53 protein-coding genes, 2 pseudogenes and 1 riboswitch (1 of these 56 only partly in view) are annotated in these 57,671 nt (G+C 56.7%); of the genes and pseudogenes, 3 read left to right on the top strand and 52 right to left on the bottom strand.

Going from position 1 to position 57,671, the window contains the following annotated elements; genetic code table 11:
* The 41 genes from BLQ24_RS00840 to BLQ24_RS00640 form a co-directional block, all read right to left on the bottom strand.
* Positions 1-1,370 carry the 5' portion of a sirohydrochlorin cobaltochelatase gene (locus BLQ24_RS00840; protein WP_090161654.1) on the bottom strand. It extends 331 nt beyond the left edge of the window, so only the first 1,370 of its 1,701 coding nucleotides appear in the window; the start codon lies at positions 1,368-1,370; its stop codon lies off the left edge, out of view.
* Positions 1,371-1,581: 211 nt separating this feature from the next.
* Positions 1,582-1,740, bottom strand: a riboswitch (cobalamin riboswitch).
* A gap of 112 nt (positions 1,741-1,852) precedes the next feature.
* Entirely contained in the window at positions 1,853-2,536 is a 684-nt protein-coding gene (locus tag BLQ24_RS00835; RefSeq protein ID WP_090161721.1) for a precorrin-8X methylmutase, read from the bottom strand.
* Between the two features lie 22 nt (positions 2,537-2,558).
* Positions 2,559-4,064, bottom strand: a complete 1,506-nt coding sequence (locus BLQ24_RS00830; protein ID WP_090161651.1) for a cobyric acid synthase — start codon at positions 4,062-4,064, stop codon at positions 2,559-2,561.
* On the bottom strand, positions 4,045-5,139 hold the full coding sequence (locus BLQ24_RS00825; protein ID WP_242869537.1) for a pyridoxal phosphate-dependent aminotransferase: 1,095 nt from the start codon (positions 5,137-5,139) through the stop codon (positions 4,045-4,047). The genes BLQ24_RS00830 and BLQ24_RS00825 overlap by 20 nt, the downstream gene beginning before the upstream one ends.
* 25 nt (positions 5,140-5,164) lie before the next feature.
* On the bottom strand, positions 5,165-6,157 hold the full coding sequence (gene cbiB / locus BLQ24_RS00820) for an adenosylcobinamide-phosphate synthase CbiB (protein ID WP_090161648.1): 993 nt from the start codon (positions 6,155-6,157) through the stop codon (positions 5,165-5,167).
* Positions 6,158-6,186: 29 nt separating this feature from the next.
* Positions 6,187-7,539: a cobyrinic acid a,c-diamide synthase CobB gene (locus BLQ24_RS00815; RefSeq protein WP_090161645.1), complete on the bottom strand. Its 1,353-nt coding sequence runs from the start codon at positions 7,537-7,539 to the stop codon at positions 6,187-6,189.
* Positions 7,532-8,746, bottom strand: coding sequence for a precorrin-6y C5,15-methyltransferase (decarboxylating) subunit CbiE (cbiE, locus tag BLQ24_RS00810; protein ID WP_090161642.1), 1,215 nt, complete (start codon positions 8,744-8,746; stop codon positions 7,532-7,534). The genes BLQ24_RS00815 and cbiE overlap by 8 nt, the downstream gene beginning before the upstream one ends.
* The gene (gene cobK, locus BLQ24_RS00805; protein WP_090161639.1) at positions 8,743-9,513 is read right to left on the bottom strand and encodes a precorrin-6A reductase; all 771 of its coding nucleotides are present in this window, start codon (positions 9,511-9,513) and stop codon (positions 8,743-8,745) included. Before cobK ends, cbiE begins: the two co-directional genes overlap by 4 nt.
* Positions 9,510-10,247, bottom strand: a complete 738-nt coding sequence (gene cobJ / locus BLQ24_RS00800; protein WP_090161636.1) for a precorrin-3B C(17)-methyltransferase — start codon at positions 10,245-10,247, stop codon at positions 9,510-9,512. Before cobJ ends, cobK begins: the two co-directional genes overlap by 4 nt.
* On the bottom strand, positions 10,240-11,307 hold the full coding sequence (locus tag BLQ24_RS00795) for a cobalt-precorrin 5A hydrolase (RefSeq protein ID WP_090161634.1): 1,068 nt from the start codon (positions 11,305-11,307) through the stop codon (positions 10,240-10,242). The genes cobJ and BLQ24_RS00795 overlap by 8 nt, the downstream gene beginning before the upstream one ends.
* Complete coding sequence (gene cobM, locus BLQ24_RS00790) at positions 11,304-12,062, bottom strand: precorrin-4 C(11)-methyltransferase (RefSeq protein ID WP_090161631.1); 759 nt, start codon at positions 12,060-12,062, stop codon at positions 11,304-11,306. Before cobM ends, BLQ24_RS00795 begins: the two co-directional genes overlap by 4 nt.
* Before the next feature lie 62 nt (positions 12,063-12,124).
* A complete protein-coding gene (gene cobI / locus BLQ24_RS00785) occupies positions 12,125-12,853 on the bottom strand; it encodes a precorrin-2 C(20)-methyltransferase (protein ID WP_090161628.1) in 729 nt (242 codons plus the stop codon).
* On the bottom strand, positions 12,790-13,980 hold the full coding sequence (cbiD, locus tag BLQ24_RS00780; RefSeq protein ID WP_090161626.1) for a cobalt-precorrin-5B (C(1))-methyltransferase CbiD: 1,191 nt from the start codon (positions 13,978-13,980) through the stop codon (positions 12,790-12,792). The genes cobI and cbiD overlap by 64 nt, the downstream gene beginning before the upstream one ends.
* Before the next feature lies 1 nt (position 13,981).
* A complete protein-coding gene (locus BLQ24_RS00775; protein ID WP_090161623.1) occupies positions 13,982-15,100 on the bottom strand; it encodes an ABC transporter ATP-binding protein in 1,119 nt (372 codons plus the stop codon).
* The gene (locus BLQ24_RS00770) at positions 15,097-16,077 is read right to left on the bottom strand and encodes a FecCD family ABC transporter permease (RefSeq protein WP_242869540.1); all 981 of its coding nucleotides are present in this window, start codon (positions 16,075-16,077) and stop codon (positions 15,097-15,099) included. Before BLQ24_RS00770 ends, BLQ24_RS00775 begins: the two co-directional genes overlap by 4 nt.
* Positions 16,078-16,196: 119 nt before the next feature.
* Positions 16,197-16,493, bottom strand: coding sequence for a hypothetical protein (locus BLQ24_RS00765; protein WP_090161616.1), 297 nt, complete (start codon positions 16,491-16,493; stop codon positions 16,197-16,199).
* A 51-nt stretch (positions 16,494-16,544) separates the two neighbouring features.
* The gene (locus BLQ24_RS00760; protein ID WP_090161613.1) at positions 16,545-17,423 is read right to left on the bottom strand and encodes an NADAR family protein; all 879 of its coding nucleotides are present in this window, start codon (positions 17,421-17,423) and stop codon (positions 16,545-16,547) included.
* A 29-nt stretch (positions 17,424-17,452) separates the two neighbouring features.
* A complete protein-coding gene (locus tag BLQ24_RS00755; RefSeq protein ID WP_143004214.1) occupies positions 17,453-17,911 on the bottom strand; it encodes a hypothetical protein in 459 nt (152 codons plus the stop codon).
* Positions 17,912-18,029: 118 nt separating this feature from the next.
* Positions 18,030-19,316, bottom strand: a complete 1,287-nt coding sequence (locus BLQ24_RS00750; protein WP_090161606.1) for an acetyl-CoA hydrolase/transferase family protein — start codon at positions 19,314-19,316, stop codon at positions 18,030-18,032.
* 8 nt (positions 19,317-19,324) lie between these two features.
* Complete coding sequence (locus tag BLQ24_RS00745) at positions 19,325-20,050, bottom strand: phosphatidylserine decarboxylase (RefSeq protein ID WP_242869536.1); 726 nt, start codon at positions 20,048-20,050, stop codon at positions 19,325-19,327.
* Positions 20,051-20,183: 133 nt separating this feature from the next.
* Positions 20,184-20,888 (bottom strand): CDP-alcohol phosphatidyltransferase family protein, encoded by a 705-nt coding sequence (locus tag BLQ24_RS00740; protein WP_090161601.1) that lies wholly within the window; start codon positions 20,886-20,888, stop codon positions 20,184-20,186.
* A complete protein-coding gene (locus tag BLQ24_RS00735) occupies positions 20,885-21,934 on the bottom strand; it encodes a lysylphosphatidylglycerol synthase transmembrane domain-containing protein (protein WP_090161598.1) in 1,050 nt (349 codons plus the stop codon). The genes BLQ24_RS00740 and BLQ24_RS00735 overlap by 4 nt, the downstream gene beginning before the upstream one ends.
* Complete coding sequence (locus tag BLQ24_RS00730; RefSeq protein WP_090161595.1) at positions 21,931-22,629, bottom strand: phosphatase PAP2 family protein; 699 nt, start codon at positions 22,627-22,629, stop codon at positions 21,931-21,933. Before BLQ24_RS00730 ends, BLQ24_RS00735 begins: the two co-directional genes overlap by 4 nt.
* A gap of 142 nt (positions 22,630-22,771) precedes the next feature.
* Complete coding sequence (locus BLQ24_RS00725; RefSeq protein WP_176755838.1) at positions 22,772-23,470, bottom strand: pentapeptide repeat-containing protein; 699 nt, start codon at positions 23,468-23,470, stop codon at positions 22,772-22,774.
* A 1-nt stretch (position 23,471) separates the two neighbouring features.
* A complete protein-coding gene (locus BLQ24_RS00720) occupies positions 23,472-24,350 on the bottom strand; it encodes a GNAT family N-acetyltransferase (protein ID WP_090161588.1) in 879 nt (292 codons plus the stop codon).
* A gap of 116 nt (positions 24,351-24,466) precedes the next feature.
* Positions 24,467-25,795 carry an MATE family efflux transporter gene (locus BLQ24_RS00715; RefSeq protein WP_090161586.1) on the bottom strand — a complete coding sequence of 443 codons (1,329 nt, stop codon included), beginning with the start codon at positions 25,793-25,795 and terminating at the stop codon, positions 24,467-24,469.
* 191 nt (positions 25,796-25,986) lie between these two features.
* Positions 25,987-26,415, bottom strand: a complete 429-nt coding sequence (locus BLQ24_RS00710) for a hypothetical protein (protein WP_090161583.1) — start codon at positions 26,413-26,415, stop codon at positions 25,987-25,989.
* Positions 26,416-26,549: 134 nt separating this feature from the next.
* The gene (locus BLQ24_RS00705) at positions 26,550-27,152 is read right to left on the bottom strand and encodes a GDSL-type esterase/lipase family protein (RefSeq protein ID WP_090161580.1); all 603 of its coding nucleotides are present in this window, start codon (positions 27,150-27,152) and stop codon (positions 26,550-26,552) included.
* Positions 27,153-27,228: 76 nt separating this feature from the next.
* Positions 27,229-30,927, bottom strand: a complete 3,699-nt coding sequence (locus BLQ24_RS00700; RefSeq protein ID WP_090161577.1) for a phosphoribosylformylglycinamidine synthase — start codon at positions 30,925-30,927, stop codon at positions 27,229-27,231.
* Between the two features lie 3 nt (positions 30,928-30,930).
* A complete protein-coding gene (purD, locus tag BLQ24_RS00695) occupies positions 30,931-32,208 on the bottom strand; it encodes a phosphoribosylamine--glycine ligase (RefSeq protein ID WP_090161573.1) in 1,278 nt (425 codons plus the stop codon).
* 50 nt (positions 32,209-32,258) lie between these two features.
* A complete protein-coding gene (locus BLQ24_RS00690) occupies positions 32,259-33,443 on the bottom strand; it encodes a phosphoribosylaminoimidazolecarboxamide formyltransferase (protein WP_090161570.1) in 1,185 nt (394 codons plus the stop codon).
* Between the two features lie 38 nt (positions 33,444-33,481).
* Positions 33,482-34,237, bottom strand: coding sequence for an IMP cyclohydrolase (locus BLQ24_RS00685; protein WP_090161567.1), 756 nt, complete (start codon positions 34,235-34,237; stop codon positions 33,482-33,484).
* A gap of 42 nt (positions 34,238-34,279) precedes the next feature.
* Entirely contained in the window at positions 34,280-34,870 is a 591-nt protein-coding gene (gene purN, locus BLQ24_RS00680; RefSeq protein ID WP_090161565.1) for a phosphoribosylglycinamide formyltransferase, read from the bottom strand.
* Positions 34,864-35,907, bottom strand: coding sequence for a phosphoribosylformylglycinamidine cyclo-ligase (gene purM, locus BLQ24_RS00675; RefSeq protein WP_090161562.1), 1,044 nt, complete (start codon positions 35,905-35,907; stop codon positions 34,864-34,866). The genes purN and purM overlap by 7 nt, the downstream gene beginning before the upstream one ends.
* A gap of 11 nt (positions 35,908-35,918) precedes the next feature.
* A complete protein-coding gene (gene purF / locus BLQ24_RS00670) occupies positions 35,919-37,394 on the bottom strand; it encodes an amidophosphoribosyltransferase (protein WP_090161559.1) in 1,476 nt (491 codons plus the stop codon).
* Between the two features lie 5 nt (positions 37,395-37,399).
* On the bottom strand, positions 37,400-37,909 hold the full coding sequence (purE, locus tag BLQ24_RS00665) for a 5-(carboxyamino)imidazole ribonucleotide mutase (RefSeq protein WP_090161556.1): 510 nt from the start codon (positions 37,907-37,909) through the stop codon (positions 37,400-37,402).
* 103 nt (positions 37,910-38,012) lie between these two features.
* Complete coding sequence (ruvX, locus tag BLQ24_RS00660) at positions 38,013-38,441, bottom strand: Holliday junction resolvase RuvX (protein WP_090161554.1); 429 nt, start codon at positions 38,439-38,441, stop codon at positions 38,013-38,015.
* A gap of 115 nt (positions 38,442-38,556) precedes the next feature.
* Positions 38,557-38,802 carry an IreB family regulatory phosphoprotein gene (locus BLQ24_RS00655; RefSeq protein ID WP_090161550.1) on the bottom strand — a complete coding sequence of 82 codons (246 nt, stop codon included), beginning with the start codon at positions 38,800-38,802 and terminating at the stop codon, positions 38,557-38,559.
* A 77-nt stretch (positions 38,803-38,879) separates the two neighbouring features.
* The gene (gene alaS, locus BLQ24_RS00650; protein ID WP_090161547.1) at positions 38,880-41,492 is read right to left on the bottom strand and encodes an alanine--tRNA ligase; all 2,613 of its coding nucleotides are present in this window, start codon (positions 41,490-41,492) and stop codon (positions 38,880-38,882) included.
* A 99-nt stretch (positions 41,493-41,591) separates the two neighbouring features.
* Positions 41,592-43,265, bottom strand: a complete 1,674-nt coding sequence (locus BLQ24_RS00645; RefSeq protein WP_090161544.1) for a phospho-sugar mutase — start codon at positions 43,263-43,265, stop codon at positions 41,592-41,594.
* A 229-nt stretch (positions 43,266-43,494) separates the two neighbouring features.
* Positions 43,495-44,853 (bottom strand): peptide MFS transporter, encoded by a 1,359-nt coding sequence (locus BLQ24_RS00640; protein WP_090161542.1) that lies wholly within the window; start codon positions 44,851-44,853, stop codon positions 43,495-43,497.
* Positions 44,854-45,275: 422 nt separating this feature from the next.
* Between BLQ24_RS00640 and BLQ24_RS00635 the strand changes: the two genes are divergently transcribed.
* From BLQ24_RS00635 to nifU, 3 genes are all read left to right on the top strand, one after another.
* Positions 45,276-45,476, top strand: a complete 201-nt coding sequence (locus BLQ24_RS00635) for a DUF896 domain-containing protein (protein WP_320800155.1) — start codon at positions 45,276-45,278, stop codon at positions 45,474-45,476.
* 97 nt (positions 45,477-45,573) lie between these two features.
* Positions 45,574-46,740, top strand: coding sequence for a cysteine desulfurase NifS (nifS, locus tag BLQ24_RS00630; protein ID WP_090161539.1), 1,167 nt, complete (start codon positions 45,574-45,576; stop codon positions 46,738-46,740).
* A gap of 125 nt (positions 46,741-46,865) precedes the next feature.
* A complete protein-coding gene (gene nifU / locus BLQ24_RS00625) occupies positions 46,866-47,318 on the top strand; it encodes a Fe-S cluster assembly scaffold protein NifU (RefSeq protein ID WP_090161715.1) in 453 nt (150 codons plus the stop codon).
* Positions 47,319-47,456: 138 nt separating this feature from the next.
* On the opposite strand, the gene pepI is transcribed toward nifU, so the two are convergent.
* From pepI to recA, 11 genes and pseudogenes are all read right to left on the bottom strand, one after another.
* Positions 47,457-48,350: a proline iminopeptidase gene (pepI, locus tag BLQ24_RS00620; protein WP_090161536.1), complete on the bottom strand. Its 894-nt coding sequence runs from the start codon at positions 48,348-48,350 to the stop codon at positions 47,457-47,459.
* Between the two features lie 85 nt (positions 48,351-48,435).
* Complete coding sequence (locus BLQ24_RS00615; RefSeq protein WP_090161533.1) at positions 48,436-49,524, bottom strand: M24 family metallopeptidase; 1,089 nt, start codon at positions 49,522-49,524, stop codon at positions 48,436-48,438.
* A gap of 130 nt (positions 49,525-49,654) precedes the next feature.
* Complete coding sequence (locus BLQ24_RS00610; RefSeq protein ID WP_090161530.1) at positions 49,655-50,125, bottom strand: sporulation initiation factor Spo0A C-terminal domain-containing protein; 471 nt, start codon at positions 50,123-50,125, stop codon at positions 49,655-49,657.
* A 187-nt stretch (positions 50,126-50,312) separates the two neighbouring features.
* Positions 50,313-50,999 (bottom strand): helix-hairpin-helix domain-containing protein, encoded by a 687-nt coding sequence (locus tag BLQ24_RS00605; protein WP_090161527.1) that lies wholly within the window; start codon positions 50,997-50,999, stop codon positions 50,313-50,315.
* 79 nt (positions 51,000-51,078) lie between these two features.
* On the bottom strand, positions 51,079-51,765 hold the full coding sequence (locus BLQ24_RS00600; protein ID WP_090161525.1) for a TIGR03936 family radical SAM-associated protein: 687 nt from the start codon (positions 51,763-51,765) through the stop codon (positions 51,079-51,081).
* Positions 51,758-53,641 (bottom strand): TIGR03960 family B12-binding radical SAM protein, encoded by a 1,884-nt coding sequence (locus BLQ24_RS00595; protein WP_242869539.1) that lies wholly within the window; start codon positions 53,639-53,641, stop codon positions 51,758-51,760. The genes BLQ24_RS00600 and BLQ24_RS00595 overlap by 8 nt, the downstream gene beginning before the upstream one ends.
* A 132-nt stretch (positions 53,642-53,773) precedes the next feature.
* Positions 53,774-54,103 (bottom strand): annotated as a pseudogene (locus BLQ24_RS10260) (HD domain-containing protein); the annotation flags it as partial.
* Positions 54,104-54,129: 26 nt separating this feature from the next.
* Positions 54,130-55,434, bottom strand: coding sequence for a GTPase ObgE (gene obgE / locus BLQ24_RS00590; RefSeq protein ID WP_090161520.1), 1,305 nt, complete (start codon positions 55,432-55,434; stop codon positions 54,130-54,132).
* A 63-nt stretch (positions 55,435-55,497) separates the two neighbouring features.
* Positions 55,498-55,758, bottom strand: a complete 261-nt coding sequence (gene rpmA / locus BLQ24_RS00585) for a 50S ribosomal protein L27 (protein ID WP_090161517.1) — start codon at positions 55,756-55,758, stop codon at positions 55,498-55,500.
* A 194-nt stretch (positions 55,759-55,952) separates the two neighbouring features.
* A pseudogene (rplU, locus tag BLQ24_RS00580) lies at positions 55,953-56,255 on the bottom strand (50S ribosomal protein L21); the annotation flags it as partial.
* A 156-nt stretch (positions 56,256-56,411) separates the two neighbouring features.
* Entirely contained in the window at positions 56,412-57,548 is a 1,137-nt protein-coding gene (gene recA, locus BLQ24_RS00575) for a recombinase RecA (RefSeq protein WP_090161712.1), read from the bottom strand.
* Between the last annotated feature and the right edge of the window lie 123 nt (positions 57,549-57,671).

Genomic DNA, 57,671 nt, shown 5'->3' with positions numbered 1-57,671 from the left:
TTCGTATGGCTGACATAGAGCTGCTGCACGGCCGGAATTTCTCCCAGCCCTGCGATCTGGTTCGTAACGGTCAGACCGGCGGATTGGAACCGGCTGCTCCAGGAGTCCTCTTCGGTTCCTGCCATATCGTTATTCGCATGGTCCCCGGCCACCACCATCAGCGGGCGCAGAACCACATTCCGGTAACCGGCCTTCTTCACTTTTTTCACCACGGCATTGACTTCTGTCTCCTCCGGCTCCCCCTCTACGGTGCCGATGAATACATTGGAATAACCCAGTTCCTTCACGGTGTACTGCATCTGGTTGTATGCGGAAGCCGCCCGATGGGAAGTGCCGTGCCCCAGCAGGACCACCGCAGTGTCCTTCGGAACCGACTGAATGTCCGATGCGCCCAGGTCTTTCGCTGCAGCACCAGCGACCGCTTTCGCCACGGATTTTTTGTCAGCATTCGTCACTTCATCCGAATCAGCCGCAGAACCCAGGAGCGGCTCGGCGAAGCTGACCCGCATCTTACCCTGATTCGCCTTCACGTTCTGCACCATGAGATCATATTCGGTGCCGTGCATCAGGGTGGTCGGCTGAACGATCAGATCGGTAACACCGGCGGCCCGGGCTTTTTCCAGCGCCTCTCTGACCGTGAGAATCTCCTCCTCATCCCGGGCCAGAATGTGATTGATGATGACCTGGGATGTGAAGGCACGGCGCACATCATAGTCAGGATACGCCGCCTGCAGCGCTCTTTCGATGCCGCCGATGGCGGCTGTGCGGCTGTCGGTGTAGCTGGTGCCGAAACTGACCACCAGAATTTCCTTCTTCTTCGTCGGTGCAGTGTTCAGCGGATTGTCCCGGGACGGATCGCCGGTGCTGACGAAATAATCCGCACCGCCCGCTCCCGGATACTCATAGCCCAGACCTTCCGGAATCGGCGGAATGGCTTCCCGCTCCGACGGCGTCAGTTTCTGGTATGCATAGCGGGCAATTTCCCCTACCCGCCGGGTCATGGCTGTCTGCGCCTTCTGCTCCTTCGGGGTGGATTTCGGATGGATGTAGATCTCGCCGATCAGTCCGCTGACCAGCAGCGGAGAATTATTCACATCCACATAAGCCTTCCCCTGGGCAACGGAGTAATTCCGTATTTTCTCGGTCACCTGCTTCAGATTTTTCAGTGTGATTTCCTCCTTCCGGACCGTTTCCGCTTTCCCGGTGTTCACTGCCTTCGTCCGGACCGTCTCCGTCCGGAGCAGTGTCCCCCGGGATTTCTCCCCGGCCCGGACGATTCCGGTCCCGGCCACACCGGGAACTGCTGCTGCGCCCAGGCCCACAGAAGCAGCCAGCACCACAGACCATGCTTTCTGCGCATTTCTCTTCATAGAATCTCACCCTCCTGTTTCTCCGTTGTCCCCGTTTTCGGGAACAGGCATTTTCACGAAAAAACCTCCCGACATTCTATCAGGAGGGTATCATCCGCCGGCCGCCGAGCCCGCTTCACTGCACCGCCCCGGGAAGCCGGGAAAGCAACTTCTCCCGGAAATCTTCCTGTATCGGGCGATGTTCTTCATCGGGCTGCCTTGTTCCAGCCCGGACGAATGCTACACTCCGGTTCGTCTCCTGACTTAGCTTCATCCTCTGCGGACCCTTCCCGGCTTCCGCCGGTGGATCTGTCCGCTTCGTCCGCATCACAGTAGTAACTGCTGCGGGGCTTCTCACCCCATTCCGTTAACCTGAGATTTTTCGATTCGATTTTACAATAAACGTTTTACGTAAATTCACTTTACGTTCTGCCCTGATTATATCAGATTCTCCCCCGCTATGCACTGGAAAAGCACTTCTTTCCGGTGCGTATCCGCATTCTCTACCGCCATCCCCGGGCTGTCGGGTCCAGCGTTCCCGCCGCCGAATACAGCAGCGCATTCATGATGGCGCAGGCCACGGTACTTCCCCCTTTTCGTCCCATTGCGCAGATCACCGGCACATCGTACTTCAGACAGGTGTGGAAGAGCTGTTCCTTGCTTTCCACCACATTCACGAAGCCCACCGGCACGGCCGCCACCAGAGAGGGACGGAAACCGGCCTCGATCTGTTCACAGAGACGGATCAGCGCTGTGGGAGCATTCCCCACCGCAAACACCGCTCCGGGATAGTGTTCTGCGGCAAACATCATGGAAGCGGACGCCCGGGTCATGCTTTTATTCTTTGCCATCTGTGCCACCTTCGGGTCCGCCATGAAGCAGCGGGCCTCCACACCCAGTTTCTCCAGCGTCGGCCGGCTGATCCCCGCCAGCGCCATATTCGTATCGGTGATGATGACTCTGCCCCGGGTCATGGCCCGGATGCCCCGCATCACCGCATGATCGGAGAACCGGAGATTCTCCGCATAGTCGAAATCGGCGGTCGTATGGATCACCCGCCGCACCACCGCCAGGTTCTCTTCAGGGACGGTGATCCCCCGTTCCGCCAGCTCCCGTGTGATGATCTCCATGCTGGTCCGTTCAATATCCGCCGGCAGTGTGTGCCGGAATGTCTTTTCTTCCCTCATGCTCTCCATTTTACTTTCCTGTTTACTTTCCTGCTTCCCGGGCGTACGCTTCGATCAGCCCGTAGATCCGTTTCATGTCCACTGCCTGCCGCACTGTATCTGCCAGAATGTCGTACTGCTTTTCGGCATACGCCCGGCGGGACACAGGCTCCCGGCGATCCACCGGAATGCCTTTTTTTTCTGCCAGAAGTTCTGCGATCCGCTCCGTCATCTCGCCGCTGTCGAACAGCCCGTGGAGATAAGTGCCGTACACATGGCCTTCTGCACATCCCTCCGGCCGATTCCGGTCCAGGAAACAGAACGGTGCGCCGTCCACCCTGGTTTCCCCCATATGGATCTCATATCCATCGATGACGGCGCCGGCAAACGGCGCAGCAGCCCCCGCTCCCCGCACCCGGGTTCTCGTTTTCAACGGACGGAACACCGTTTCTGCCGGAAGGAGACCCATTCCCCGGATCTCCGGCACATTGCCTTCCACCCGGTCCGGATCCAGAAGGCGACGTCCCAGCATCTGGTAGCCGCCGCAGATCCCCAGCACCGGGGTGCCCCCGGCATGGCATTTCTGCACTGCCGCCTCCAGACCGGAAGAACGGAGCCAGAGCAGATCGGCCACCGTGCTCTTGGTCCCCGGCAGCATAATCATGTCCGGACTGCCCAGTTCCCGGGGCCGGGTCACGTAGCGGACCCCCAGCGCCGGATGTTCTTCCAGCGGTGCGAAATCCGTGAAGTTGGAGATGCGGGGCAGCCGGATCACAGCGATATCGATGGGTTTCTCCACCTGCTTCCGGTTCAGGGATTCCGCCAGACTGTCTTCTTCGTCCATATCCACCCGGACGTAGGGAATCACCCCCAGTACCGGAATGCCGGTGCGCTCTTCCAGCATGGAAAGGCCGGGTCGGAGGATCTCCGGATCTCCCCGGAACTTGTTGATCAGAAGGCCGCCGATTCTTCCTTTCTCCTCCGGCGTCACCAGTTCCGTTGTCCCGAACAGCTGTGCAAACACGCCGCCCCGGTCGATATCCCCCGCCAGAAGCACCGGCGCATTCACCATCTCCGCCATGCCCATATTCACGATATCATCCTGCTTCAGGTTGATCTCCGCAGGGCTTCCTGCCCCTTCCAGCACGACGATGTCATACTCCCGGGCCAGACTGTCATACGCCTTCCGGATCTCCGGAATCAACTCCTTCTTGTACTGAAAATACCGGACCGCATCCATCTGTCCCCGTACCCGGCCGTTGACGATCACCTGGCTTCCTGTGTCACTGGAGGGTTTCAGCAGAATCGGATTCATCCGCACGTCCGGTTCGATGCCGGCCGCCTCAGCCTGCATGACCTGGGCCCGTCCCATTTCCAGACCGTCCCGGGTGATGTAACTGTTCAGGGCCATGTTCTGACTCTTGAAGGGCGCCGCCTTGTACCCGTCCTGACGGAAAATGCGGCAGAAGGCCGCCGCCAGAAGGCTCTTTCCCGCCCCGGACATGGTCCCCTGGATCATGAGATTCCGATTATTCACACCTGTTCCCATCCAATACCTCCTTCACAGCCCGGATCTCCCGGATCAGCTTTCGGTTTTCTTCCCGGGTGCGGACCGCCGTCCGAAACCATCCCGGCTCCAGTCCCCGGTAATTACTGCAGTCCCGGATGAGAATGCCCCGCCGGGCAAGCAGGTCTCCCAGTTCCCGGGGCCCCTGAAACAAAATATAATTGGCGGCGCCCGGTATCACATGAAACCCGGCATTCTTCAGTTCATTTTCCAGAAACGGCCGCTCTGTGCAGATCAGCTTCCGGACCCGCTCCACATATGCCCGGTCTTCCAGCGCCGCCAGCCCAGCTTCCTGGGCGATTCCGGAGACGGCCCAGGGCTGCCCTGCATTTCGGACCGCATTCAGCCGGCTGGGATCGCTGCAGAAGCAGCATCCCAGCCGAATCCCCGCCATACCGTAGATTTTCGTGAAGGCCTTCAGCACAATCAGATTCGGAAACTCTTCCAGCCGGCACAGGGCGGAGGAACCGGCCGGATCCGTCAGGAACGGAAAGAAAGATTCATCCATCACCACCAGCGTGTGCCGGTCCGCTGCGGTTTCCAGCACGTTCCGGCACATCTCCTCCCCCGGCATTCTTCCGGTGGGATTGTCCGGGCGGCAGAGAAACAGGATACCACCTTCCGGAATCTGCTCCGGGTAATCTGGCGGAAGATCGAAATTGCGCTCCGGCCGGAGCATTGCATAATGAACCGCCGCCTTCCGAAACCGCAGGGCCGCTTCATATTCTGCGAAAGCAGGCGCCGTCAGCAGGGCGGGCACGCCCTGTTCCATGGTCATGACAATCCGCCAGATCAGATCTGCGGCGCCGTTTCCGCAAAGCACCCATTCCCCGGGAACCCCTTCCCGCTCCCCGATCTTCCGGCGCAGCCGGCGGCACAGCGGATCCGGATACCGGTCCTGCCGGTCCAGGGAGAAGGCGACCCGCTTCCGGACCGTTTCCGGCACCCCCAGGGGGCTCACGTTTGCGGAGAAATCCAGCGGTTCCCGGCCGAACTTCTCCAGGAAAGACTGCCGGTCCCCGCCGTGTATCAGAGTATCTTTTTTATCTGTCATCATTCCATTCCCATCCCGTAATAAACCGTCAGAAAACAAGCAGCAGTACCAGCCCCCGGAGTTCCAGCAGAAGGAGCCCGCCCAAAACTGCGGACAGGTAGAGAAGCCTGTTCGCCCGGACGATGTCTGCGGGGTGCGCCGGACGCACCGGATCCCCGATCGTCGGCTTGTCATAATATTCGCCGAAATAGTACGCCGGCCCCGCCAGCTGGATGTTCAGGGCGCCGGCACAGGCGGACTCCGTCTGGGCCGAATTCGGACTGGCGTGTTTTCTTCCGTCCCTGCGCCAGATCTTCCAGGCGTTCCTCCCGTCATTGCCGTTCAGAAACGCCCCCAGAATCCACAGAAGAGCGGAAATCCTGGAAGGAATATAGTTCGCCCCGTCGTCCAGTTTCGCCGCCCCCCGGCCGAAATGAAGATACTTATCATTCCTATATCCCACCATGCTGTCCATGGTATTGACTGCCTTGTATGCCAGGGCCAGCGGCGCACCGCCCAGGAGCATATAGAACAGCGGAGCGATCACCCCGTCACTGAAGTTCTCCGCCACGGTTTCCACCGCCGCCCGGATGACGTGTTCCTCATCCAGAGATGCCGTATCCCGTCCCACAATGCGGGACAGCGCACTTCTGGCCCCCGGGAGATCCTTTCTCCGGAGGCAGGCATATACCTTCATACTCTCAGTTCTCAGTCCCCGGACCGCCAGGCACTGCCAGCACCAGAAGGAATCCAGCGCCAGGAAAAACAGAGGGTGGATCTGCCAGGCGAGAAAACAAGCCGCTCCGGAGATGACCAGCGTGACCAGAGGCAGAACTGCCGCCAGAACCAGGCCGGCCCGGCGCTGTCCCTCCGGCGTTTCCGGAAAGCGGCGGCGCAGAACGCCTTCCAGCCGGCTGATCCCCTTTCCCATCAGCACCACCGGATGGGGAATTCGGACCGGATCCCCCATCAGAAAATCCAGAACCAGGCCGATCAGTGCGCCCAGCGAAATATTGAATTGCAGAATCAGTGCAGAATACATATTGTGACGTTCCTACTCCTTTCCGCAGGTTACTCTCCCTTCGCCTGCTTCCCGGCCGCCGCAACGAACCGGGCCGCCGCTTCCGGCTTCCCGGCCAGATACAGATGTGGGAATCCCGCATACAGCGTTTCTGTGGTGAATGCCGCCTCCCAGCTGTGTCCGGAAACCGGCTTGGTGACGGACAGGCAGTCCCCGTTCGCCGTGGAATCCCAGTAGTGGAATTCGTGGACCGGAACGATTTCCCCGGCCCGAAGCAGCATGCTGTCCGCCTTCGCCCGGGCCATGCCGTACCCGAACCGGACCAGATGATCCCGGCGGATGCCGTTTCCCGGAAGCGCACCGGCCATTTCGAAGACCCGGCCCTCTTCATTCTCCAGGGTTCCCCCCAGATACAGAAAACCGCCGCATTCCGCCACCGCAGGCATGCCGCCCTTCACCGCCTCCCGCACAGCCCGGCGCATGGACCGGTTGCCGGACAGTTCCCGGGCGAATAATTCCGGATAGCCCCCGGGCAGGTACAGCCCGTGAACATCCGCCGGAAGTCCGCTGTCCTCTATCGGACTGAAAGGAACCAGCTCCGCCCCCAGGTCCCGGAGCCGGTCCAGGGTCTCCTCATAGAGAAAACAGAACGCCCGGTCCTGGGCGAAGGCGATCCGGACCGTTTCGCATGGCCGGGGCTCCGGAGCAGATGCTTCCTCCTGCCGCACACAGGCAAGCTCCATCAGTCTGTCCAGATCCACCGTCTTCCGCATCACACTGGCGATCCTTCGGATCCGCTCCCGGAGGTCTTCGATCTCTCCCGCCGTGATGAGTCCCAGATGGCGGGACGGGAAGGCCGCCTCCGCCATATGGGGAAGATATCCCAGCACCGGCACGCCGGTTTCCCGCTCCAGCATCTCCCGGAGACTGTGAAAATACATGGAAGAACAGTCGTTCAGCAAAATACCTGCGATATGACTGTTCTCCCGGAATGACAAAAGACCACGGATCTGCGCCGCCAGCGTCAGGCTCATGCCCTTCGGACGAACCACCAGTATCACCGGAAGATCCAGCGTATCCGCCAGATGCCAGGAACCGGCTTCCGTCGTCGTGCCCCCCGCACCATCATAGAGTCCCATGACCCCTTCCACCAGCGCTGCGCCGTGCCCGGCGGAATACCGCCGGAAGTTCTCCCGGACGATCTCCCGGGGCGCCAGAAAGAGATCCAGATTACAGGACGGGATGCCCAGCACCGACCGGTGAAACATGGGATCGATGTAGTCCGGCCCGCACTTGAAGGAACAGGGGTCGTATCCCTCCTCCGCCAGCAGTTCCAGAAGACCGCAGGTCACCGCCGTTTTCCCGCTGCCCGAGGAGGGGGCTGCAATCATGAAACTACGCATCACAGCCTCCTGTAATGAGCCACACCGGATTGCCGCCCAGCATCATATGCTTTCCCCCCGCATTCCGGGAGGAGGCCGTCATGATCTGACTCACTTCCGTCTTCCATCCCAGAGCTTCCATCTGTTCCCCAGCCCGGGCGGCGTTCTCCAGCACAATGGCGGAGACACAGATCCGGGCTTCCGGATTCACCCGGCGGGTACATTCCAGAATTTCCGTCAGGGATCCGCCCGACCCGCCGATGAACACCGCATCCGGCTTCGGAAGATTCTCCAGAGTTTCCGGCGCTCTTCCTTCTGTGATCTCCAGGTTCCGGACCCCGAACTTCTCCCGGTTTTCCCGGATCAGTGCACAGGCCTCCTGTTTTTCTTCCACCGCAAACACCCGGCCCGGGCGGGCCGCTATCGCCAGTTCCACCGACACACTTCCGGTGCCGGCGCCGATATCCCAGACTGTTTCCCCCGGACGGATCTGCAGACGGGCGAGAATCGACGCCCGGATATCCCGCTTGGTCATGGGCACATTTCCTCGGATGAACCGGCTGTCCGGGATCCCCGGAAGCCAGTGACGGACAGGCTGCGTCTCCCCCGGATCCACCAGCAGCACCGACAGGGAGTCGGTCTCTGCTTCCTGCATCTCCCTGACCGTCCCCGAATAGAGCATCTCCTCCGGCATGCCCAGCCGTTCGCCGATCACGGCAGTCAGGTCTCCCATGCCCGCCCCGGTGAGCTGCCGGCAGATCTCCGCCGGTCCCAGCTTTCCGCCGGTCAGGAAAAACACAGGCTTTCCCTCCTCCATTTCCGCCGCCGGATCCAGAATCCGGCCGTGGGCGGAGCAGAGCTTCCAGTTCTGCCACGGACGGCCCAGCCGGGCGGCAAACAGCTGGACGCTGGATACCCCCGGCACCAGTTCATAGGTCATGCCGGCTTTCTCCAGCGACTTTGTCAGATGCCGGGCGCCGGAATAGAACCCGGTATCTCCGCTGTACATGACAACGGCAACCTCTCCCTGAAACTGGACCAGCTCCTCCATGATCTCCCGGGGGCTCGTCATGGCTTTCCGCACTGCCCCCTCCTTCATACGGCTGTTGATCTGATCCACCAGCCTGGGGGAACCCAGGAGCAGGTCCGCCTTCCGGATAATAATTGCCGCCCGGACACTCAGATATTCGCCGATGCCTGCGCCTGCGCCAATCAAAAATATTCTCATTCTATTCCTTTCCTGACTTCCTTCAGAATGCTCTCCATGGACAGCCCCCGGTCCTCCGGCCGGCGGATCACGATAATGCCGCAGCCCGAAGAACGGGCGGCCCGGATTTTTTCTTCGAATCCGCCGGCGCTTCCCCCGTCCTTCGTCACCAGCCACCGGATCTGAAACTGGTGAATCAGCGCCCGGTTCAGTTCCTCCCGAAAGGGTCCCTGCATGGCGATGATGTTCCGGTGGGGAATATTCTCCCGCTCGCAGCTCTCCAGCGCCTTTCCGGAGGGAAGAACCCGCACCATCAGACGCTCCCGGGGAATCCCCCTGTATGCGTGAAGTTCCTTGGATCCGGTGGTCAGCAGGATGTTCCCTTCGGTGCCATTTAGCAGAGCCGCCGCTTCCGCCGCACTGCCTGCGAAACGGATTTCTCCGGCCTCTTCCCCCGTCCCTTCCGAAAGGCCTTCAGGAAGTTTCCCTGCCGGCCGGAGGAGCCGGCGGTACGGGATGCCCAGTTCCTTCGTCACCTGCCGGAGGGTTTCGGTGATGTGCGCCGCATAGGGGTGTGTGGCATCGATCAGAAGATCCTGCCCCGCAAGAAGCCGGCGGACTTCCCCGGGCAGCTTCGGACCGGTCAGAACCCGGATCCCCGGCATCGTTCCCTGCGTTTCCCTGCCGTACCCGCTGACCACAGAAACTGTCACTTCATGCCCCTCTTCCGCCAGAATGCGGGACACAATTCTCCCTTCTGTTGTTCCGCTGAACACTGTGATCTTCATTGCTTCTTCTCATACCCTCTCGGCGTCACCATACGGCTGCCGTAACGCTTCGTGCTGCCGGATCCGACGAACACGGTGGTGAACATATCCACCGGCTCGTCCTTCAGCTGAGCCAGTGTCATCACTTTCTGTTCCTGCCCCGTCCGGCCGATCTGACGGACCCAGCCGCAGACCGTATCCGGGGATTTCCCCTCTTCCAGCAGAATTCCCACCGCCCGGGCCAGGTGGTCCCTCCGCTTCTTAGACCGGGGATTATAGAGACAAAGGGCGAAATCTCCCCGGGCGGCTGCCCGAAGCCGCTTCTCAATCACCTCCCAGGGCGTCAGAAGATCCGACAGGGAAATGACACAAAAATCATGACCCAGAGGGGCCCCCAGCACGGCCGCCCCGGAAATCCCGGCGGTAACCCCTGCCACCACTTCCACTTCCGCCCCCGGATAGGAGGATTCCAGCTGAATCAGAAGTCCCGCCATGCCGTACACACCGGCGTCGCCGCTGCAGACCATGGCGGTGGTTCTCCCGGCGGAAGCTGCCTCCAGTGCCATCCGGCACCGGTCGATTTCCTGTTTCATAGGTGTGGTGATGTATTCCTTCTCCGGAAATATCCCCCGCACCTGATCCGCATACACCGTGTAGCCGATGATCAGCTCCGAACGGTTCAGTGCTTCCAGCGCTTCTTCGGTCATAAATTCTTTCCGGCCGGGACCGATACCGACGGCATACAGTTTACTCATGATCTCTCCAATCCGGGGCATAATGCATTGCGGCGGCAGCCAGGGTCACCCCGTTCCCCGGGAATTTCTCTGCGATCAGTTCTCCCGGACCTGCACCGGAAGATGCCGCCAGAACCGCCGCCCGTTCACAGACATTATCCACCCCGGTCACTTCTTTCACGAAATCCGACGAAGACCTGACGCCGGTGACTTGCCGGAGCCGGTCCGGGGAATAGAAACAGGCCTTCAGATGATGACGCTGACAGAAAGCCAGAAGCCCCCGCTCTCCCTGCTTCAGGTCGATGCTGGCAGCCAGCCGGAAGGCTTCCTCCCGGAAGCCGGTGTGCTCCAGAAACTTCCGGTACTGCTCCTCAATCTGCTCCGCCGATACCCCCCGCCGGCATCCGATGCCCAATGTCAGAACCCGGGGAACCAGAAGAAGGGGCTCCGCCCCCCGGACATTACCTCCCGCCGGCGGGAAGCCGGGCAGGAAGCCATAGTCCAGCACAGCGTCCGGCACAGAATCCGGATCTTCGTTTCCGTCTTCTGAATCCATGCCTGTGAGCCGGATCCCCGCCGGCGCCGTTCCCTGAAACGGGAAGCGGCTGGCCAGCACAGCGGATGCACCGGACAGCAGTTTCCGGGAAAACGGCAGAATCCGCCGGGGATTCAGAACGGACGCATTGTGAATCCGGGCCCAGCTGTCCACGGCGAAGGTGCCGGTTACATCCGTTGCCGTGGTGAGCACCGCCGTCCCGCCGGTCAGGCCGGCGATCCGCCGGGCCAGATCATTGGCGCCCCCCAGATGACCGGAGAGAACCGGGATCACGAAGCGGCCCCTTTCATCTATGACAACCACCGCCGGGTCCTCCGCCTTGGAGCGGAGCAGCGGGGCGGTCATGCGCACCGCAATGCCGCAGGAGCCCACGAATATCAGCGCTTCCGAACGGGAAAAGTATTTTTTTGTCCATTCTGCGCCCCGGAGAGGGTCGCCGCTCCGGAATGCGCTGCCCCCCAGAGCTCCCGCAATCCGCCGGGCCAACTCCATTCCCCGGTCAGAAAACGCCAGGCAGCGGATCATCGCTCCTGTCCTTTCCGGAAACCGGTGGTGAAGGCCGGATCGTACAGCAGACTCCGGTCGTAGACATCTCCCAGAAAATCCCCCACCAGCACCAGGGCCGTCTTGGAGATGCCCGCGGCGGCACCCCGTTCTGCCAGGGTGCCCAGGGTGCAGCGGATGACTTTCTCTTCGGGCCAGGTGGCCTTGTATACCAGTGCCGCCGGGGTGTCCTCAGTATATGCCCCCCGGAGCAGTTCCTCCTGCAGGGCCGGCAGCATGCCGGAGGACAGGAACAGAACCATGGATGCTCCGTGCCGGGCCAGCAGGGAAATCTGTTCCCCGCCCGGCACCGGGGTCCGTCCCGCCATACGGCTGATGATCACGGTCTGGCTCACCCCGGGCAGGGTGTATTCCGCCCGGAGGGCCGCAGCAGCACCGCAGAAGCTGGAGACCCCCGGGGTATCATCGTAGGAAATGCCCAGAGCATCCAGCCGGTCCATCTGCTCCCGGACCGCACCGTAGAGGCTCATGTCTCCGGTATGGAGCCGGACCGTGGTTTTCCCCTGTTTTTCCATGGACTCCATCACCTCCAGCACCTCTTCCAGGGTCATCTCGGCGCTGTTTCGGATCAGTGCTCCTTCTTTCGTATGCTCCAGCAGCGCCGGGTTCACCAGGCTCCCCGCATAGATGACGCAGTCCGCCTCTTCCAGAAGTTTCTGCCCCCGGACCGTGATGAGATCCGGCGCCCCGGGACCTGCTCCTACGAAATGTACCATTTTCCCTGCTCCTCCTTCTGTCTGTGCTATGAAAAAGACGGCGGCTTCGGCCTGTCTGGCCGCTATGTCCTCTGCGGCCTGTCTGGCCGCCGGGACCGCACAATAATCGTTGCGAAATAGCCGATTTCCTCTGACGGATCCAGCCGGGACAGGTCGGAAATCACCTGTTCCTCCGGCATCCCGCAGTTAACCACCATGGAAGACCGGCTCAGCAGATCCCGGTGCTTCAGTTCTTCCAGTACCTTCCGGATCTGCCTGCCGGATTTCATCAGAACGATGGTGCCTTCCTGTTCCAGCAGACCGCCGACGGGATAGGACCCCGGAATGATATGAACCGGCAGATTCCGTTCCGTCATGCTGATTCCCAGACGGGAGGCAACGGCACAGAAACTGGGAACCCCGGCGTGCATCCGGCAGGTGTATCCCCATTTCCGGAGCACCTCCATGATATAGAAGGCGGTGGAATAGACAGCCACGTCTCCCAGGTTCACCATCGCCACATTCAGTCCTCGGTCCAGATAAGCGGCGGTCTCCGCCGCAATCCGTTCGTGCTGCGCCCGCACCACTTCAGGGTCCCGGCTCATGACAAAATCCATGGGAAGAACGATCTTCTCTTCCAGCGGGCAGACCCCCCGGACAATCTCCAGCGCCAGCATCTGTCCCGATGCTGTGCGGGGAGCCGCCACCACGTCTGCCTTTTCCAGGATCTTCACACTGCCCAGGGTCATCAGTTCCGGATCCCCGGGTCCTGCGCTGACTGCGCTGAAAATACCTTTTTCTCGTTCTTCCATTCGCTTATAATCTCCTTCGCTGTCTCTGTCGTCCCCAGAACGCCGTATTCCCGGGAAAAGAAAAGGGCCCCGGCCCGGTATTTCCCTGCCGACCGGCGGTCCAGCACCTTCTGGATCTGCCGGGTCACATCCGACAGCACCTGCCGGTCCAGCCCGTTCTCCCTGAGAATCCGGATACATTCCTCCGTGGTCATGGCCTCCATCAACTGGCGGCAGACCGCCCTGCCGGCCCCTTCCGCAGCTGCCCAGGCCGTCAGAATCTCCTTCCGGCAGTCCCCGTACCGGGAGTGGGTGTTCATGAGGCCGCCGGCCACTTTTACGATTTTTCCGATATGTCCCACCAGCAGAATCCGTGATACGCCGAACACGGACGCCATATCCAGCGCCTCCCCCAGAAAGTTGGAATATTTCACAACCGGCACCTCCGTGTCCGCCATGCCCCGGTCCTCCAGAAAGGCCATGCCGTAATTCCCCGGCGTCAGAATCAGATCCTTACAATCCCGGGTCTTCTGCCGCATCTCCGTTTCGATCGTGTCCACCAGCGCCCGCTCACTCATCGGTTCCACGATGCCGCTGGTACCCAGAATGGATAATCCCCCTTCCACCCCCAGCATGGGGTTGAAGGTTTTCCGGGCGGCTTCCTCCCCGCCGGGAATGGAAACAGTGATATCCAGTCCGGTGCGGCAGTCCGCCTCTTCCAGCAATTCCACACATACCTGACGGATCATCTCCCGGGGCACCCGGTTGATGGCGGGTTCTCCCACGGGCTGATCCAGCCCCGGTTTCGTCACTGTGCCAACCCCGGGCCCCCCGTGAAAAAGGATTTCCCGATCCTGGTGCCGGAAGGAAACCTCCGTGATCACCAGCATGCCGTCCGTGGCATCTGCATCGTCACCGCCGTCCTTCCGGATTCCGCAGCGGGCGGCCCCGGCTCCTGCGTACTCACACAGAACCGGCTCCGTCTCCACCGGCCAGCCCTTCGGGGTCATCACCCGGAGAATGCCGGGAGCCTTTCCGCTGAGCAGCAGGGTCAGCGCTCCCCGGGCTCCCAGCGCCGCACAGGTGCCGGTGGTATAGCCGCATCGGAGCAGCTCACTGCCGCTTCTGAGGTAATGATCGAATGTCACCTTATTCCTCCTTCCTCAGTTTCCCGTTTCGGGCCGCATCCTCCCGGAGTTCAGTCATACACCGGCTGAACGGCTCTTCCGGAAACCCGCAGTCAATGACCGCTTCGGCCATCTCCGCCAGTTCCCCCATCCGCCGGACCGCTTCCTCCGGGGCGGGTGAAAACGCCGGCACGCTGACGACCTCCGCCGCCAGCTGCCGGGCCACCCGGAAGTCCACGTCATTTTCCCACAGAATACCGGCAGCAAACGGCACACCCTCCCGCTGGAGCCGGTGGTACACGGGAATACCGGTACCGCCGCAGGAGAGAACCAGCACCCGGGGAAGGCCCGCCGGCCGAGGCAGCTCCATGCTTCCGGTCAGCGCATCGTAGGTTCCTTCCGCCATATGGTACAGGGCGGCGATCCGGTCTCCCCGGAACACCTCTTCCGGCGTTCCGCAGAAGAGTTCTCCCTCCGTTCCCACACAGAGCACAAGGTCCGACACTTTCTGAGCCAGATCGATCTCATGAAGAGACTGAATCACCGTGACGCCGGTTTCCCGGGACAGCTTCCGGAGGATCTCCAGCAGTGAGGCCTTGTGATGGATATCCAGATAGGAAGTCGGTTCATCCAGCAGCAGAATATCCGGGTCCTGGCAGATCGCCCGGGCCAGCAGAATTCTCTGCTTCTGCCCGTCGCTGATACTGTCCCAGTCCCGGTCTGAAATGGCCTCTGCTCCCACCAGGTGAATGGCGTCGTCGGCCGCCTTCCGGTCTTTTTTTGTCAATACCCCCAGCCGGCCTGTATAGGGATAGCGTCCCGTCCGGACCAGTTCCCGGCAGGTCATGCGCTCCGGCCGGGGCCGCTCCGTCAGCATGACAGAAAGCTTCCGGGCCCTTTCTCCGTCCGTCAGCCGGGAAGCGTCCCGTCCGTCATAGAAGATGGTTCCCCCCAGGGGCCGGAGGCGCCCCGCCAGGGTCTTCAGCAGGGTGGACTTCCCGGCGCCGTTGGGTCCGATCAGGGTCAGGATCTCCCCTCTTCCCAGCTGAATAGAAAGATCCCGGAGCAAGGGCGCATCATACCCTGCAGTCAGATGTCGAAGTTCCACCCGGAAGGTTGTCTCTGAGGATGTCACGGTCATCGGGAACGATCTCTCCTTTCGCGGATCATCATGAAAATCACCACCGGGGCGCCGAATACAGAAGTTACCGTACTGATATTCAGCTCCACCGGGGAGAACGCCGTCCGGGCAATGAGGTCAGACAGCATGCAGAACACGGCGCCGCCCAGAAAAGTGCCCGGAATCACTGCCAGGGGCTTGGCGGAATCCAGGGCAGCCTTCACCAGAAACGGCACCGCAATTCCCACGAAGGAGATCGGTCCCGCAAATGCGGTGACGCAGCCGGAAAGGATACTGGAAAGTCCGATCAGCAGAATGCGGAACCGCTTCATGTTCACCCCCAGGCTGACAGCATAATCCTCCCCCAGCTGACAGGCGCTGATCGGCTTGGACAGCAGCAGGGTCAGCAGGAAAACCGGAAGAACCACCAGGAAACAGACCCGGACCGAGGACCAGTTCATGCCGGAGAAGCTGCCCAGGGACCAGCCCCGGAGGTTCACAATATCCGAATCCTCTGCGAAGGTAATGACGAAATCCGTCACCGCCGAGCAGATATATCCGATCATGATGCCGGCCACCAGCAGCGCCGCCATATTCTGCACTTTCCGGGCCACCAGCAGGATGAACCCCGTCGCTGCAAGAGAGCCGCAGAAGGCGGCGGCGATCAGGGTCCAGGAGGACGCCGTTCCGAAGGAATGCAGGAAAAAAATCAAGGTCAGCGCCACCGTCAGTTTCGCACCGGAGGAAATGCCCAGCACGAAAGGCCCTGCGATGGGATTGCCGAAAAACGTCTGCAGCAGAAAACCCGACAGAGACAGGGCGCCCCCCAGCAGTGCGGCGGTCAGAATCCGGGGCAGGCGGATCGTCCAGAGGATATCCCCCTCCCTCGTGCCGTCCGGCCCGGTGAAGAGGATCTCCAGAATGCGTCCCGCCGGAATCCCCACATTGCCGATCCGGATACTCAGCACACAGGCGCCCACAGCCGCTGCACCCAGCATCAGAAAAACCAGAGTGAACCGGGCTCTCTGCCTGCGGTCGTAACCGGTTTCCCTGGCGGGTTCCGCTGCATGATCGAGTGTTTTTCTGTCTGGTGTTCTTTCCATACCGAACCGTCCCGCTACAGCTTGAACCCGATGGTGCGGATTCTGGACAATATGGTCAGTGCTTCCTTCGGATGACGCCGGCTCACCGGAATAACCCGGTCTCCGCCCACAGAAACGAGGACCCGAATTCCTCCGTCTTCCGTCAGTTCCGCATCCTTCACGTCCTCATACCGGATCAGCGCATAATCCTCCGGATAGTTCGTGAGCCGGGTCGTGATTTTTACCATCATCCGGCGGTTTACATCGTCGAACTTCACGTAATTTCCCACTTCGTCCGTGGGCCGGAAATTATAGAAAGTATCCTTCTCCATGATCGTCCTCCTTTGGTTCTTTTTGACAAAAAAATCATCCCCGCCCGGTCGTCAGAGCTTGATAACACCGAAACGGCACTGGTCGTACAGATCCTGTATCATTTCACTGAATCCCGCCTCCGGCAGGTTCGTGTTCTCCCCCCGGCGGATCATCCGGTCCATTTTCCGGATGGACAGCCCGCCCCGCTTCCGGGTTTCCTCCAGAAATTCTTCCGGATTCCCGCAGGAGCCGGTACGCCGTTTCTCTGCGATCCTGGCATAGGGCATCAGGATCTCCCCCACCCGGGGAACCTCAGCCGCTTCTGCAAACGGCATGTCCAGAAGATCTGCAAAAGGCGGGAAATACGCTTCCTCCTCGTACTCCAGAATGGCGTTTCCGTCGATATACTGAATCCGCTCCGGTTCCCGGACCGAAAGCCAGTCAAACAGATCCCGGCGCACCTGTTTCAGAATGTTTCCCAGCAGATTCTCTCCTTCCCAGTTCGCCGGATCCAGTCTGCGGGGATCCTCCGCATCCAGCCCGATACCCCACAAACGATCCGTAGAACTCACTTCTGCGATCTCCGATCCGCCGGTATCCAGCAAAAAGCGGAGAATCTGAGGATTCTGCTGGAATTTCGCCCGGATGCCCCGGCGGACCGTCTGGAACCGAATCGCCGACCAGAGGGCCTCGTCGTAATTTAGGATGCTCCTCCCCAGCTTCTTCTCCGTCTCCGGGTCCAGATTCGCCATGATCTGCTCCGCCACTTCGTCAGACCCCAGCACAGAAGCCTTCTGCTGCATCAGGAACTGCTCCGCCGAAGCATATACCCCCTTCGTCTTTCCGAAGGAGCCGTAACGGAACGGGGCAGGAAAGAAATTGTGCAGCCAGCCGTTTTCACCGTACCAGGTCTGAAAGAAATAGATTCTGCCGATTTCTTCGTTTTTCATCTTCGTTCCCTTCTCTCTTCCCTGCGGTTCTACTGTTCGCTGCCCATCTCCACGTCAATTTCCATGGTGCCCCCGCAGCTTCGGCAGCGAAGTTTCTCCTCTCCCGGCCGGGCGGAAGGTTCCATTCTCCCGCCGCAGGCGCAGCGGTGTTCATACGGAAGAACGGGCCGGTATCCGTCCGCTTCCCCGGTATCCTCCTCGAAAAGCACGAAGGGCTCCGGTTCGGTTCTGCCGTCCCCAGGCAGGTAGGCAGACAGATCCGGCTCTACCCGCCATGCGCCGCAGCTTGGACAGAGATACAGCCGGTTCTCCGGATTCAGCGCCGCTTCCGGGTGATCGTGCAGAAAAGCCGCCAGTTTCTCTCCGAAAGCGCCTTCCTCCGCTTTCTGCCGGGTCGCCCGGTACGTCCTTCGGTAGCTGAAGTCCATGCCGGTCATAAACCCTTCTATCTTTCCACAGTCTCCGCATATGAAACGGAATCCACTCATAGGATACTCCTTTCTGTCTTCCACACTCTCTCCGGGACCCATTCACGGTGATCCCTCCTTCTGCGCCGGCCGGGCACCTGCCTCTTCAGGTGTTTGCCCGCCGGCCTGCGTTCTCCCGCTAACCCAGGTACCCTGCCCGCTCTGCATCTTCCCGGAGCTGGCCCCGGAAGGTAGGATACGCAATGCCGATCAGAGCCTCCGCCCGCTCCGGAATGGTTCTGCCCCGAAGGCGGGCGGTACCGTATTCTGTGATCACATAATCCGTGTATCCCCGCTGGATGGATACTGCCGATCCCGGAGCCAGCACGGCGGTTATCCGGGAGATCCGGCCGTTTCCGGTGGTGGAGGGCATGGCGATAATGCCCCGTCCTCCCCTCGACCGGAAGGCCCCCATGGCGAAGTCCATGGCCCCGCCGGTTCCGGAATACTGCAGGGTGCCGATGGATTCGGAGCAGATCTGCCCGGTCAGATCCACAGACAACGCAGAATTCACGGACACCAGATTGTCATTCTTCCCGATGATGCAGGCGTCGTTGACGAAACGGCTGGGTTCGATGCGGATGTCCTGCCGGCTGTCTATGAAATCATAGAATTCCCGGCTTCCCCATACGAATCCCACCACCGATTCTCCCGGCAGAAAATTCTTCCGCGCATTAGTGACCACACCAGCCTGGATGAGACGGCCCAGACTGTTCCCTAGCATTTCCGTATGAATGCCCAGGTCCCGTTTCTCCATCAGTGCATCACTGATGGCCTCCGGCAGCCTTCCGATTCCGAACTGGATCGTATCGCCGTCGTGAATGAGGGCCGCCACCCGCCGGGCGATCGCCCGGTCCGTCTCCCCCGGCAGCGGCATCGGGTTATCGAAAACCGCCGCATCCGAGAGAATATATCCGTCCAGATCCTCCATGTGGATTTTCGATGCACCGAAAACCCGGGGAACATGGGGATTCAGTTCCAGAATTCGGATCTTCGCCGCCCGAAAGTTCTCCAGTTCTGTCTGCAGGCTGGGGGCCAGCCACAGGGTGCCGTCTTTCTCCGGCAGGGTGGCTGCGCCGAAATAGATATCCGGCGCCCGCCGGGCCACCTGTTCTTCTCCCAGATAACACAGGTTGTTCGGCAGGAATGCCCCGGCCCCTTCCTTCATGCACCGGCGCATCTGGGGACCGTTGAAGATGCTGTAAAACCGGAACGTGTCCCAGTATTCCGGATTCGTAACAAAGGGATAATCTTCCCCCAGGAGACAGGTCCACAGGGACACATTCCTGACCCGGCCGCATATTTCATGGAGACGGCGGAATATCTGCTTCGGTTCCGCCGTGTACATTCCTGCAGCAATGAGATCCCCGGACTGGATATGGTCCAGTGCCTCATCAACGGTGATTTGACCTCTGTTTCTGCGCATTATCTGTTTCACCTGCTTCCTTTCCCGGTTCCGATCCGCTCACCCAGCCGCACCGGCGTCTCTTCCCCTGCCGCCGACGCCCGCAGGATCGCCGGGTCCAGTTCTGCGCTTCCCGCAGGCAGCAGGACGATAATGGTGGATCCGCCGTAGAGGAACATTCCCTTCTCTTCTCCCCGGGTCATGGGGCCGGCGCCGTGATGATTCCGGATTTTCCCCACCAGCATGGCACCGACTTCAATCTGAACGGCGCTGCCGAAATGATCCGTCTCCATCCGGGTCACTTCCCGGCAGTTCTCCGTGAAAACAGGAACCGACCGGAGTGCAATGGGCTGAACGGTATGAAGCCGGCCCGGCAGAAAGATGTTTTCTCCCTTTCTGCCGCTGTCGAAATAGCAGTACCGGTGGTAGTGATGGACACACAGACGGAACACCAGACACTGGCCGCCCTGAAACGGTGCCGGATCTGCTCCGGGTCCCAGGAGATCCGCCACAGAATACCGGCTTTCTTTCACCGGGAGAACCAGGCCCTCCTGCACCGGCCACACACGGAGCAGGCCGTCGCAGGGAGAAATCAGATGATTCCCTTCCCGGTCCACCGGCCGCACTTCCGGTTTCAGTTTTCGCGTGAAGCAGTCATTAAAACAACGGAAATCCGCAGTCTCACATTCCGACAGATCAATCCCGTTCTTCTTCACGAAGGGCCGGATCAGCGGAATGGAAAATGCGGAATCCATGAATGCTCCGGCCGCCCTGGAAACCGGCCTTGCGGTCAGCCCTTTCAGCAATATGCGGCCGGGAACAGTGCCATATAGAAAATTCAGGATCTTATCCATGTATCACTCCTGTATCCCCCCAGGGCCATTCTCTCTATCGATGAGCGATGGTGAACAGGCCCACCAGCAGCAGCACAGCCTCTGCTGCACCGAAGAGAACCATGATCAGAATGCCCCGGAAGCCCGGTTTCACAACCTGTATCCGGGAAATGAACAGCGCACCCGTGATCAGCATGCCGATATAATAGACCAGGGTGATATCCATCGGCAGCACATACTGCAGCAGCATGATGGTAGGAAAAATCAGTGCAGCGGATGTGACCGGAAGGCCCTCGTAGGTTTTCCGGCTGCCGCCTTCTATATTCTGCCGCTCTTCCTCCGCCACATTGAAATACGCCAGCCGGATCAATGCCGCCAGCACATAAAACAGCATGACGGCGATAACCAGGGCACGCACGAACATCCGCATCTGTGGGCTGCTGAAATCCAGCCGCCGAACCCCCGCCACATAAGGGCCCAGAGTGGAAAGGGCCTCCCCGATACAGGCCGGCAGCACGCCGAATGCGACGAGATCCGCCAGGGAGTCAATCTGAATGCCGTACTTCTTCTCCATCTGGGAACGGTTCTTCTTCCTGCGGGCCACCCGGCCGTCGAAGGCATCGCAGAGACCGCTGAGCAGCAGGAAGAAGACGCCCCAGTATGGATGCCCTGCGCCGTGCAGCGAAACACCGATTCCCAAACAGGCGGAAAGAAGCGAGGCGTAGGTAAGCCAAACGGTGTAATTATAATATCCGATCATGAATTCTTTTCCTCTCTGTGCTGAATATGATATAACCCGAGTCCCGCAGCGGATGTGATCCCGCTGATCAGAACACAGACGTAGAAAGAAAGTCCTCTGCTCAGCAGTTCCAGACGAACCGCATCCCCGTTGGAAAGCAGAGAGCGGAATCCGTCCAGCATCAGATAATCGGTGACCCCCATACCGCCCGGGATCGGCACAGTATTCGATCCGATGGTCACCATACTCTGAATGACCCAGACCGGGAATGCCTCTGTGATTTTCCCTCCCATGGCAAGGAACATAAATACTGTAACACAAATCTGGGATATCCGCTGTGCCAAATTCCAGAAATATGCCTGGATCAGCGCATCCTTGTGGTCCCGCATCCCGGCCACACATTCGCCGTATTCATCCATTTTCTTCCGCAGTTTTTCGATCTTTTTCTCCGGGTGACGGATCAGACGGATTTTCTTCATGATCCGGAGAAGCAGAACCCCCAGCCGCTCTAGAATATTCTTCCGCAAAAGCAGCAGCATGAAGAGGACAGACAGCAGAAGCAGTGCCAGATACCCCAGAACAATCAGGATCCTGGCCGGTAGATGGAAACGGAAATACAGTCCCGGAGCGGTGACCATACAGATGATGCCCACCGTGATAATCCCCAGCGTATACATCACCAGATTCATCAGCAATGTAGCTGTAACCACCGCACCCGGGATACCGTTTCGCATCATGAACAGCGCACTGGCTGGCTGCCCGCCGCTGGCAGAGGGCGTAATGGCGGAGAAATACACGTCTCCCGCCGCATACAGAAATCCCTGCCGGTGCTTTCTGTGATATCCGACGCCCCGGAGAATGCTGAGAATTCCTTCCCCTTCGAAAACGATATATCCCATCATGGACAGCACTGCCGCCGCCAGCCAGCGCCGGTCTCCGTGCCGGAGCGCCATGCGCAGATCATGAAAGGACAGATTCCCCGCCTGAGACAGGACGGCCCATATGCTGAGCACCGCCAGAAGAACGGCGCCGACGGACCAGAAGATTTTCTTCTTTCCTTTCGTCATGTTCTGCTCCTTCCCCGGACAGCCCGGGCCAGCCTGCGGCTGACACTTTCATAAAAAGCGGTGAAATCTCTCCGCCGGGTCAGAAGCATCCCCAGCTCGAAAACGCCGATTCCACCCAGAATGTCCACGATAACATGCTGGCGCACCAGCAGAACCGAGGCAAACACCAGCAGGGTCATGACGGTCATGCAGAGGGAGTATAGTCTGCCGGTTTTCTTCTGGGCGAACGCCGCCCGAAGACAGAACCAGCTTTCCAGACAATGGATGGACGGGAACAGATTCACCGGCCCGTCATGCATATAGATCCAACGCAGCAGCAGTTCCGCCGGCCCGCTGCCGGAAACCGCCGGACGGATAATGGTGGAAGGCACCACCAGGAAGCACAGAATCGTCACCAGCTTCGCCGTAACTTCCGCACTCATGTACCGGTAACAGAGGGAACGGCTGTCCCGGGCGCACTGCAGAAATCCGAGAATCCACTGGGCATACGCTCCCACGTAAACGAAAACGAATGCCGGCACCAGCGGAATCCGCCGGTCCGGGGGGAGACTGAAATCATGGAAGTGGAGCATGCCGCTGATCAGCTGTACGCCAAAATAGCCGATCGTATTCACGATCAGACAGCATGCAACCGGCACCACCGCATAGGACGGAACCCATTTTTGAATAAAATCCTTGATCTTTCTATCACTCATTACCCGGAATCTTCTCCCGTACTTTCATCATGAATCACTGCCGGAGGACACAGACAGTCCCAACGTGATATTATAGCGAAAGTTTGCTGTTCCTATGTGAAGATTCTCGGGAATTTCCGTCATGTTTCTTTCCCCGGGGAGGTCAGTACTGAAGCGCCTCCTGCCGCTCCATCCAGAAATGAATCCCGCCGGTGGAGTCATACCAGCGGTCCGGGTTGAAATTCAGCGCTTCCACCCATTCCCCCCGGCGATAGCAAAAATCCGGGTCCACCAGAGACCACGCTTCCTGATAACTTTCCGTCTGATCGAAATTCTCGATCTTCAGTACCTTGGCCCGCCGGCACCGGCAGGTGTGATTCGTCGCCGATGTCCGGGGAGAATCCGCCGGCACCAGCAGCATGACAATCCGGTCATCCAGACATTTCTTCCACCCGATGAACGCCCCCGTTTCCGGGCAGCGCATCCGGTAACCTCTTGTCCTTTCGTCGACCCGAAGGTCCGTCATCACAGCATCCTCCAGCACTGCTCCCCGGACATCCGCCCCCCGAAGGTCCGCCCCGGTCAGATTCACCCGGCGCATGGAGGCCTTCCGGAGATCACAGCTCCGGAGATCGCAGCCCGCCATGGAACAGCCGTCCAGCAGCGCATTATTGAAGGATATCCCCGAGAGGTCATTCCCGTCGAACCTTACGTCCCGGAAGGAGACCAGGGTGAAGTCCAGGGCCCGGAGGTTCAGTCCCCGCAGATCCATGTGCTCCATCCAGCAGTTTTCCAAGGACAAAGCCGAACCGGAAGGTACGCCCGCCATCTCCCGGATTTTCTCCATGGTGACCTCTTTCATATCAATTCTCCTTCCGGAAATTGTCTTCGCCACGGAACCAGTAATCATATAGATGTTGGAACCCGAATTCCTCGTACATGGCCCGGGCGCCGGTATTGCCCCTTACGCACTGCAGATAGGCCCTTCTGCAGCCTTTTTTCTGTGCTTCTGAAAGCAGTGTGTTCACCACCCCGCTGGCGATATGCTTCCGCCGCATGGCCGGATCCACGTAGATCGCATAGATACCGCAGCAGCCCCGGTCCAGGATGGCCAGACCACTGGCCACCATCCCGCCGTTCACATCCACCCGGGCGACGATGGTTTCCTTCGGAATCGCATGATACATGGACGGAACGATCCGGCGCAGTGTCGGACTGGTGGTGCCGTTCAGCCGGAACAGCCCCGTCATCCATTCATCCGTGATGCGGTCCCGAAGCTGCACCACAACGTTTCCGGGATATCCCACGATGGAAGGAAGCCCCGAATTCCTGCCGTAGAACTCATATTCCACATCTGCCGCTTCCCGGGGGCGGAAGTCCCGGCAATCCAGCACCATGGTCTCTGTCTGATGCTGCACCGTGTATCCCCTGTTCTCCAGCAGCTGGTCGAAGGATGTGTCCGTCAGCGGGCTGAGTTTGAAGATGCAGGGTGTATGCATGGCATGGTACACGGATTCACAGTACCGGATCTTCTCATCCACCGGAATTTTCGATTCCCCCACCTGCTGCACACTGTTCGTGCGGTGGGTGTAGTTGTGGGAAAAACGAAGGAGCCACCCGTCGTACAGTTCGATCTTGTGGGAGGGCCAGGCGTTCAGCGACAGTTCCTCAATCCACCCGATATATTTCCGTTTCCGCTCATCCGTCTCCACTGTCCGGTACTTCGCATATCTGTCTGTCATTCGTATTCCGCCTCACTTTACCTGATTAATGTATGACATCATTCTAATACGAATGACCGATGGATTCAAGTTTCTCCCGGACGGAGAAGGCATGCCCCCTTCGAATCCCCTTCCGGTCACCGGATTTCCCGGCTCAGAAAGATCCGGTACAGCAGGCCGGCGATGATAATGGTCAGAACATCTGTCACCGCCTGGGCGGCCAGAACACCCCGGTACCCCAGAAGACGGGCCATGACCAGCATCACCAGTGCATACACTGTGCCCTGACGGCAGATGGAGAGGAGAAAGGCCGCCAGACCTTTTCCGGTGGACTGGAACAGGCAGATGATCACGGTGGTCAGTCCCATCAGGGTTATGCAGATGACCTGCAGCCTGAGCATCGGCACACCGATCCGGATCAGATCCGTGCCGGACACAAACAGCCGGATCAGGGGGCCGGCGCCGGCAAACAGCACCAGGCTGATGACAATGCCTGTGGCCGCCGTCACAGACAGGGCGAACCGGATCACCTGACGGAGCCGCACCCGGTTCCCCGCCCCGTAATTATACCCCATGATCGGCTGGCCGCCGAAGGCCAGACCCACCAGCACCAGCGCCGCAATGTTCACGGTTTTCAAGACAATTCCCATTATGGCAATCGGGTCATTTCCGTAGGGCAGCAGATTCCGGTTCGTGATGGTGATCCCCACGCTCTGCATGAAATTCGTCACCGCTGCCGGCAGGCCGATCATCATCAGCGAACCGAACGTTTTTCCGCTGATTTTCGCATCCCGGGGGTCCAGAGACAAACCCGGAGAAAACTTCACCGTATAACGGATGTAGTATGCCGCGGTACAGATATACCCCAGCACGGTAGCCATGGCGGCACCGGCGGCGCCCTGCCCCAGTGCGAAAATGAAAACCGGATCCAGCACAATGTTCACCGCCACACCCAGCACAGATCCGATCATGGACCGGGTGGCCGCCCCCTCCGACCGCATCATATTCGTGGGCACCAGAGTGAAGATGATCACCGGAGCGCCCAGAGAGAGCCAGGTGAAATACGCCGCCGCATGGGGATAGGCAGCTCCCTCGGCGCCCAGAAACTGCAGCAGGGGCCGGCGGGCCAGAAGCAGCGCCGCCGCTGAAATAACGCCCAGAATCAGTGCGCCGGAATAACAGAAAGCGCTGACCCGACGTCCCTCTTCCTCCCGGTGCTCTCCCAGAAGGCGGGAAAAGACCGAGCTTCCGCCCAGTCCCCACAGGTCCCCCAGCGCCAGCATCAGGGTGAACAGCGGCGTGCACACCGAAACCCCGGCAATCAGTGCCGTCTTCCCGGTGAGTGCAATAAACCAGGTGTCCACCATGTTATAGATCATGGTCACCACCATACTCAGCACCACCGGCATGGCCAGCTTGAGATACGCTTTTGGCACCGGCGCTTTTTCGAACAATTTATTTCCCATTTTTCTTTCCTTCCTGTTTCTTTCCGAAAAAAAGAGGAAACCCCTAACCCTCTCGGATTATGGATCTCCTTACCGCAGCTCTGCCGGATCCCCGGATATTTCCGGGGCGCAGGAATGCATTCTCCGGCTCGCCCTACTGTCTCTTCAATTTGCCGATTGTCATACCATGGTTCCGGCGGGAAACGCAGCGATTAAATGGACATCACTTTCATGTCATGCTGGCGGCCGTACGCCTCCTTGATCTCCCGGATCAGCTGCCCGTGATACCAGCAGGATGCATAACACACCGAAGTGCATACGTTATAATCTGCCCAGATGACCCTTCCATCGGTCTCCGCCGTGAATACGGTCGGCGCAGGCTCGGAATTCCCCCACTGGTTATATTCCATTCCGAAGACATCGAAACGGGAGGCATGTTTCTTCTCTCCCCGGAAATCATAGCTGCCTTCCCCCCGGACCAGAATGCCGATCCTGCCATCTGTTTTCCGGCTCTCTCCCGCCGGAATCGTTTCATAAGTGAAATCGAAACAGTTTCCCAGGTTATCATATTTCCCGTTCTCGAAGAACGAGAAGTCCTCATGCTGCTCCAGTTCTTCCTCCAGTTTTTCGAAAAATGTCATTTACTACCTCCTCGATTGATCGGTTGAAGATATTGTACCCGAAACACCGGGAGAAAAACGGGACATTTGCAACAGAAAATGCGTCCGGCGAAGCGAAAATACCCTCCGTTCCGCCGGACGCACCGTCCGCTGCCTTACAGCGTGTGATTCTTCAGTTCCTGCGCCATTCTTACCGCAAAAGCCTTGTGCCCCTGCTCCGAGAAATGCACCCCGTCCCCGGTCAGCTCCACCTGCCAGGAAGATGCGTCGATGAAATGGGCAGCGAACCTGTGGGCACTCTCCCGGTAAACCGCCGGAAGTTCCCCGGAAGTCCGGTCAAAACGCATCACACCGGTATGCATCTTGGGCGGCACACAGAGCATGATCTGGAAATCCAGACCGGCCCGCTTCTTCTGAATTGCCAGGTACTGCATCAGACTTTCGATCTTCCCGGAAATTCCCGTCAGGATGTCTTCCGGTTCCTCCGCCCGGGAAGAAAGAATGTCATTGGAACCCAGCATGATCACCAGCACATCCGGTTCATGACGAAGAACCGAATCCCACAGCATTCCCTGCATATAGGGAGAATCCGGGATCATTCTGCCGTTCAGACCGTCTGCCTCCAGAGTCCATTCCGGCCCCAGCGACCGCATGAGAATATTCGTCCAGCGCTGGGCTTCCGGATACCGGCCCCCGATGGGGCCCGCCGGATCGAATCCGTAGGTATTCGAATCCCCAAAAAACAATATCTTCTTCATTCTCAGTCCGTTCCTCACTATGGACGAAGCGCAGGTGAAAGAAAGCCTGTTCTTTCCCCACGCTCCGCTGCCCTGTCTATTTGAAGAATTCCACCGCAGACTCGAACATCTTCATGTCCGTATTCCCCGGCACGTTCTTATATAAACCGTAACCTCTTCTCTCGCAATGGGCCATCTTGCCCAGCACTCTGCCGTCCGGCGATGTGATGCCTTCAATGGCATACAGGGAACCGTTCGGATTGTACTGAATATCATTGGACACATTGCCCTCCAAGTCCACATACTGGGTCAGAATCTGACCATTCTCCGCCAGATTCCGGATCAGGGATTCCGGTGCCACGAATCTTCCTTCGCCGTGGGAGATCGGTGTCAGGTAGATGTCTCCTACGTTCATCTTCGACATCCACGGCGATTTCGTGGATGCGATTCTGGTCCGGGCCAGCTTCGACTGGTGGCGTCCGATCTCATTGAACGTCAGGGTCGCCGACTCCGGCGTCATGTCCACGATCTTGCCGTACGGCACCAGGCCCAGCTTGATCAGCGCCTGGAATCCGTTGCAGATCCCCGCCATCAGGCCGCCCCGGCGATCCAGCAGATCTTCCACCTGGGCCTTGATCTCCGCATTGCGGAAGAATGCCGTGATGAATTTTCCGGAGCCGTCCGGCTCGTCTGCCCCGGAGAAACCGCCCGGAATGAAAACAATCTGCGATTCGCCGATCTTCGCTGCGAACTGTTCCACGGACCGCACAACGGCCTCGGAATCCAGGTTGTTGATCACGAAGATCTCCGGATCAGCTCCCGCATCCGCAAATGCCTTGGCAGAATCATATTCACAGTTGTTGCCCGGGAATACCGGGATGAGCACCTTCGGCTTCGCCGTGCGGACGACCGGGCTCAGGCTGCTCTTTTTCGCATAGCTGAAAGTCTCCAGCGGATTCGGTCTGGTCTCGATGTTGCACGGATAGACCGGCTCCAGCTTCTGCTCATAGATGGCATCCAGGTCCGCCGTCGGAATCCTGACCGCTCCTTTCACAATCGCCGGATCTTTCGTAACGGCGCCCAGAATGACCGCTCCCGGAATCTCTGCATCTTCCGCCAATTCCAGAACAAAGGAACCGTACTGATACCCGAAGAGCTGCTCCTGGGTCAGTTCCGGCGCATAACAGAAGCCGAACCCGTTGCCCATGCACATCTTCATCACAGCCTCTGCGATGCCGCCGAATCCCGGGGTGTACGCTGAAACCGCCGTCCCGGATACGATCAGCTCATGCACCTGATCAAACAGTTTCTTCAGGCCTTCCCCGGACGGCAGTCCGTCCTCCGCCTTCTCCGGTGTCAGCAGAACCACCCGGGACCCGGCGTTTTTGAATTCCGGCGAAATAATGTGATCCACCTGATCCGTGGTCACAGCGAAGGAAACCAGTGTCGGCGGTACATCCAGATTTTCGAAGGTGCCGCTCATGGAATCCTTGCCGCCGATGGCCGCAATGCCCAGTTCTTTCTGAGCCCGGAAGGCGCCCAGCATGGCTGCCAGCGGAAGGCCCCACTTCTTTGGATTCGTTCCCGGCTTGCCGAAGTACTCCTGGAAAGTCAGGTAGGTGTCTTCGAAGGACGCACCGGCAGCAATCAGCTTGGAAGCGGATTCCACCACCGCCAGGTAAGCCCCTTCATACGGATTCGCACTGGATACCATCGGATTGAAACCGTATGACATCAGGGAAACAGTGTCTGTATGCCCTTTCTCCACGGAGATCAGGTGCACCATGGACTGAATCGGCGTTCTCTGGTACTTGCCGCCGAACGGCATCAGCACGGTGCCGGCGCCGATGGTGGAGTCGAACTCCTCGGACAGACCTCTCTTGGAGCAGACGTTCAGATCTCCCGCCATTTCCTTGTATGCCTGCTCGAAGTCATCAGAAACAACCTTGGCATAGGAACCGGTTTCCGGCACCACCACATTGATGTGCTTCTCCACACCGTCCGTATCCAGGAACGCCCGGGAAATATTCACAATCGTCTCCCCGTTCCAGCGCTCCGTCAGGTACGGGCTTTCCTTCACTGTGGCAACCTTCGTGGCTTCCAGGTTCTCTGCGTGGGCGAGGGCGATGTATTTTTCCTCGTCCTCTGCCGCTACCACCACAGCCATCCGTTCCTGGGACTCACTGATGGCCAGCTCCGTGCCGTCCAGACCTTCATATTTCTTCGTCACCTGGTCCAGGTCAATGTCCAGACCGTCGGCCAGCTCGCCGATGGCGACGGACACGCCGCCGGCACCGAAGTCGTTGCAGCGCTTGATCAGACGGGAGGCCTCCGGATTCCGGAACAGTCTCTGCAGTTTCCGCTCTTCCGGTGCATTTCCCTTCTGCACCTCGGCGCCGCAGGACTCCAGGGATTCCAGATTGTGCTTCTTCGATGAACCGGTTGCGCCGCCGATGCCATCCCGGCCGGTGCGGCCGCCCAGCAGAATCACCACATCTCCCGGAACCGGTCTTTCCCGGCGGACATTCGCTTCCGGCGCCGCCGCAATGACTGCGCCGATTTCCATTCTCTTCGCCGCATAACCCGGATGATAGACTTCATCCACCTGACCGGTGGCCAGCCCGATCTGGTTGCCGTAGGAACTGTAGCCGTCTGCGGCGGTGGTCACAATCTTCCGCTGCGGCAGCTTGCCTTCCATGGTCTCCGACAGCGGCTTCAGCGGATCCGCCGCACCGGTGACCCGCATGGCGGCGTACACATAGCTTCTGCCCGACAGCGGATCCCGGATCGCACCGCCGATGCAGGTGGCCGCACCTCCGAACGGCTCGATTTCCGTCGGGTGGTTATGGGTCTCGTTCTTGAACAGCAGAAGCCAGTTCTCCGGCTTTCCGTTCACATGCACGGTCATCTTCACCGTACAGGCGTTGATTTCCTCGGAAGCGTCCAGTTTCTCCAGCATGCCGTTCTTCCTGAGGTACTTCGCAGCCAGTGTTCCGATATCCATCAGATTCACCGGTTTCGTTCTGCCCAGTTCCTTCCGGGTGTTCAGGTAATCCTCATAGGTCTTCTGCATTCTGGCATCATGGAATTCGATGCTGTCCAGCGTTGTATTGTATGTAGTGTGACGGCAGTGATCAGACCAGTAGGTGTCGATTACCTTGATCTCAGTGATGGTCGGATCCCGCTGTTCTTTCGTGAAGTATTCCTGCACAAAAGCCAGATCCGCCAGGTCCATGGCCAGACCGTTCGCCTGCAGGAACTCCTCCAGACCGGCCTCATTCAGTTCCCGGAATCCGTCCAGGGTTTCCACCTTCGTCGGGATTTCGTAATTGACCTTCAGTGTTTCATACGGATCCAGGGAAGCCTCTCTCGCTTCCACCGGATTGATCAGGTACCGCTTGATCTCATCCACATCGGCTTCGGACAGGCTGCCGGTGAGTATGTAGACCTTGGCGGACTTCACAGTCGGCCGCTCGCCCTTGGAAATCAGCTGAATGCACTCCTCGGCGGATGCCGCCCGGGCGTCGAACTGACCCGGCAGGTACTCAACAGCGAAAACCGTATCCTCCGGTCCCGCATTCAGCGTGGAAGTCGCCACATCCACCTGCGGCTCCGAGAACACCGTATTGATGACTTCATGAAACAGCTCTTCCGGCAAATTCTCCGCATCATAGCGGTTGATGACCCGGACCTTCTCCAGATTCCGGATCTGCAGAAGGTTCCTCGCCTCGTTCAGCACGGAAGCTGCCTCATTGGCAAAGTCAGGCTTCTTCTCAACGTAAACTCTGTATACCATCTCTTAATTATCTCCTTCCAGTGCCTTCAATGCTTTCTGTCCGATGTCCTTCCGGTAGAATCCGTCCGGGAAACTGATCTTCTCCACCGACCGGTATGCCTTCTCGATGGCCTCTTTCAGATCGGCGCCCCGTTCCGTGACCCCCAGGACCCGGCCTCCCGCCGAGGTCAGGGATCCGTCTTCCGCCCGGTCCGCTCCGGCCACATAGACATGCCCCACATCGGACGGAATCCTGATCGGGTATCCTTTGCCGTATTTCCCCGGGTAACCCTTCGTAGCCATAATGACGCAGCACGCAGCTTCATCTTCCGCAAACCGCACATCCGCCTCCGCCAGCGTTCCGTCGGAAACATGCATCATGATGTCCAGCAGGTCGCTCTCCAGAAGCGGGAGAACCACCTGGGCCTCCGGATCGCCGAAGCGGCAGTTGTATTCAATGACCTTCGGTCCGTCCTGGGTGAGCATCAGTCCGAAGTAAAGACAGCCCCGGAATGTTCTGCCCTCGGCATTCATGGCTTCCAGAGTCGGCATGAAAATCTTCTCCATACATTCTGCGGCGATGTCCTCCGTGTAATACGGATTCGGAGCAATCGTACCCATGCCGCCGGTATTCAGCCCCAGGTCTCCGTCCAGCGCCCGCTTGTGATCCATGGAGGAAATCATCGGGATGATGGTTTTCCCGTCGGTGAAGGACAAAACGCTGACTTCAGGACCGGTCAGATACTCTTCCACCACCACAGTCAGACCGCTGGCACCAAAGGCCTGGTCCTCCATCATGGATTTCACTGCCTGAACCGCATCCTCCCGGGTTTCGCAGATCAGAACGCCCTTTCCCTTCGCCAGTCCGTCTGCCTTCACCACGACAGGAACGGCACACTGCTCCACATAGGCCAGCGCCGCCTCTTCATCAGTGAAGGTCTCGTACCGGGCTGTCGGGATATGGTATTTCTTCATCAGATCCTTGGAAAATGCCTTGCTGCCCTCGATGATTGCCGCTTTCTTCTCCGGTCCGAAGCACGGGATGCCCTCTGCCTGCAGCAGGTCCACCATTCCCATGACCAGGGGATCGTCCGGCGCAACTACGGCGAAGTCAATCTCATGTGTTTTCGCGAAGTTCACCACACCATCCAGGTCCTCTGCGCCCACAGGAACGCATTCCGCATCCCCGGCCATGCCGCCGTTTCCCGGCAGTGCATAGATACAATCAACCTTCGGATTTTCCTTTATTTTCTTAATGATGGCGTGCTCCCGGCCGCCACCGCCCACAACCATTACTTTCATTGGATCGAAATCTCCCTTTCTACCGGATTCCCGCAGAACCCTCTTTCGGATTAATGATGGAACAGCCTCATGCCGGTGAACGCCAGCACCATGCCGTACTTGTCACATGTTTTGATGACATGATCGTCCCGGATGGAACCGCCCGGCTCCGCCACATAGGTGACGCCGCTCTTTCTGGCTCTTTCGATGTTGTCCCCGAACGGGAAGAATGCGTCACTTCCGCAGGTCACACCGCTGATGGTGTCCAGATAGGCTCTCTTCTCCTCCTTCGTGAACGGCTGCGGTTTCTCGGTGAATACCTGTTCCCATGCGCCGTCCCGCAGGAGATCTTCCCACTCTTCTCCCAGGTACAGGTCAATGGCATTGTCCCTGTCAGCCCGGCGGATATCCTCCCGGAACGGAAGGTCCAGAACCCGGTCCGACTGGCGGAGGAACCAGTGGTCCGCTTTGTCCCCGGCCAGCCGGGTGCAGTGGATCCGGGACTGCTGTCCTGCGCCCACACCGATTGCCTGACCGTCGTAGACGAAGTCCACCGAATTCGACTGGGTATACTTCAGTGTGATCAGAGCCACAATCATATCCCGCTTCGCAGAATCCGGCAGTTCCTTGTTCGCCGACACGATATTGGTGAAATCCTCCGGACGAACCGTGTAATCGTTTCTCTTCTGTTCAAAAGTCACGCCGAAGACCTGCTTCTTCTCCTGCTCCGCCGGAACGTAATCTGGATCGATCTGTATGATGTTGTAATTCCCCTTCTTCTTCTGCTTCAGCAGTTCCAGGGCTTCCTCCGTGAATCCCGGGGCAATGACACCGTCAGAGACTTCTCTCTTCAGGATCTTCGCAGTCGTCAGGTCGCACACATCACTGAGCGCCGCCCAGTCCCCGAAGGAACACATTCTGTCCGTTCCTCTCGCTCTGGCATAAGCCGTGGCCAGCGGAGAGTCATCCAGCCCTTCGATATCGTCCACGAAGCAGGCCCGCTTCAGTTTCTCATTCATCGGGATGCCCACCGCTGCGGAAGTCGGACTGACATGTTTGAAAGACGCCGCCGCCGGAAGGCCCAGACTCTTCTTCAGCTCGCTGACCAGCTGCCAGCTGTTCAGCGCATCCAGGAAATTAATATATCCCGGTCTGCCGTTCAGGATTTCCACCGGCAGATCAGAACCGTCCTCCATATAGATGCAGGCCGGCTTCTGATTCGGGTTACAGCCGTACTTCAGTGTAAAATCTTTCATGGGGTCTCCTTTCTGTGCTTCGAATGCTGCCGGCCGGACTACCGGTTCTTGTTGATCAGACGGCTCTCGGAAGCACCGAAAGCCAGATCAATGTACCGGACATAGAGAGAAATCTTGTTGGAAACGTTCAGATTCTCCCAAAGCTGATCCGCCAGCTCATCCGGCGTATCCGGAATATCCACCCGGTGCGGTTCGCCGGTGAATGTAGGGATCGGGCTGCCGTCTGTGATATACGTGTGGATGAAATGTCCCAGTCCCGGAATTCCGGTATAGTTGAAATAATATCTGCCGCACTGAGTTCCCTCCGGATCCTCACTTTTCAGAATGCTCAGCTTGTAGCCGAAGGTTTCCGCCGGATCCAGGTTCATGACACCGCTGATCCGCGGGGTCCAGTTCGGGCCGTCCGGCTCGAAGCACCGGGTGTTCAGGGCGTCCTCGAAAGCATGGCCGCCGAAGACCCGGTCCTGTTTCGCAAAGGTTTCAATGGTGTCGGTCTGATCGCCGTTGGTGACAATCAGGGTCTTCCCCACAACCTTCAGCGGATAATAGATAATCAGAGACGGATCTTCCACCTTCGACGGGTCGAACGGCTTGATGATCACGTTTTCACCCTCTTCTTCAAACACCCGGTTCCGGCTGTTGTCGGATCTGCCCATGATGAAATAGGCGGTGACCGCCTTCTTTGCATCCTTTGTCAATCCGCAGATCAGACCGCGGCCCACGTACGGATTGCCATTCACCCAGCCGGCGGCCGTCCGGGTCAGATACGGGTCCTTGTATGCATCGATACTCATGATATGCCTCCCTGTTCAGTATGTTCAGCTCCGGAAACCGCTTCAGATGCGGCCCTCCAGAATTTTCTCGGAAATCATCTCGGTTGCCTTCGGCAGGATAATCCACTCTGCCTGCTCCATGACGCGGCGCTGCAGCACTTCCGGTGTGTCACCCTCCCGGACTTCCACCGCTTTCTGCAGAATGATCTTTCCGCCGTCCGGCACTTCGTTGACGAAATGAACCGTGGCACCGGTGACCTTCACACCGTAATCCAGCGCCATTTCATGGACATGAAGTCCATAGGCTCCCTTCCCGCAGAAAGACGGGATCAGCGCCGGATGGATGTTGATGATACGGTTTTCGAAACGGCGAATGAAGGCCGGACTGAGGATCTTCAGGAATCCCGCCAGAACCACGAGATCAATCTCCGCTTCCTCCAGCCCCCGGATCATCTCTTCCTCCTGTTTCGCCACCAGCACAGGAATGCCGTTTCGTTTCGCCCGCTCCAGCGCATAAGCATCCTCCCGGTTGGAGATCACCAGCTCGATCTTTCCGGAGTGAATGATCCCGCTCTTCTGAGCATCGATCAGCGCCTGCAGATTCGTGCCGCCGCCGGAAACCATGACGGCGATTCTGGTCTTTTTCTCTAACATATTGTCACGCCGCCTTCTTCTGCCGCAACGGTTTCGCCCAGAATATAGGCGTCCTCACCGGCCTCGTGCAGCACACGGATCGCTTCGTCGGCGTCTTCCGGCGCCACCACAGCGGTCATGCCGACACCCATGTTATATGTGTTGAACATATCTCTCTCCGGAATGCCGCCTTCCTTCATGAGGATGTCAAAAATCGGAAGAACCCGTACGTCGCTTCTGCGGATCTTCACGCCGATGCCCTTCGGAAGGCTTCTTGGAATATTTTCGTAGAATCCGCCGCCGGTGACATGGGACACACTCTTCACGGTCACGTGCTGGAAGAGGCTCAGCATCGGCTTGACATAAATCTTCGTCGGTGTCAGAAGTGTCTCGCCCAGACTCTTCTCTCCCAGTTCATCATAGTGTCTCCCCAGGTCCGTATTCTCCACATCGAATACTTTCCGGACCAGTGAGAAGCCGTTGGAATGGATGCCGGAGGAAGGCAGTCCGATGAGAACGTCTCCCGGACGGATGGATTCCTTGTCCAGCACCTTGGATTTGTCGCAGACGCCCACCGCGAAACCCGCCAGGTCGTATTCATCTTCTGGATAGAAGCCCGGCATCTCCGCGGTTTCACCGCCGATCAGTGCGGAGCAGGACTGAACGCAGCCTTCCGCCACACCGCTGACGATCTGAGCAATTTTCTCCGGATAGTTCTTCCCGCAGGCGATGTAGTCCAGGAAAAACAGCGGTTTGGCCCCGACACAGATGATATCGTTGACGCACATTGCGACGCAGTCGATTCCCACAGTATCATGCTTGTCCAGCAGGAATGCCAGCTTCAGTTTCGTGCCGACACCGTCTGTTCCGCTGACCAGCACCGGCTCACTGATTCCTTCCAGATCCAGATGGAACAGTCCGCCGAATCCGCCCACATCTGAAGTGTCTCCGAACACCATCGTCTTCGCAATGTGCTGTTTCATCAATTCCACCGACTTATATCCGGCTGTGATGTCGACACCTGCGGCCTTGTAACTCTCGCTGAAACTTTTCGACATAGTGATTCCTCCTACACTCTCAGGTACATTTCGTAACTTTCCTTGGCTTTTTCTTCCTGTTTCTTCGAGATCTTTTCCTCGAAGCGGTCTTTCTGTCCCGTCGGGATCTGGGTCGGATATCCCTTTCCGAAGCAGGCAGCACAGAACCCTTCTCCCGCCTTGTTGCCGATGATCATGTGCAGGGTATTCACATCCAGATATCCCACACTGTCTGCGCCCACCTTCTTCGCAATCTTCTCCATATCGTAGTCACACTGGCAGGCGATCAGATTCTCCTTGGAGTCCACATCGACGCCGTAGTAGCAGGCATCTGTAAACGGAGGCGCGGAAGACATGACATGGACTTCCTTCGCTCCGGCAGCGCGCACCAGACTGATGATCCGGGTGATGGTGGTTCCCCGGACGATGGAGTCGTCCACCAGAACCACCCGCTTGCCCTTCACGGCACTGCGGATGACATTCAGCTTGATCCTTACCTTGTCTTCCCGGTTCTTCTGGCCCGGGGCGATGAAGGTCCTGCCGATATACTTATTCTTGATGAATCCCATGCCGTACGGAATGCCGGACTGCTCCGCATATCCGATGGCCGCATCCAGACCGGAATCCGGAACGCCGATGACGATGTCCGCATCCACAGGGTACTGCATGGCCAGCAGCGCACCGGCTTTCGCCCGGGCACCGTGAACACTCCGTCCTTCAATGATCGAATCCGGACGGGCGAAATACAGGTATTCGAAGATACACATCTTGTGCGGCTTCTCGTCGCAGTGGGCCCGGTCCGAAGTAACCCCATCTTTGGAGAAGGTCACAATCTCCCCCGGATCGATGTCCCGGACGAATTCTGCCCCAACGGCATCCAGCGCGCAGGTTTCCGACGCCACAATGTAGCTCCCGTCGCTTCGTTTACCATAACACAGGGGGCGGAAACCGTGCGGATCCCGGCAGGCAACCAGTTTCTGGGGAGACATGATCACCAGTGAATACGCACCGTCGATCTTCTCCATGGCCTTCCCCACCGCTTCTTCGATGGAACCGCTGTTGATCCGTTCCTTCGTGATGACATAGGCGATTACTTCCGTGTCACTGGTGGAATGGAAGATGGAACCTGCCAGCTCCAGTTCCTGCCTGAGTTCAAAGGCATTAACGATATTCCCGTTATGAGCGATGGCCATCCGTCCCTTGTGGTGATTCACCACAATCGGCTGCGCATTATTTCTATCATTGTTTCCGGTGGTGCTGTACCGGTCATGGCCGATTGCAATCTGTCCCAGACCCAGCTCCTTCAGCACCGGTTTCGTGAACACGTCGTTCACCAGTCCGTTATCCTTATAATAATTGAAGACGCCGTCGTCATTCACAACGATCCCGCAGCTTTCCTGCCCCCGGTGCTGCAGTGCGAACAGGCCGTAGTACACGGTGCTCGCCACATCCTGGGTTGTTTCGCCGTAAATTCCGAAAACGCCGCATTCTTCTCTCAATCCACTCATTGGCTCTATTCTCTCCCGGTTTTGTGATTATACTTCTCTTCGACGGCGGCGTTCTTCTTCAGGACGTTCGCCTTTCCCTCTTCCCTCTGGGATTCCAGCCGCTCCGCCAGTTCTCCGTCGCTCACGGCAATAATCTGGGCGGCCAGGAATGCAGCATTCTTCGCACCGTCAATGGCAACAGTGGCCACCGGAATGCCGCTCGGCATCTGAACTGTCGAAAGAAGCGCATCCATGCCGTCCAGTTTCGAACCCGACACCGGAATGCCGATCACCGGCAGTGTGGTGTTCGCAGCCAGCGAACCCGCCAGGGCGGCGGACATCCCTGCCGCTGCGATAATGGCACCGAAACCTTCTGCTCTGGCATTCTTCGCAAAACCGGATGCTTCCACCGGCGTTCTGTGCGCCGAGAATACATGAACCTCGTACGGGACCCGGAGCTCATCCAGTGTCGTCATCGCTTTCTCCACCTTCGGCAGATCACTGTCGCTCCCCATAATGATTCCGACTTTCTTCATTTTCGTTTTCCTCCTTCAGTTCAGAAACCCATATACAATCACCACGGTCTCCGCCTGTCTCCGGACACCGGGAAATCGAACAAATATTCCTGCAGCGGCTCGATCAGCTGATCCGGTCCAGATACGTCTGCAGAATGATGACAGCCGCCTGCTTGTCGATCACCTGCTTCCGCCGCCTGCGGCTCACATCCGCATCGATCATCACCCGTTCCGCCTGCACGGTGGTCAGACGTTCATCCTGCCATTCGATGGTGATGCCCTTCATCCCCGTGCTCCGCATCTTATTTTCCAGCATGCTGCGGAATTCCCGCACCTTCTTCGTCTGCTCACTATCCCTGCCGCTCATGCTCAGCGGCAGGCCCATAACGATCGTATCACACTCATATTCCTTCACAAGATCCAGGACTTTTCCGGAATCCTTCCGGATCCCCACCCGTTCAATGGTGGTGATCCCCTGTGCCGTTATGCCAAGGGGATCACTCACTGCAACACCAATCGTTCTGTCCCCTACATCCAGCCCTATCTTTCTCATTCACAGCACCTCGTTCATTATACATCAGAACACTTCCCTCTTTACAGTATGAAACCGCATAAACAGTACAAAAAACAGCAGGTCCTCTGATGCCGAGACCTGCTGTTTCTCTCATTTACTTCTTCAAATATGCCTTCAGAATCTCTTCTACGAGTTCATCTCTGTCAATTCTGCTGATGAGCAGCCTGGCATTGTTATGGCTCGTGATGTAAGAAGGATCACCGGACAGGATATACCCGACCATCTGGTCGATCCCGTTATATCCTCTCTCTTCCAAAGCCGCATAGACTGTTTCCAGAATCTGCTTCGTCGTCTTCTTCTGGGTCTTGCTTGGATCGAACATAATTGTCTTCTTCTCCATATAAGCCCTCCTTCCTTACCTGGACATTATACAATGACGGGACTGCATTCGCAAGATTATATGGGCACTTCTTCGAATTAAAGCAGAGTACCCGCCAATTCAAACATCGCCGGAATGCCGGACGGATCCTTGCCGCCTGCCTGGGCCATGTCGGCCTTTCCGCCGCCGCCGCCGCCGACCTTCTTCGCCAGCTCTTTCACCAGCTTGCCGGCGTGGTACTTCGCAGTCAGATCATCCGTAACAGATACCAGCAGGGTAACCTTTCCCTCATTCACCGCAGCCAGCACTGCCACAGCACTCTTCGTCTCCGCCTTGATCCGGTCCGAAATATCTCTCAGATCATCAATCCTGGCACCATCGAACTGTCCGGTGATCAGCTTCACACCATTTATCTCCTGGGCACCGCTGATCAGGCCGCCCAGATCCGACGTCATCTCCGCCTTACGGAGCTGTTCCAGTTCCTTCTTCACGGACTTCAACTCTTCCATGGCAGACCGGGCCTTCGCAACAAGCTGATCCGGCGCAGCCTTCAGCGCCTTCGCCGCTTCCTCGATCGTATCCTCTGCTGTATGCAGATGCTCCAGAACGCCGCTGCCGGTGACAGCCTCGATTCTCCGGACACCGGAGGAAATACCACTTTCACTGAGAATCTTCAGAGATCCGATTTCTCCGGTATTCGCCACATGGGTACCGCCGCAGAATTCAATGCTCCAATCGCCCATATTCACAACCCGGACCCGGTCCCCGTACTTTTCGCCGAACAGAGCCGTTGCACCCAGCTTCTTCGCCTCTTCCAGCGGCATCTCCTGCATGGTTACCGGCAGGAACGCATTGATTTTCTCATTCACCCTTCTCTCCGTCTCCCGGATCTGTTCCGGCGTCATCGCTTCGAAATGGGTGAAGTCGAACCGCAGAAGATTCTCATCATTCCTGGAGCCTGCCTGATTGACATGGTCTCCCAGCACTTCTTTCAGTGCCTGCTGCAGCAGATGGGTCGCCGAGTGATTCCGGGCCCGCTTGTTCCGCAAGATCCGATCCACATCTGCGGAAACCGTATCCCCCTTTCCCAGGGTTCCTTCTTCCACATGCACGTAGTGAGTGAACAGACCGTCAATCTTCTTCACACGATTAACTGTAACCCGGGCGGAATTTGTTGACATAATCCCTGTATCGGAAACCTGTCCGCCGCTTTCCGCATAGAACGGAGTGTGATCCAGATAGATCACCGCATCCTGTCCCGCAGAAACCGTCTCCTGTGGTGTGCCGTCCTGATAGATTGCCAGCACCTCAGATGTATCGCGGAGTGTGTCGTATCCGGTGAAGACCGTGTCCGCCAGATCCTTCGGTGCACTGGATTCCTTCCAGGCCTCTGCCGTCGTATCCTTCCGTCCTTCCTTCGCCAGACGCTTCTGCTCCTCCATATTCTCGTGGAATCCGTCCATGTCCACCGACATGCCGTGATCGTCCAGAATTTCCTGGGTCAGTTCCACCGGGAATCCGAACGTATCATAGAGCTTGAACGCATCCGCTCCTGACAGAACCTTCTCCCCGTTCTTTTCCATATCAGAAACATAAGAGTTAATAATTTCCGTTCCCTGCTCCAGGGTTTCTTCGAAACGGGCTTCTTCCACGGAAATAATCTTCTTGATATAATCTTCCCGCTCCCGGATTTCAGGATAGGCCTCACCGGAAACGTCCACAACATAGTCCACCAGTCCGGCCAGGAAACTGCCCTGAATACCCAGCAGTTTGCCGTGACGGTACGCACGGCGGATCATTCTCCGGAGCACATATCCCCGCCCTTCATTGGACGGCAGTACACCGTCTGCAATCAGGAACACCATGGAACGCATGTGGTCTGTAATGATACGGATGGACTTATCCGCTCCCGCATCGCCGCTCTCGTACTCCTTGTCTGTCAGAGCCACTACCCCGTTCAGGATGTGGCGGATGGTGTCAATATCGAAAATGGACTGCACATCCTGCATGATACATGCGATTCTCTCCAGACCCATACCGGTATCAATGTTCGGATGCTCCAGATTGCTGTAGCTTCCGTCCTCCTCCCGGGAGAACTGAGTAAATACGTGATTCCAGAACTCGATATAACGGTCGCAGTCACATCCCGGTTTGCAGTCCGGCTTGCCGCAGCCGTATTCCGGTCCTCTGTCGAAGTAAATCTCGGAGCACGGACCGCATGGACCCAGTCCGATTTCCCAGAAGTTGTCTTCCTTTCCCAAATGGACGATCCGTTCCTCCGGCATCCCCAGACTCTTCCAGATATCCACCGCTTCCTGGTCATCCAGATAAACCGTGGCCCAGACCTTCTCTTCCGGAATCCCCAGCACTTTCGTGATGAATTCCCAGCCCCATGTCAGAGATTCCCTCTTGAAGTAATCCCCGAAGGAGAAGTTACCCATCATCTCGAAGAACGTGCCGTGACGGGACGTGACACCGACGTTTTCGATATCATCCGTACGGATGCACTTCTGACAGGTGGTCATCCGCTTCTTCGGCGGCGTTTCCACACCGCTGAAGTAATTCTTCAGCGGCGCCATGCCGGAATTGATAATCAGCAGTGATTTATCATTCTTCGGGATCAGAGAAGCGCTCTTGCCCGGATAATGACCCTTGCTGACATAGAAGTCTCTGAATCTCTTTCTGATCTCATTCAGTCCTAATTTCTCCATTACATCTAACTCCTGTTATTCTATCGCCTATGCTTTCCGGATGAAGAACGGGCACCGGAGACGCCGGCTCCTCATCGGGTTAATAACCAGTTCATTATACTATACCTGACTGAACCTTTCAATTATGCGGACCATATCTCTTTCCACACTCTTGAAATCATCCGTTTCGAACGAATAAACCTTCAGCTTTGCCTCTGTACCGCTGGGCCGGATGATCAGTCTGCTGCCGTCATGAAAATCGAATTCCAGCGCATCCGCCTTCGGCAGCCCGGTATCCCGCAGGTAATCCACTTTCCGTATAATCTCCTTGTCCCCCAGGCGGGTCCTGACCTCCCGGCGCAGATAGGTCATAATCTGATCCATGGTACGCCTTCCGCCCGCACCGCTGAAGAAGTAATTCCGCTGCTTGTCCACACAACGCCCGAACTCCTCATAGATCTCGTTCAGACGGTCGATCAAATCCTTTCCCTGGGCCTTGTGGAACGCCGCAATCTCAACAATCAGCATGGCTGCCGTAATGCCGTCCTTCTCATGACTAAACGGGTTCACCAGGAAACTGTTGCTTTCTTCGAACCCCAGATAGAACCGGTTTCCCTGCCCTGCCTGGTCCAGCCGGGCCAGAATATTGCCGATGTACCGGAATCCCGGAACATTATTCACCACCTTGAAGCCATATTTCCGGGCCATCTGATTCACCAGCGGCGATGTCACGATACTCTTCGCCACAATCTGATCCGGCTCCGGCGGCTCCATATGACAGAGATAATCCAGCATCAGCAGCCCCAGCTGATTCCCCGTCACAATCGTTCTGACCCCGTCATGATACAGGGCAGCCCCGCAGCGGTCTGCGTCCGGGTCCGTGGCCACGATCAGTTCCCCGCCTTCCCGGTCAATCACCTTGAACGCCTCGTCGTACGTCAGAATCTTTTCCGGATTCGGAGTGCTGCAGGTGTGGAAAGCCGGGTCAGGATATTCCTGACTGCGCACCACCGTATAATTCGAATACCCCACATTCTTGAACAGACTCCGCACATATTTCAGCCCGGTGCCGTGAAGCGGCGTATAAACTGTCTTCAGCTGGTTGACAGCCTCCGGACTGATATGGGGCGGCCGTTTCAGCGCCGCCCGGATGAAGTCCTCACTCACACGTGTGCTCACCGTCATGACACCGTTGTCCAATTTCCTGTGAATGCCTTCAAAGAAATCAACCTTTCCGATTTCCTCCAGAATCATTTCCGGCTCCTGGCCGATCACCTGATACCCGTCGGAATTATATACCTTGTACCCGTTATAGTGCTTCGGATTGTGGCTGGCAGTGATCATCACGCCCATAGAGCACTTCAACTGACGAATGGCGAATGCCAGCACAGACACCGGCGTCACTTCCCCGAACAGATGTGTCTTCACCTTGTTCCCCCGGAACACCGCCGCCGCTTCCCGGGCGAACAGTTCCGAGTCCTTCCGTGTATCGTAAGCGATGACAACGGAAGGCCTGTCATAATGCTTCTTCAGATAGTTTGCAATGCCCTGGGAAGCTCTCCGGACCACGTACACATTCATCCGGTTTGTCCCCGGACCCAGAATGCCCCGGAGTCCCGACGTGCCGAAACTCAGGTCCTGATAAAAAGCATCGAAGATCTCATCGTCATTTCCCATCAACTTCAGCAGTTCGGCATGCATACTGCTGTCGTCTTCCGTATGTTCAAGCCAGCGTCGGTATTCCTGCTCGGCGTGCTCCCGCATTTCCCGCATATCTCTTGATTCCAGCTTCATTTCCTTACCCCATCATTATCCCTTCACCGGGCCTGACGGCAAAAAGCGGCCGGCCCATCGTTCGTTTCATGCAACACACTAAATTATATCACAATTCGAAAATGGATTGTATGGTCTGTGTGACGGCGGCAGAGAAATCCGTCCGGGGACGAATCCGGCATAAAACGGGCATGAAAAAAGACGCTTCCGAACGGAAGCGTCTTGATTCGTCTCGCAAATTGGAGAAAAACTACTGTTCCTTCTCCATTGCATCCAGCTTGCCGCTGAACAGCCACAGGATGACACCGAAACCGATAACGATCAGACCGGTGATACCATAGCCGGAAACGAACGGCTTAGTCTTCAGGAATGCATATACGGACGGGTAAACACGCTGTGCGATGAATACCGCGATTGGCCAGAAGCCCAGCAGCAGACCCAGAACCTTAGCAGGAGCCAGCTTGTTGATGAATGAGTTGCCCAGTGGCGAGAATACCATTTCGCCGACAGACATCAACAGGCAGACCAGAGCCAGCCACAGTACGGAGCACTTTCCAGTGCTGGAACCTTCAGCCAGCTTGTATGCCAGAGCCATTACAACGTAGGAAACACCTACCAGTGCGCAGCCCAGCGCAGTCTTCTTGAACATGGACATGTCGCCCTGCGGTCTCGCAGCCAGTTTTCTCCAAACCAGAGCCAGAACCGGCCCCAGAACGATGCAGACCAGAGCGTTGATGGAGTCGAACCAGGATGTCGGAACCTGGAAGCTTCCGATGTACCAGTTCGCCTTGTTCTGGAAGTCAGCACCATCGCCGTAACCGAATACGTAGTATGCCGGCATGTAAGCCATGTACCATACCATCCAGAATACAGCGGAGAACAGGGTTACCATGATGATTGCGAAGACACGCTTCTTGTCGCCGGAAGTAAGCGGCGCATTGGAAGTGTCCTTCTTCTCCTTGGCAACGAACTCACGCATATCCTTCTTGAACGGTGTCTTACCGGCTTCGCCCAGCGTCATGTTGCCGACCAGGATGAACCAGATGGCGTCCACAGCCAGGAACAGAGCACAGATTCCGAATACGCCGTTGAAAGACATAACACCCTTCGTCGCCAGAACAGCGATGAAAGTTGTTCCGATGAAGGAACCAATGTTGACGAAGGAGTACTGGATGGAGAATGCCATATCCAGTTCTGTCGGATCATCGAACAGCAGGCCGACGATACCGGACATGTTACCCTTGAAGAGACCGGTGCCCACAGCGTTCAGAATGATCAGGGCCCAGACCATGCCCAGGCTGTGTGCCTGCCATACACAAGCATACGCACCCGCCATGAGGATCAGACCCAGTGCAACGCAGATTCTCGGGTTAACCCAGTGGTCTGCGATGTATCCGCCGATCAGCGGTGTGATGTAAGTCCATGCTACGAAGCTGGCGGACATCGCCGCTGCCTTCGTATCAGTCAGACCAAGGCCGCCGCCGGATACTTTCGTCGCGATCCAGATAGCCAGCAGGTACTTCGTGGTGTAGAATGCCATACGCTCGAACGTAAATCCCAGCGCACAGACATAAAAGCCAAATGGTCTACCCTTCTTTACAGTTTCCATTTTTCTTTTACCTCCTAAAAGTAGATATAATTAGATGATTGCGAAAACGAACCAGAGAATCCTGATTCATGCCTGCTCCGATGCTGCAATGGGCAATTTACAGTGCCGGAACTGAACAGAGCCAAACTGAAATCAGTTATGGACGGTGTTCAAACTTCAGTTTTCATTCAACCAAAGAACAGTTTATCACAAAGATTTCACAAAGTAAACACAATTCCCCCCTACCGAAAAAGAATGTTGCAGTTTCTCCCCGATCATTGTAAAATCAACAACGTTACAATGAAAAAAAGAAGGGATATTGTGCGTCATCCACAATTCCACGGTTGATGATTTTTATGATAGGACACGGTTTTTTTCTTTTGCCGCTCCCTACATTATATATGACAGAATATATGACAGACTGAAAGCACAGGAGAATCGAAATGTTGATGATTACAGAAGAAATGATCGCACGGATCAACGAACTGGCCCATCTTTCGAAGGAGAGGGCCCTCACCCCTGCGGAGAAGCAGGAACAGAAGGAACTGCGCCAGGCCTACCTGGCTGCATTCCGCCGGAACCTGAAGTCCCAGCTGGACAATATTGAGGTAGTGGATCCGGATGATCCGAGACTCCGCCGATGATTTATTCCGGGAAATAATCCTTTTCCATGTTTGAATGCGGACAGGCAAGGTATAATCACTATCGTAAAACGGAAATAACAGAAAGGGGATTTGATCTATGAGTCAAACCAGAAAAGTATATCTGGACTATTCCGCAACCACGCCGGTGAAGGAAGAAGTCCTGCAGCAGATGATTCCATATTTCACACAGAACTTCGGAAACCCTTCCAGTCTCTATACCATCGGTCTTGAAGCGAAAGCTGCGGTGGACAAGGCGAGAGCCCAGGTCGCACACCTCATCGGAGCAGATCCGTCCGAGCTGTATTTTGACGGCGGTGGAAGTGAATCCGATAACTGGACCATCTTCGGGGTAGCAGATGCCATGAAGAAGAAGGGAAAGCACATCATCACAACGAAGATCGAGCACCATGCAATTCTGCACTCCACCGAATTCCTGGAGAAGCACGGCTATGAAGTCACCTACCTGGACGTGAACAAGGAAGGATTCGTCGATCCGGCAGCACTGGAAGACGCCATCCGGGAGGACACGATTCTGGTCAGTGTCATGTTCGTGAACAACGAAATCGGAACAGTGGAACCGATCAAGGAACTTTGTGAGATCGCCCACAAGCACGGTGTTCTCTTCCACACAGATGCAGTGCAGGCGATTGGAAACGTCCCGATCGATGTCCATGATCTGGGGGTCGACTTCATGTCTATGTCCTCCCACAAGATCTACGGTCCGAAGGGAGAAGGCGGCATGTACATCCGCAAGGGTGTCCGCATTCCGAGCTTCATCCACGGCGGTGCCCAGGAGAAGGGCAAGCGCGCCGGCACAGAGAATCTGGCAGGGATTGTCGGATTCGGTGCGGCAGCGGAACTGGCAGAACAGAATCTGGAACACCACAGAAAGCACTGCTCCGAGCTGAGAGATTACCTGATGGACAGAATCACAGCAGAGATTCCGGATGTCATCGTGAACGGTCCTTCGGACCATTCCAAGCGTCACCCGGGCAACCTGAACGTCACGTTTGCGAAGATTGAAGGAGAATCCATTCTTCTTCTGCTGGACAGCTTCGGTATTGCGGTATCCACCGGATCCGCCTGCTCCTCCAAGTCTCTGAAGCCGTCCCACGTACTGTCGGCAATCGGTGTCAGCGACGAACTGATTCACGGATCTGTCCGCTTCACCGTCGGCGACTTTACAACGAAGGAAGATCTGGACTACACCGTTGACTGTCTGAAGGCAGTGGTCTCCCGTCTCCGTGAGATCTCCCTCCTCTAACCCGGGAGCGGATGGTGTAAACCTCGAGGAAACAATCACGAATATATTACGAAAACATGTAGAACGGGACCGCCGGAAGGTACTTTCGGGACGGACCCGGCAGAAAGGTGGAAATGAATATGGGACTGTATAATGATAAGGTAATGGATCACTTCATGCATCCAAGAAATGTGGGAGAAATTCCTGATGCGGACGGCACCGGCGTTTACGGCTCCCCGGTCTGCGGCGATATGATGCAGGTGCAGATCAAGGTTGACGATAACGATGTTATTACGGACTGCAAGTTCAAGACCTTCGGCTGCGGCAGTGCCATCGCCTCCTCCAGCATGGCGACGGAAATGATGAAGGGAAAGACCGTGGAAGAAGCGCTGAAGATCTCCAACAGCACAATTGTTGACGAACTGGGCGGCCTCCCTTCCCAGAAGCTACACTGTTCCGTACTGGCGGACCACGCGATCAAGCATGCGATTTACGACTACGCCCAGAAGACCGGAAAGACCTATGAAGGCCTGAAGGGATTCGACCCGACGGACCACGGCGATATTCCGGACGAGGACGAGGCCCCGGAAGAGGTATAGTCCTTCCATAATCGATCGATCATTTGTCCCCGGCTTGTCCGGGGGCTTGTTTTTTTGTCTTCTTCCTGCCGGAATCATCAAAAAAAGCCGGCCCGTCCGGGCCGGCGTCAGCATCCGTTCGAACTGGACGAAGGACGACTATGCGTCGTGCTCGTTCATCCACTCCTTCAGGATCTTGCAGTACTTCTCGTTTTCTTCCACGAAGCACATATGATGGGAATGTGTGAACAGTTCCCACTTGGAATTCGGAATGCCGTCGTACATCGTCTTCGCAACCAGCGGCGAGCACAGATCGGAGATTCCGCTGCAGATCAGAGACGGAATCTTGATTTCTCCCAGTCTGTCCACATACTCGAAATCCTTCAGCGTTCCGGTCGGAGCGAACTCGTTCGGACCCCAGCCGTACAGATACGCCTCATCACCGTGCTTCTTCTCCCGTGTCAGACACTCCGGAGAATTCTCGTCCAGCGGATAATCGCAGTATCTCTTCATATATTCCGCAACGGCAGCGTCATAGGCAGCGCCGGAGAAATTCTTGGTTTCCAGCGCCTCGTTGATGGCATCCTGCATATCCTGCGGCATCATCTTCACTCTCCGGAGACCTTCACTCTCCCACAGGCTGCTGCTCGGATGACCGCTGGAAATAATGAAGGACTTCACACCCTTCGGCTGGCACTCGATGGCATAGGCAATCTGCATCATGCCGCCCCAGGACTGACCGATGATGTGACATTCATCAATGTGAAGATACTTTCTCAGCTCCTCCAGCTCATTCAGCCAGGTTTCCTGTGTCCACAGTTCCGGATGGCCGTCCAGATAGGAATTACCGCATCCGATCTGGTCATACATGATGATCTGACGGTCATCTTCATCTGCAACGTGATCCAGAACTTCGAAATAGTTGTGTGTGGATCCCGGTCCGCCGTGGAGACAGAGCAGCGGCGCCTTGCCGTTATCCTTCTTCTCGCCGACAATTCTGTAATAAGTCTTGTACCCGAGGTAAGGCATATAGCCTTCTTCAATCTTCGCCATGGGTCATTACCTCCTGTGTATTCTTCTCAGAACAGAGCATACCGCTGCGGCGGAAATGCCGCAGCAATATGCAGAATACTGTTTCTTATGCTTCCGGAACGTCGATCATTTCTTCCTTCGGATAGTGGTTCAGTACTTCGCAGCCGTCTTCTGTAACGACAACGATGTCCTCGATTCTGACACCGATACCTTCATCATACAGATAGATGCCCGGCTCGATGGAGAATGTCTGACCAACTTCCACGATCTCGTCGTTTGCAGAGGAAACGTCACCGACTTCGTGGTCTTCCATGCCGATGGAGTGGCCCAGTCTGTGGGTGAAGTATTCGCCGTATCCCTTGGATGCGATATAATCTCTGGCAGCGGCATCGATGTCGCTCATCTTCACGCCCGGCTTCGCTGCAGCAATACCGCGCTTATTTGCTTCCAGAACGATCTCGTAGATTTCCTTCTGTCTTTCGCTGTGCTCACCGATGAATACCGTTCTGGTAATGTCGGAAGCATAGTCATGCCACATACCGCCGATGTCCAGGATAACGCAGTCACCATGCTTGCCCTTGGAATCATCTGTCATGTGGTGCGGATCTGCAGCACCCTTCGCATAAGCTGTGATCGGCTCGAAGGACGGACCGGAGAAACCGACTTCCTTCGTGATCTCCAGGCACTTCGCATTCAACTCATTCTCTGTCAGACCCTTGGCTGTCCAAGGAATCAGCTTATCCATCACTTCATCGATCATCTTGGCGGACTCTCTCATTGCCTGAATTTCATCCGCATCCTTGATCTGTCTGACCTTATCTACAATCTTGGAACCGTTTACGAACTTGCTGCCGGCACCCAGCTCCTGCAGTCTCAGCAGGAATCTGGACGGCCAGTTCTTGTCAACGCCGATCGTTTCATCCTTATTGATGAACTGGCTCAGGATTTCAACGCCGTCTTCCACATCATCATAATATGTGATTTCCACGCCCAGATCTTCTGTCTGCGGGAACAGCTTATTGATAACGAAGTGGTTATCACCGTTCACATTCAGATACAGTGCGTGCATTCTCTCGCCCGGCATAATCCACTTTCTCAGCAAATAGTAGATAGGTACCGGATCCGTGATGATCATCTGGTTGAGACCCTGTTCCTTCATTTTCGCATAAATACGATTCAGCTTATTAGTTTCCATTTGAAGCCTCCATAAAAAAAGGACCTGTAACAATAACTAAGGACCTACAGCAATAATTAATCAATCCTTGTCCATTCTACCGCTTCCCATATGAATTGTCAAACTTTTGTCTAAACATGTTCCAGTCCATCTACAGTTCCTGTCTGTAGGATCGGGAAGTGTCTGCAGCCATCATTCCCGGAAGAATATCGCCGTATTCTGTCCGGCCCGGCAGTTCATACCGAAGCCGCCACGCCACCACAGAAATAAATTCGGTGTTCTTCGGTTTCTTCCAGCAGTGTCCCAGGCTCAGATCACTGTACCGCTGCCGGAAAATACCCGCCTGCTCGTTCCATGCGGCATCAATGGCCCGTCGAATGGCAATTTCCACGCTGCCCACTGTGACATTAAACTCATCCGCAACAATCGGATACACCGTTTTCGTAATCCGCTGCAGAATCGTCGGATCCAGCACCGTGTGAACACAGCATCGGCAGAGATATTTAAATCCGTTCAAATTCATCGGAATGCCCAGACGGAGCAGCAACCGCTCCGTTCTGAGCTGCAGCATAGTCTCCTCTTCCTCGGTCATTTCTCTGCTTTTCCTCCAGTAACCGTTCATCTTCGATTCCTCCTGTTAATAATCATTCATTACAGCAGCTTTTCATCCGGATGTCTGCGTTCTTTACATGCCCTTATTTTACCTTATTTTTCATTTTCTGTGTGCGAGGATTTCATGCAAAAACTTGTATATATGTATATTTCAGTATAAATATGCATACTTCGACGGTTTTTTTCTGAATCCGACTTCACACTGTAATCATGGACTCCATCTTTCCGAAGGTCTTCTCGCCGATCCCGCTCACATTTTTTAGATCCTCCTTCCTCCGGAACCGGCCGTTCTGTGTGCGGTATGCAATAATCTTCCCGGCAGTGACCGGCCCTACCCCGGGAATCTTCTGCAGCTCGGCCTCCGAGGCTGTATTGATGTTGATCAACCCCTGCGCAGAGGTCCCACCGGTGCTTCCCTCCGTGGTTCCCGTCCCAGCGGAAGATCCTATGCCGGTTTCTGCCGGATTCGTTCCATCCTCCCCCCGGCCCTTCCGGGGAATGACGATCAGCTGACCGTCTGTCACCTTCTCCGCCTGATTAATCGTCCGGGTGTCCGCCTTCCCGGTCAGTCCTCCGGCTTTCCGTACCGCTTCAAAAATCCGGGCGCCAGGCTTCATCTCGTACACACCGGGCCGCTTCACCTCCCCTTCCATATCGATATACAGAACCCTCTGCCTCTCCCCGGTTTTCGGTGTTTCCGCTCCGGCCTTCTGCACTACACCGCTTTCCCCGGCTTTCTGTATGGAAATAGTGTCATTATTCTCTTTCCCCACAAAAAGCACTGCGGCGGCGATGATCACCAGGATCACCGCCGCCGCTCGGATCAGCATTCGATTCTCATTCAGTTTCTGTTTCCAGTTTCTCGGATTCGTATGACTGCGCATGCTGACCTCCCGGAGAATGTCATTTCTTCCGGAGCGATGGCTCCGCAAGAAATACCAGTATCATCCATTTACCAGTATTTTACATCCACCGGATCGGATCGTCAACACCGAAATGCAGTCCGTTTCGGCACACGAGGATTTCACAGCGCGGCACATCCAGCTGGGCAAACTCCAGGAAAGTCCGGATCACCGGTTCCGGGTTGAGGTTGGAATGACTCCCCTGATCCAGCAGCATTTTCAATACAAGTTGATGATTCTCCCCGGACTCTGCCTCCAGAGAACGAATCTTCTCCCGGATGTTCATCGGTTTCGTTTCTCCGGATTTCTTAGAATGCTTCAGGACGATGATCTCCTTCTGCGCCAGATAGTCTGCCGTCACCTGACGGAAATCTTTCCGGAATACAGACATCGGAAATGTCACGGTATAGGTCGCAGAATCCACCAAAGCCGCCAGTGATTTCTTTCCCTCTGCAATGCCCACGCCATGAATCGCAATTCCCTGTGCCAGCGTCGGTTTCATGGACGAAATAATTTCGTCCTTTGTATACTCCCGGGTCGTTTCAAATTCCAGAAGTTCCGCCTCCGCCAGATACCCCAGGGACAGAGGCTGGGCAAATCCCATACGGGGATGGGGATTGAACCCCTGACTGTATTTCAGCTCGATTCCCGCCCGTCGGAACCCCCGCTTGAACAGACGAAGCATGTCCAGATGGGACGTGAAACGAATCAGTCCGCTTTTCGAAAAAGTCAATACGTACTTACTCATAGATTCCTCCCAGTCCGCATGTGGTTTTCCGGTTCACGCCGCAGCCGACACAGCCGTACCGGCAGTCCTGGGTCGTCAGACCCTGCTCCGCCTTCTTCGCCTCCCGCACCAGGAATTCCTTCGAGACGCCCGGATCGATCAGATCCCACGGCATCACCTCATCGAAAGAGCGCTTCCGTTCTGTGTAGAATTTATAATCGATTTCCCAGTTCTCCAGCAGTTCTTTCCATACATCCCGGTGGAAATACTCCGTCCAGGCGTCCAGCCGGCATCCGGCTTCGTGGGCCTTCAGCAGCAGCGCAGACATTCTGCGGTCACCTCTCGCCAGCACCCCTTCGCAGACACTGACGGCATCGTCGTGATAAGTCAGACGGGCATTCCGGCCCGGCATGGCGTGCTCCAGAACCACATGCTTCTGCCTGAGTTCCTCAGAAGAAGCCTGAGGCGCCCACTGGAACGGCGTGAACGGTTTCGGCACGAAATTGGACACACTGCAGGTCACATTGAAACGCCCCCGTTTTCCGGATTTCCGGAAAATCTCGATGGCCTTACGGGCTATTTCTCCGATTCCCCGAAGGTCCTCATCGGTTTCCGTCGGCAGGCCGTCCATAAAGTAAAATTTCATGGTGCGCCAGCCCAGCTCCACCGCCTGTTCCACGGCGCTGAAAATATCCTCTTCCGTGATTCCCTTGTTGATCACGTCCCGGAGCCGCTGGGTGCCGGCTTCCGGTGCGAAGGTGAGCCCGGATTTCTTGTATTTCTGAATCTCATTCAATACATTGAAGGAAAACGAGTCCAGACGGAGAGACGGCAGGGACAGGGATACGTTCCGCTTCGTGCAGTAATCCATGAGCTCTGTGGCCAGCCCTTCGAAATTCGAATAATCGCTGGTGGACAGGGACAGCAGAGACAGTTCGTCGTGTCCGGTATTCTCCAGCTGCTGTTCTGCCAGCCTCTTGATCGTCTCTTCAGACCGTTCCCGCACCGGACGGTAGGACATGCCGGCCTGACAGAAACGGCATCCTCTGGTGCAGCCCCGGAACGTCTCCACCACGGCCCGGTCATGCACCGCTTCCACGATCGGGACAATCGGTTTCTCCGGGAACGGCACCTGGTTCAAATCCGAAAGAATCGCTTTCTCAATGCGGTCCGGCGCCCCTTCCCACAGCTTCACGAATTCCTTCACCGTGCCGTCCGGATGATACTGGACGTCATAGAAGGACGGCACATATACGCCGGTCAGCTTCGATACCCGCTGAAGATATTCCCGCTTCGAAAGACCCTCCCGCTTCGCTTCCCCGTAGGCATTCAGAACGGCCGGAAGCAGCTCTTCGCCGTCACCGATCATGAACAGATCGAAGAAATCCGCCAGAGGCTCCGGGTTCACCGCACACGGACCGCCGGCGATCATCAGTGGATCCCCCTCCCCTCTGTCCCGGGACAAAAGGGGAACTTCCGCCAGTTCCATCATGTTCAGGATGGTCGGGAAGGACATTTCGTACTGCAGTGTGAAGCCGAACACATCCATCTGCTTCACCGGCGTTTTCGTCTCCAGGGTGAACAGAGGCACGTGGTGCTTTCGCATCAGTTCCTCCATATCCGGTGCCGGAGAAAACACCCGTTCCAGATAGAGGTTCTCATGACGATTCGTCACGTCATACAGAATCTGCAGTCCCATATAGGACATGCCGATTTCATACAGGTCCGGAAATGCGAAGGCAAACCGTACATCCATCTTCTCCGGGTCCTTCACCACCATATTTGTTTCACCGCCGATATAACGGGCCGGCTTCTCGACCTGCTCCAGCAGCTGCTCCAGGGACGGAGCGAACAAAGAGTCCACGGTCTGTCCGATCGTCCCTTCGATTTCCCGCATGAAGCTGCGGGTGAGCTCCTTCAGATCCTCCAGACGCTTCTCCCGCTCTTCCGACCACGGACGCTTGTGAAGCAGATAGTCGAACCGACCGTCCACTCCCGTGTAGTGGTTCTCCGTCACAGTCCGGTCCGCCAGACACAGAATGTCTGTTTCCGTGGCTTCCGATAGCGGCGCCAGCATATGGGTCATATGAGCTTCCACAATTTCTGCTTCCCGTTCATATCCCAGACTTCTGAGCAGCCTTGCGCCAACGATTTCATGGTGATCCTGCACTCTGGCCACATCGTGGATCAGGGCAGAGATACGAACCAATTCCACATCCATGGCAACTCCGTTCCGGTTCAGTGCATCGGCAATGACGGCAGCAACACGGCTGACTTCCTGACAGTGCCGAATCACTCGGTCCGGTGTATTCTGCTCCCGGAACAGCCTGTAACATTCTTCTTCGGTGAGTCTCTTCATCTCTGTCATATTCGCTCCTAAAAGGATTAATATTCGTCGTAGAATTCGAATTCAAAATCATTGATCCGGATGATGTCTTCCTCTTCCAGACCCATTTCCTTCATTTTCTCCACCGCACCGCTGTTTTCGATGTACTTGTACAGGTAGCGGAGAGATCCCATATCATTGAAATTCGTGGAATTAAAGATCTTCATCAGCTGACCGCCGGAAAGCTCGAATGCGCCGTCCTCTCCCCGGGACACATGTACTTCCCGGTATTCCGGTCCCTGGGCTTCATCCTGTTCGAAGTCGAAATACTCCACTTCTTCCTCTTCCGGCGGATTCTTCTCCACCTCCTGCAGCGTCAGAAGCGCAGCATCCATCAGTTCTTTCACCCCGTAGCCGATGGGAGCTGACAGCGGGAAGACCCGGTAGCCTTTTCCTTCCACATATTCCTTGAACACCCGGTATTCCGGTCCGTCCTCGTCAATCAGGTCCACCTTGTTGGCAGCCACCAGCATCGGCTTCTTCTGCACATTTCTGCCGTACAGGGCCAGCTCTTTCATAATCTTGTCGAAATCCTCCTTCGGATCCCGTCCCTCACTGCCGGCCACATCCACCACATGAATCAGAACTTTCGTCCGTTCGATGTGCTTCAGGAAACGAAGTCCCAGACCCAGTCCTTCATGGGCACCTTCTATAATACCGGCGATATCCGCCATGACGAAGCTGGTGTCATACAGCTGAACCACGCCGAGGTTCGGCTGCAGTGTAGTGAAATGATAGTTGGCGATCTTCGGATTGGAACGGGTGGCATTGGCCAGCAGACTGGACTTCCCCACATTCGGGAATCCGACCAGTCCCACATCGGCGATCGCCTTCAGTTCCAGCGTAATCTCCCGGCGGATGCCTTCCGTTCCGGCTTCTGCGAAATTCGGAGCCTGCCGGACGGAGTTCATATAGTGGACATTGCCCTTTCCGCCTTTCCCGCCCCGGGCAGCGACGAAAGAATCTCCGGCTTCCACCAGGTCCTTCATCACCTTGCCGGAAGCAGTGTCCAGCACCACGGTTCCCGGCGGGACGCTGATGATCAGGTCCTTCCCCTTCTTTCCGAAACATTTCTTCCGCATGCCGTCCTGGCCGTTTTCGGCCTTATACTTGCTGGAATATTTGAAATCCATCAGTGTTCTCATATTCGGATCCGCCTGGATGATGACATCTCCGCCCTTTCCTCCGTCGCCGCCGTCCGGGCCGCCGTCCGGTACGAAAGGTTCTCTGCGGAAGGAAACGGCACCGTTTCCGCCCTTTCCGGACTGGATCGTGATATTCGCTCTGTCAACGAACGTACTCATTACATGCCTCCGTCTATAAAAAAATAAACCCCTACGAGATCCGTAGGGGCATGAAAACGCTTCCTAAGCTTCCAGAGGGTAGACGCTGACCTGCTTGCGGGTCTTGTCCTTTCTCTCGAACTTAACAGCACCGTCGATCTTGGCGAACAGAGTGTCATCTCCACCGATGCCAACGTTGTTGCCCGGGTGAAGCTTCGTGCCTCTCTGTCTGACCAGGATGCTGCCTGCTGTAACGAACTGACCGTCACCAGTCTTGACGCCTAAACGTTTGGACTCGGACTCACGACCGTTCTTGGAACTTCCTACTCCCTTTTTACTTGCCATGGACCTGTTACCTCCTTACTAATGACAATCGGAAACTACTTCTCAGCCTTCTCGATCGCTTCCACGATCTCAGCCTTCGTAGCCTTCTCATCGATTTCAATGCTGTGCTCCTCTGCATAAGCAATCAGCTCATCCTTCTTCATGGATGTGGAAACCTTCTTCTCCGGCTCAGCCTTCTTCTCTTCTGTTCCGCCGAGAGACTTGATCTCAACCGTTGTGAACGGCTGTCTGTGTCCCTGCTTCTTTCTGTAGTCCTTCTTGCTCTTATACTTGAAGATGATAACCTTCTGTGCCTTGCCATTGGCAACGACCTCAGCCTCCACCTTCGCATTCTCGATATACGGCTTACCTACTGTCAGGCCGTTATCATCGCTCAGTGCAAGGACCTTCGTGAATTCGATCTTCTCTCCGGCTTCTGCGTTCAGCTTCTCGACGTTCAGAACGTCTCCTTCCTGAACTCTGTACTGCTTTCCGCCAGTTTCAATAACTGCATACATAGTTGTAAGTACCTCCTCTTACCAGTCTCGCCTTTTCGGGCAGCGCTGTCATCACAATCCGGTGATGCTTCGCACTTTCGGAGCCCTTCCCGTGCGGTCTAACTCGGTTAGTATAGCATGGGGAGGTATATTAGTCAAATGATTTTCGAGAAAAAACTATTCAATAATCACGCCGTCTTCATCGATCATCAGATCTTCCGCCACCGGCGCCTCCGGTTCCTTCCCGGCCGCCTGCTTCGCCTTACGGGCCTGCATGCGTTCGTCTTCCTCCCGCATCTCGGCCTCCTTCTTCTCCCGTACGGCATCCCGCAGTTTCTGCGTCAATTCTTCCATCAGATCCGGATTATCTTCCAGATACTGCTTCACGTTTTCCCGTCCCTGTCCGATCCGTTCTCCGTTATAACTGAACCAGGATCCGGCCTTGCTGACAATTCCTGCTTCCACCGCACAGTCCAGTACGTCGCCGGATTTCGAAATCCCCTTTCCGTACATGATATCGAACTCTGCACGCTTGAACGGCGGCGCAACCTTGTTCTTCACAATCTTCACCCGGGTACGGTTCCCCAGCATTCTGTCTCCCTGCTTGATGGTCTCAATCCGCCGTACGTCAAACCGCATGCTGGAGTAGAACTTCAGAGCCCGGCCGCCGGTGGTGACTTCCGGATTGCCGAACATGACCCCGACTTTCTCACGAAGCTGGTTAATGAAGACCACACAAGTATTGGTCTTATTCACCGTGCCGGTCAGTTTCCGAAGCGCCTGGGACATGAGTCTGGCCTGCAGACCCACGTGAGTGTCTCCCATATCTCCCTGGATCTCTGCCTTCGGTACCAGCGCTGCGACAGAGTCGATGACAATGATATCAATGGCACCGCTGCTGGCCAGCATATCACAGATTTCCAGCGCCTGCTCTCCCGTATCCGGCTGGGAAACCAGGAGCTCCTCAATCCGGACGCCCAGATTCTTCGCATAGACCGGGTCCAGGGCATGCTCCGCATCGATGAAGGCAGCCTTCCCCCCGGCCTTCTGCGCCTCCGCAACCATGTGCAGCGCCAGAGTGGTCTTTCCGGAGGATTCCGGACCGAATACTTCCACAATCCTTCCCCGGGGAACGCCGCCCACCCCGGTAGCCAGATCCAGGCTGATGGATCCGGTGGAGATCGTCTCCACATCCATACCGGAATCACTCAGCTTCATGATCGCTCCCTGACCGAACTGCTTCTGTATCTGTGCCAGGGCCGCTTCCAGAGCCTGTTCCCTTCCGTCCTTCCCATTCTTCGTTGCTCTCGCCATAATTACCTCCATAAGAACGCTTGTTCTTCTATTATTCTACTGATTTCCGGATGTTTGTCAAGAGGGGCGTGAGATACAGGAGCCGCACGTTTCTTCCATCATCTGGAAATTCATTGTCCGGTT

It is taken from the genome of Eubacterium pyruvativorans (genome assembly GCF_900102225.1).
In the GTDB taxonomy this organism is placed as follows: Bacteria; Bacillota; Clostridia; order Peptostreptococcales; family Anaerovoracaceae; genus Aminicella; species Aminicella pyruvativorans.
This window is presented reverse-complemented; position numbering and strand designations above follow the sequence as displayed.

What these genes read in the sequence shown, in the direction of transcription:
- BLQ24_RS00835 (WP_090161721.1), bottom strand. Translation starts at nt 2,536, where the DNA reads ATGAGGGAAGAAAAGACATTCCGGCACACACTGCCGGCGGATATTGAA.
- BLQ24_RS00830 (WP_090161651.1), bottom strand. Translation starts at nt 4,064, where the DNA reads ATGGGAACAGGTGTGAATAATCGGAATCTCATGATCCAGGGGACCATG.
- BLQ24_RS00825 (WP_242869537.1), bottom strand. Translation starts at nt 5,139, where the DNA reads ATGATGACAGATAAAAAAGATACTCTGATACACGGCGGGGACCGGCAG.
- cbiB (WP_090161648.1), bottom strand. Translation starts at nt 6,157, where the DNA reads ATGTATTCTGCACTGATTCTGCAATTCAATATTTCGCTGGGCGCACTG.
- BLQ24_RS00815 (WP_090161645.1), bottom strand. Translation starts at nt 7,539, where the DNA reads ATGCGTAGTTTCATGATTGCAGCCCCCTCCTCGGGCAGCGGGAAAACG.
- cbiE (WP_090161642.1), bottom strand. Translation starts at nt 8,746, where the DNA reads ATGAGAATATTTTTGATTGGCGCAGGCGCAGGCATCGGCGAATATCTG.
- cobK (WP_090161639.1), bottom strand. Translation starts at nt 9,513, where the DNA reads ATGAAGATCACAGTGTTCAGCGGAACAACAGAAGGGAGAATTGTGTCC.
- cobJ (WP_090161636.1), bottom strand. Translation starts at nt 10,247, where the DNA reads ATGAGTAAACTGTATGCCGTCGGTATCGGTCCCGGCCGGAAAGAATTT.
- BLQ24_RS00795 (WP_090161634.1), bottom strand. Translation starts at nt 11,307, where the DNA reads ATGATCCGCTGCCTGGCGTTTTCTGACCGGGGAATGGAGTTGGCCCGG.
- cobM (WP_090161631.1), bottom strand. Translation starts at nt 12,062, where the DNA reads ATGGTACATTTCGTAGGAGCAGGTCCCGGGGCGCCGGATCTCATCACG.
- cobI (WP_090161628.1), bottom strand. Translation starts at nt 12,853, where the DNA reads ATGGAAGAACGAGAAAAAGGTATTTTCAGCGCAGTCAGCGCAGGACCC.
- BLQ24_RS00775 (WP_090161623.1), bottom strand. Translation starts at nt 15,100, where the DNA reads ATGACCGTGACATCCTCAGAGACAACCTTCCGGGTGGAACTTCGACAT.
- BLQ24_RS00770 (WP_242869540.1), bottom strand. Translation starts at nt 16,077, where the DNA reads ATGCTGGGTGCAGCGGCTGTGGGCGCCTGTGTGCTGAGTATCCGGATC.
- BLQ24_RS00765 (WP_090161616.1), bottom strand. Translation starts at nt 16,493, where the DNA reads ATGGAGAAGGATACTTTCTATAATTTCCGGCCCACGGACGAAGTGGGA.
- BLQ24_RS00760 (WP_090161613.1), bottom strand. Translation starts at nt 17,423, where the DNA reads ATGAAAAACGAAGAAATCGGCAGAATCTATTTCTTTCAGACCTGGTAC.
- BLQ24_RS00755 (WP_143004214.1), bottom strand. Translation starts at nt 17,911, where the DNA reads ATGAGTGGATTCCGTTTCATATGCGGAGACTGTGGAAAGATAGAAGGG.
- BLQ24_RS00750 (WP_090161606.1), bottom strand. Translation starts at nt 19,316, where the DNA reads ATGCGCAGAAACAGAGGTCAAATCACCGTTGATGAGGCACTGGACCAT.
- BLQ24_RS00745 (WP_242869536.1), bottom strand. Translation starts at nt 20,050, where the DNA reads ATGGATTCCGCATTTTCCATTCCGCTGATCCGGCCCTTCGTGAAGAAG.
- BLQ24_RS00740 (WP_090161601.1), bottom strand. Translation starts at nt 20,888, where the DNA reads ATGATCGGATATTATAATTACACCGTTTGGCTTACCTACGCCTCGCTT.
- BLQ24_RS00735 (WP_090161598.1), bottom strand. Translation starts at nt 21,934, where the DNA reads ATGACGAAAGGAAAGAAGAAAATCTTCTGGTCCGTCGGCGCCGTTCTT.
- BLQ24_RS00730 (WP_090161595.1), bottom strand. Translation starts at nt 22,629, where the DNA reads ATGAGTGATAGAAAGATCAAGGATTTTATTCAAAAATGGGTTCCGTCC.
- BLQ24_RS00725 (WP_176755838.1), bottom strand. Translation starts at nt 23,470, where the DNA reads ATGAAAGAGGTCACCATGGAGAAAATCCGGGAGATGGCGGGCGTACCT.
- BLQ24_RS00720 (WP_090161588.1), bottom strand. Translation starts at nt 24,350, where the DNA reads ATGACAGACAGATATGCGAAGTACCGGACAGTGGAGACGGATGAGCGG.
- BLQ24_RS00715 (WP_090161586.1), bottom strand. Translation starts at nt 25,795, where the DNA reads ATGGGAAATAAATTGTTCGAAAAAGCGCCGGTGCCAAAAGCGTATCTC.
- BLQ24_RS00710 (WP_090161583.1), bottom strand. Translation starts at nt 26,415, where the DNA reads ATGACATTTTTCGAAAAACTGGAGGAAGAACTGGAGCAGCATGAGGAC.
- BLQ24_RS00705 (WP_090161580.1), bottom strand. Translation starts at nt 27,152, where the DNA reads ATGAAGAAGATATTGTTTTTTGGGGATTCGAATACCTACGGATTCGAT.
- BLQ24_RS00700 (WP_090161577.1), bottom strand. Translation starts at nt 30,927, where the DNA reads ATGGTATACAGAGTTTACGTTGAGAAGAAGCCTGACTTTGCCAATGAG.
- purD (WP_090161573.1), bottom strand. Translation starts at nt 32,208, where the DNA reads ATGAAAGTAATGGTTGTGGGCGGTGGCGGCCGGGAGCACGCCATCATT.
- BLQ24_RS00690 (WP_090161570.1), bottom strand. Translation starts at nt 33,443, where the DNA reads ATGAAAGATTTTACACTGAAGTACGGCTGTAACCCGAATCAGAAGCCG.
- BLQ24_RS00685 (WP_090161567.1), bottom strand. Translation starts at nt 34,237, where the DNA reads ATGAGTATCGATGCATACAAGGACCCGTATCTGACCCGGACGGCCGCC.
- purN (WP_090161565.1), bottom strand. Translation starts at nt 34,870, where the DNA reads ATGTTAGAGAAAAAGACCAGAATCGCCGTCATGGTTTCCGGCGGCGGC.
- purM (WP_090161562.1), bottom strand. Translation starts at nt 35,907, where the DNA reads ATGTCGAAAAGTTTCAGCGAGAGTTACAAGGCCGCAGGTGTCGACATC.
- purF (WP_090161559.1), bottom strand. Translation starts at nt 37,394, where the DNA reads ATGAGTGGATTGAGAGAAGAATGCGGCGTTTTCGGAATTTACGGCGAA.
- purE (WP_090161556.1), bottom strand. Translation starts at nt 37,909, where the DNA reads ATGAAGAAAGTCGGAATCATTATGGGGAGCGACAGTGATCTGCCGAAG.
- ruvX (WP_090161554.1), bottom strand. Translation starts at nt 38,441, where the DNA reads ATGAGAAAGATAGGGCTGGATGTAGGGGACAGAACGATTGGTGTTGCA.
- BLQ24_RS00655 (WP_090161550.1), bottom strand. Translation starts at nt 38,802, where the DNA reads ATGGAGAAGAAGACAATTATGTTCGATCCAAGCAAGACCCAGAAGAAG.
- alaS (WP_090161547.1), bottom strand. Translation starts at nt 41,492, where the DNA reads ATGGAGAAATTAGGACTGAATGAGATCAGAAAGAGATTCAGAGACTTC.
- BLQ24_RS00645 (WP_090161544.1), bottom strand. Translation starts at nt 43,265, where the DNA reads ATGAAGCTGGAATCAAGAGATATGCGGGAAATGCGGGAGCACGCCGAG.
- BLQ24_RS00640 (WP_090161542.1), bottom strand. Translation starts at nt 44,853, where the DNA reads ATGGAAACTGTAAAGAAGGGTAGACCATTTGGCTTTTATGTCTGTGCG.
- BLQ24_RS00635 (WP_320800155.1), top strand. Translation starts at nt 45,276, where the DNA reads ATGTTGATGATTACAGAAGAAATGATCGCACGGATCAACGAACTGGCC.
- nifS (WP_090161539.1), top strand. Translation starts at nt 45,574, where the DNA reads ATGAGTCAAACCAGAAAAGTATATCTGGACTATTCCGCAACCACGCCG.
- pepI (WP_090161536.1), bottom strand. Translation starts at nt 48,350, where the DNA reads ATGGCGAAGATTGAAGAAGGCTATATGCCTTACCTCGGGTACAAGACT.
- BLQ24_RS00615 (WP_090161533.1), bottom strand. Translation starts at nt 49,524, where the DNA reads ATGGAAACTAATAAGCTGAATCGTATTTATGCGAAAATGAAGGAACAG.
- BLQ24_RS00610 (WP_090161530.1), bottom strand. Translation starts at nt 50,125, where the DNA reads ATGAACGGTTACTGGAGGAAAAGCAGAGAAATGACCGAGGAAGAGGAG.
- BLQ24_RS00605 (WP_090161527.1), bottom strand. Translation starts at nt 50,999, where the DNA reads ATGCGCAGTCATACGAATCCGAGAAACTGGAAACAGAAACTGAATGAG.
- BLQ24_RS00600 (WP_090161525.1), bottom strand. Translation starts at nt 51,765, where the DNA reads ATGAGTAAGTACGTATTGACTTTTTCGAAAAGCGGACTGATTCGTTTC.
- BLQ24_RS00595 (WP_242869539.1), bottom strand. Translation starts at nt 53,641, where the DNA reads ATGCGGGAAATCGAAGGGACGATCGGACAGACCGTGGACTCTTTGTTC.
- obgE (WP_090161520.1), bottom strand. Translation starts at nt 55,434, where the DNA reads ATGAGTACGTTCGTTGACAGAGCGAATATCACGATCCAGTCCGGAAAG.
- rpmA (WP_090161517.1), bottom strand. Translation starts at nt 55,758, where the DNA reads ATGGCAAGTAAAAAGGGAGTAGGAAGTTCCAAGAACGGTCGTGAGTCC.
- recA (WP_090161712.1), bottom strand. Translation starts at nt 57,548, where the DNA reads ATGGCGAGAGCAACGAAGAATGGGAAGGACGGAAGGGAACAGGCTCTG.